The organism is Dickeya zeae NCPPB 2538, from assembly GCF_000406165.1.
Lineage (GTDB): Bacteria > Pseudomonadota > Gammaproteobacteria > Enterobacterales > Enterobacteriaceae > Dickeya > Dickeya zeae.
The window spans coordinates 3,578,373-3,636,043 of the sequence record NZ_CM001977.1 but is presented as its reverse complement, the minus strand read 5'-3'; the positions used below and the strand labels follow the sequence as shown (position 1 = coordinate 3,636,043).

50 protein-coding genes (1 of these 50 only partly in view) are annotated in these 57,671 nt (G+C 54.2%); 27 read left to right on the top strand and 23 right to left on the bottom strand.

Annotated features, from left to right (window positions below; all coding sequences use genetic code 11):
• Positions 1-1,131, top strand: partial view of a lysophospholipid transporter LplT gene (gene lplT / locus DZE2538_RS15990; RefSeq protein WP_038914563.1) — the 3' portion only. The gene continues 117 nt to the left of window position 1, outside the view; only the last 1,131 of its 1,248 coding nucleotides appear in the window; its start codon lies beyond the left edge, outside the window; its stop codon occupies positions 1,129-1,131.
• Positions 1,132-1,142: 11 nt separating this feature from the next.
• Positions 1,143-1,598 carry a GNAT family N-acetyltransferase gene (locus DZE2538_RS15985; RefSeq protein ID WP_012886034.1) on the top strand — a complete coding sequence of 152 codons (456 nt, stop codon included), beginning with the start codon at positions 1,143-1,145 and terminating at the stop codon, positions 1,596-1,598.
• Positions 1,599-1,881: 283 nt separating this feature from the next.
• Here the strand turns inward: DZE2538_RS15985 and DZE2538_RS15980 are convergent, their stop codons facing one another.
• Positions 1,882-2,010: an entericidin A/B family lipoprotein gene (locus DZE2538_RS15980; protein WP_019843491.1), complete on the bottom strand. Its 129-nt coding sequence runs from the start codon at positions 2,008-2,010 to the stop codon at positions 1,882-1,884.
• A gap of 438 nt (positions 2,011-2,448) precedes the next feature.
• Here DZE2538_RS15980 and DZE2538_RS15975 point away from each other — a divergent pair, with 438 nt between their 5' ends.
• Positions 2,449-3,900 (top strand): sensor domain-containing diguanylate cyclase, encoded by a 1,452-nt coding sequence (locus DZE2538_RS15975; RefSeq protein ID WP_038916772.1) that lies wholly within the window; start codon positions 2,449-2,451, stop codon positions 3,898-3,900.
• 62 nt (positions 3,901-3,962) lie between these two features.
• Here the strand turns inward: DZE2538_RS15975 and hemW are convergent, their stop codons facing one another.
• From hemW to DZE2538_RS15945, 6 genes are read right to left on the bottom strand one after another with little or no spacing between them, the layout of a single operon-like run.
• On the bottom strand, positions 3,963-5,102 hold the full coding sequence (gene hemW, locus DZE2538_RS15970) for a radical SAM family heme chaperone HemW (protein ID WP_038914561.1): 1,140 nt from the start codon (positions 5,100-5,102) through the stop codon (positions 3,963-3,965).
• Entirely contained in the window at positions 5,095-5,688 is a 594-nt protein-coding gene (locus DZE2538_RS15965) for an XTP/dITP diphosphatase (RefSeq protein WP_038914560.1), read from the bottom strand. The genes hemW and DZE2538_RS15965 overlap by 8 nt, the downstream gene beginning before the upstream one ends.
• Positions 5,689-5,735: 47 nt before the next feature.
• The gene (gene yggU / locus DZE2538_RS15960; RefSeq protein ID WP_012886029.1) at positions 5,736-6,026 is read right to left on the bottom strand and encodes a DUF167 family protein YggU; all 291 of its coding nucleotides are present in this window, start codon (positions 6,024-6,026) and stop codon (positions 5,736-5,738) included.
• Entirely contained in the window at positions 6,023-6,577 is a 555-nt protein-coding gene (locus DZE2538_RS15955) for a YggT family protein (RefSeq protein WP_023640669.1), read from the bottom strand. The genes yggU and DZE2538_RS15955 overlap by 4 nt, the downstream gene beginning before the upstream one ends.
• A 43-nt stretch (positions 6,578-6,620) precedes the next feature.
• On the bottom strand, positions 6,621-7,442 hold the full coding sequence (gene proC, locus DZE2538_RS15950; RefSeq protein WP_023640668.1) for a pyrroline-5-carboxylate reductase: 822 nt from the start codon (positions 7,440-7,442) through the stop codon (positions 6,621-6,623).
• A 32-nt stretch (positions 7,443-7,474) separates the two neighbouring features.
• Positions 7,475-8,212, bottom strand: a complete 738-nt coding sequence (locus DZE2538_RS15945; RefSeq protein WP_330217005.1) for a YggS family pyridoxal phosphate-dependent enzyme — start codon at positions 8,210-8,212, stop codon at positions 7,475-7,477.
• Positions 8,213-8,233: 21 nt separating this feature from the next.
• Between DZE2538_RS15945 and DZE2538_RS15940 the strand changes: the two genes are divergently transcribed.
• Complete coding sequence (locus DZE2538_RS15940; protein ID WP_038916771.1) at positions 8,234-9,256, top strand: type IV pilus twitching motility protein PilT; 1,023 nt, start codon at positions 8,234-8,236, stop codon at positions 9,254-9,256.
• Between the two features lie 94 nt (positions 9,257-9,350).
• On the opposite strand, the gene DZE2538_RS15935 is transcribed toward DZE2538_RS15940, so the two are convergent.
• The 4 genes from DZE2538_RS15935 to DZE2538_RS15920 form a co-directional block, all read right to left on the bottom strand.
• Positions 9,351-11,423 carry a sensor domain-containing protein gene (locus tag DZE2538_RS15935; RefSeq protein WP_236616971.1) on the bottom strand — a complete coding sequence of 691 codons (2,073 nt, stop codon included), beginning with the start codon at positions 11,421-11,423 and terminating at the stop codon, positions 9,351-9,353.
• Between the two features lie 277 nt (positions 11,424-11,700).
• Positions 11,701-12,942 (bottom strand): cytosine deaminase, encoded by a 1,242-nt coding sequence (codA, locus tag DZE2538_RS15930; protein ID WP_026357762.1) that lies wholly within the window; start codon positions 12,940-12,942, stop codon positions 11,701-11,703.
• Between the two features lie 2 nt (positions 12,943-12,944).
• Complete coding sequence (locus DZE2538_RS15925; protein WP_038916769.1) at positions 12,945-13,901, bottom strand: PucR family transcriptional regulator; 957 nt, start codon at positions 13,899-13,901, stop codon at positions 12,945-12,947.
• Positions 13,902-14,269: 368 nt separating this feature from the next.
• A complete protein-coding gene (locus tag DZE2538_RS15920; RefSeq protein WP_019843503.1) occupies positions 14,270-15,856 on the bottom strand; it encodes a methyl-accepting chemotaxis protein in 1,587 nt (528 codons plus the stop codon).
• A 373-nt stretch (positions 15,857-16,229) separates the two neighbouring features.
• Between DZE2538_RS15920 and nsrR the strand changes: the two genes are divergently transcribed.
• From nsrR to rlmB, 3 genes are all read left to right on the top strand, one after another.
• Positions 16,230-16,655, top strand: a complete 426-nt coding sequence (nsrR, locus tag DZE2538_RS15915) for a nitric oxide-sensing transcriptional repressor NsrR (RefSeq protein WP_019843504.1) — start codon at positions 16,230-16,232, stop codon at positions 16,653-16,655.
• Positions 16,656-16,695: 40 nt separating this feature from the next.
• Positions 16,696-19,170, top strand: coding sequence for a ribonuclease R (rnr, locus tag DZE2538_RS15910; RefSeq protein WP_038916768.1), 2,475 nt, complete (start codon positions 16,696-16,698; stop codon positions 19,168-19,170).
• Between the two features lie 89 nt (positions 19,171-19,259).
• A complete protein-coding gene (rlmB, locus tag DZE2538_RS15905; RefSeq protein ID WP_019843506.1) occupies positions 19,260-19,994 on the top strand; it encodes a 23S rRNA (guanosine(2251)-2'-O)-methyltransferase RlmB in 735 nt (244 codons plus the stop codon).
• Between the two features lie 52 nt (positions 19,995-20,046).
• On the opposite strand, the gene DZE2538_RS15900 is transcribed toward rlmB, so the two are convergent.
• The 4 genes from DZE2538_RS15900 to DZE2538_RS15885 all read right to left on the bottom strand — a co-directional run bounded on the left by DZE2538_RS15900 (position 20,047) and on the right by DZE2538_RS15885 (position 24,729).
• On the bottom strand, positions 20,047-21,582 hold the full coding sequence (locus DZE2538_RS15900; protein ID WP_038916767.1) for a methyl-accepting chemotaxis protein: 1,536 nt from the start codon (positions 21,580-21,582) through the stop codon (positions 20,047-20,049).
• A gap of 301 nt (positions 21,583-21,883) precedes the next feature.
• Positions 21,884-22,159, bottom strand: a complete 276-nt coding sequence (locus DZE2538_RS15895) for a hypothetical protein (protein ID WP_023640659.1) — start codon at positions 22,157-22,159, stop codon at positions 21,884-21,886.
• 46 nt (positions 22,160-22,205) lie between these two features.
• Positions 22,206-22,571, bottom strand: coding sequence for a biofilm peroxide resistance protein BsmA (gene bsmA / locus DZE2538_RS15890; protein WP_050568707.1), 366 nt, complete (start codon positions 22,569-22,571; stop codon positions 22,206-22,208).
• 217 nt (positions 22,572-22,788) lie between these two features.
• A complete protein-coding gene (locus DZE2538_RS15885; RefSeq protein WP_019843511.1) occupies positions 22,789-24,729 on the bottom strand; it encodes a methyl-accepting chemotaxis protein in 1,941 nt (646 codons plus the stop codon).
• A 232-nt stretch (positions 24,730-24,961) separates the two neighbouring features.
• Between DZE2538_RS15885 and yjfP the strand changes: the two genes are divergently transcribed.
• From yjfP to DZE2538_RS15850, 7 genes are all read left to right on the top strand, one after another.
• Positions 24,962-25,711 (top strand): esterase, encoded by a 750-nt coding sequence (gene yjfP / locus DZE2538_RS15880; RefSeq protein ID WP_038916766.1) that lies wholly within the window; start codon positions 24,962-24,964, stop codon positions 25,709-25,711.
• A 185-nt stretch (positions 25,712-25,896) separates the two neighbouring features.
• On the top strand, positions 25,897-26,289 hold the full coding sequence (gene rpsF, locus DZE2538_RS15875) for a 30S ribosomal protein S6 (RefSeq protein WP_016940468.1): 393 nt from the start codon (positions 25,897-25,899) through the stop codon (positions 26,287-26,289).
• A gap of 5 nt (positions 26,290-26,294) precedes the next feature.
• Positions 26,295-26,615, top strand: coding sequence for a primosomal replication protein N (gene priB, locus DZE2538_RS15870; RefSeq protein ID WP_012886013.1), 321 nt, complete (start codon positions 26,295-26,297; stop codon positions 26,613-26,615).
• Positions 26,616-26,619: 4 nt separating this feature from the next.
• On the top strand, positions 26,620-26,847 hold the full coding sequence (gene rpsR / locus DZE2538_RS15865; RefSeq protein WP_000135199.1) for a 30S ribosomal protein S18: 228 nt from the start codon (positions 26,620-26,622) through the stop codon (positions 26,845-26,847).
• Positions 26,848-26,888: 41 nt separating this feature from the next.
• Positions 26,889-27,338 (top strand): 50S ribosomal protein L9, encoded by a 450-nt coding sequence (rplI, locus tag DZE2538_RS15860; protein ID WP_012886012.1) that lies wholly within the window; start codon positions 26,889-26,891, stop codon positions 27,336-27,338.
• A 757-nt stretch (positions 27,339-28,095) separates the two neighbouring features.
• Complete coding sequence (locus DZE2538_RS15855; protein ID WP_019843513.1) at positions 28,096-29,508, top strand: MFS transporter; 1,413 nt, start codon at positions 28,096-28,098, stop codon at positions 29,506-29,508.
• A gap of 608 nt (positions 29,509-30,116) precedes the next feature.
• Positions 30,117-32,021 (top strand): methyl-accepting chemotaxis protein, encoded by a 1,905-nt coding sequence (locus DZE2538_RS15850; RefSeq protein WP_038916765.1) that lies wholly within the window; start codon positions 30,117-30,119, stop codon positions 32,019-32,021.
• A 51-nt stretch (positions 32,022-32,072) separates the two neighbouring features.
• Here DZE2538_RS15850 and DZE2538_RS15845 read toward each other — a convergent pair whose 3' ends face one another.
• Together DZE2538_RS15845 and DZE2538_RS15840 are read right to left on the bottom strand one after the other, a co-directional pair.
• Positions 32,073-33,119: a LacI family DNA-binding transcriptional regulator gene (locus DZE2538_RS15845; RefSeq protein ID WP_019843515.1), complete on the bottom strand. Its 1,047-nt coding sequence runs from the start codon at positions 33,117-33,119 to the stop codon at positions 32,073-32,075.
• Positions 33,120-33,489: 370 nt separating this feature from the next.
• The gene (locus DZE2538_RS15840; protein ID WP_201765534.1) at positions 33,490-34,425 is read right to left on the bottom strand and encodes a dihydrodipicolinate synthase family protein; all 936 of its coding nucleotides are present in this window, start codon (positions 34,423-34,425) and stop codon (positions 33,490-33,492) included.
• A 226-nt stretch (positions 34,426-34,651) separates the two neighbouring features.
• Between DZE2538_RS15840 and DZE2538_RS15835 the strand changes: the two genes are divergently transcribed.
• Positions 34,652-35,023: a DUF488 domain-containing protein gene (locus DZE2538_RS15835; protein ID WP_023640653.1), complete on the top strand. Its 372-nt coding sequence runs from the start codon at positions 34,652-34,654 to the stop codon at positions 35,021-35,023.
• Here the strand turns inward: DZE2538_RS15835 and DZE2538_RS15830 are convergent.
• On the bottom strand, positions 35,007-35,750 hold the full coding sequence (locus DZE2538_RS15830; RefSeq protein ID WP_038916764.1) for a LysM-like peptidoglycan-binding domain-containing protein: 744 nt from the start codon (positions 35,748-35,750) through the stop codon (positions 35,007-35,009). The two genes, DZE2538_RS15835 and DZE2538_RS15830, sit on opposite strands and share 17 nt — an antisense overlap.
• A 419-nt stretch (positions 35,751-36,169) precedes the next feature.
• On the opposite strand from DZE2538_RS15830, the gene fklB reads away from it, so the two are divergent.
• The gene (gene fklB / locus DZE2538_RS15825; RefSeq protein WP_019843519.1) at positions 36,170-36,790 is read left to right on the top strand and encodes an FKBP-type peptidyl-prolyl cis-trans isomerase; all 621 of its coding nucleotides are present in this window, start codon (positions 36,170-36,172) and stop codon (positions 36,788-36,790) included.
• A 329-nt stretch (positions 36,791-37,119) separates the two neighbouring features.
• A complete protein-coding gene (locus DZE2538_RS15820) occupies positions 37,120-37,488 on the top strand; it encodes a DUF2502 domain-containing protein (RefSeq protein WP_016940458.1) in 369 nt (122 codons plus the stop codon).
• Between the two features lie 87 nt (positions 37,489-37,575).
• On the opposite strand, the gene ytfE is transcribed toward DZE2538_RS15820, so the two are convergent.
• Together ytfE and DZE2538_RS15810 are read right to left on the bottom strand one after the other, a co-directional pair.
• A complete protein-coding gene (ytfE, locus tag DZE2538_RS15815) occupies positions 37,576-38,241 on the bottom strand; it encodes an iron-sulfur cluster repair protein YtfE (RefSeq protein ID WP_019843520.1) in 666 nt (221 codons plus the stop codon).
• A gap of 138 nt (positions 38,242-38,379) precedes the next feature.
• On the bottom strand, positions 38,380-40,326 hold the full coding sequence (locus tag DZE2538_RS15810) for a bifunctional 2',3'-cyclic-nucleotide 2'-phosphodiesterase/3'-nucleotidase (RefSeq protein ID WP_038916763.1): 1,947 nt from the start codon (positions 40,324-40,326) through the stop codon (positions 38,380-38,382).
• Between the two features lie 231 nt (positions 40,327-40,557).
• Here DZE2538_RS15810 and cysQ point away from each other — a divergent pair, with 231 nt between their 5' ends.
• Positions 40,558-41,298, top strand: a complete 741-nt coding sequence (gene cysQ / locus DZE2538_RS15805) for a 3'(2'),5'-bisphosphate nucleotidase CysQ (protein WP_023640648.1) — start codon at positions 40,558-40,560, stop codon at positions 41,296-41,298.
• Between the two features lie 423 nt (positions 41,299-41,721).
• Complete coding sequence (locus DZE2538_RS15800; protein WP_012885999.1) at positions 41,722-41,928, top strand: DUF1107 domain-containing protein; 207 nt, start codon at positions 41,722-41,724, stop codon at positions 41,926-41,928.
• Between the two features lie 78 nt (positions 41,929-42,006).
• On the opposite strand, the gene paeA is transcribed toward DZE2538_RS15800, so the two are convergent.
• Complete coding sequence (gene paeA, locus DZE2538_RS15795) at positions 42,007-43,323, bottom strand: polyamine export protein PaeA (protein WP_019843523.1); 1,317 nt, start codon at positions 43,321-43,323, stop codon at positions 42,007-42,009.
• Positions 43,324-43,506: 183 nt separating this feature from the next.
• Entirely contained in the window at positions 43,507-44,148 is a 642-nt protein-coding gene (gene msrA / locus DZE2538_RS15790) for a peptide-methionine (S)-S-oxide reductase MsrA (protein ID WP_038916762.1), read from the bottom strand.
• Between the two features lie 416 nt (positions 44,149-44,564).
• On the opposite strand from msrA, the gene tamA reads away from it, so the two are divergent.
• The 7 genes from tamA (at position 44,565) to DZE2538_RS15755 (ending at position 55,029) form a co-directional block, all read left to right on the top strand.
• The gene (gene tamA, locus DZE2538_RS15785) at positions 44,565-46,262 is read left to right on the top strand and encodes an autotransporter assembly complex protein TamA (protein ID WP_050568705.1); all 1,698 of its coding nucleotides are present in this window, start codon (positions 44,565-44,567) and stop codon (positions 46,260-46,262) included.
• A complete protein-coding gene (gene tamB / locus DZE2538_RS15780; protein ID WP_038916760.1) occupies positions 46,259-50,014 on the top strand; it encodes an autotransporter assembly complex protein TamB in 3,756 nt (1,251 codons plus the stop codon). Before tamA ends, tamB begins: the two co-directional genes overlap by 4 nt.
• 2 nt (positions 50,015-50,016) lie before the next feature.
• Complete coding sequence (locus DZE2538_RS15775) at positions 50,017-50,364, top strand: gamma-glutamylcyclotransferase family protein (protein ID WP_012885994.1); 348 nt, start codon at positions 50,017-50,019, stop codon at positions 50,362-50,364.
• 496 nt (positions 50,365-50,860) lie between these two features.
• Positions 50,861-51,892, top strand: a complete 1,032-nt coding sequence (locus DZE2538_RS15770) for an aminotransferase class I/II-fold pyridoxal phosphate-dependent enzyme (RefSeq protein ID WP_038916759.1) — start codon at positions 50,861-50,863, stop codon at positions 51,890-51,892.
• Positions 51,893-52,055: 163 nt separating this feature from the next.
• Positions 52,056-53,117 carry a cupin domain-containing protein gene (locus DZE2538_RS15765; protein WP_038916758.1) on the top strand — a complete coding sequence of 354 codons (1,062 nt, stop codon included), beginning with the start codon at positions 52,056-52,058 and terminating at the stop codon, positions 53,115-53,117.
• Complete coding sequence (locus DZE2538_RS15760) at positions 53,114-54,610, top strand: tRNA ligase subunit PheS family protein (protein ID WP_038916757.1); 1,497 nt, start codon at positions 53,114-53,116, stop codon at positions 54,608-54,610. The genes DZE2538_RS15765 and DZE2538_RS15760 overlap by 4 nt, the downstream gene beginning before the upstream one ends.
• Positions 54,607-55,029, top strand: a complete 423-nt coding sequence (locus tag DZE2538_RS15755; protein WP_038916756.1) for a nuclear transport factor 2 family protein — start codon at positions 54,607-54,609, stop codon at positions 55,027-55,029. The genes DZE2538_RS15760 and DZE2538_RS15755 overlap by 4 nt, the downstream gene beginning before the upstream one ends.
• A 145-nt stretch (positions 55,030-55,174) precedes the next feature.
• Here the strand turns inward: DZE2538_RS15755 and ppa are convergent, their stop codons facing one another.
• Positions 55,175-55,705: an inorganic diphosphatase gene (gene ppa / locus DZE2538_RS15750; protein WP_012885989.1), complete on the bottom strand. Its 531-nt coding sequence runs from the start codon at positions 55,703-55,705 to the stop codon at positions 55,175-55,177.
• A 320-nt stretch (positions 55,706-56,025) separates the two neighbouring features.
• Between ppa and DZE2538_RS15745 the strand changes: the two genes are divergently transcribed.
• Entirely contained in the window at positions 56,026-57,612 is a 1,587-nt protein-coding gene (locus DZE2538_RS15745; RefSeq protein ID WP_038916755.1) for a methyl-accepting chemotaxis protein, read from the top strand.
• Positions 57,613-57,671: the final 59 nt, after the last annotated feature.

The following is a 57,671-nucleotide window of genomic DNA, read 5'->3' as shown; positions in this document are numbered from 1 at the left end:
TTGGTGAAATCGCTGGCGTATCCCGACTGGAGCCAGCCCTTCCTGCAAATGGGGTTCGTCGCCGCCTATATCGTGCTGGCACCGTTTGTGGGGCAGTTTGCTGACAGTTTCGCCAAAGGGCGGGTGATGATGTTTGCCAACGCCCTGAAGCTGGCTGGCGCGTTATGGATTTGCCTGGGTGGGAACCCGTTTCTGGGGTATACGCTGGTGGGGTTGGGGGCGGCGGCCTATTCCCCGGCCAAATACGGCATTCTGGGGGAAATCACCCGTGGTGATCAGTTAGTGAAAGCCAACGGGTTGATGGAAGCCTCCACCATCGCCGCGATTCTTACCGGTTCGGTGGTCGGCGGTGTGCTGGCGGACTGGCATATCTACGGCGCGCTGGCGGTGTGTGCGCTGGCTTACGGTATCGCACTGGCCGCTAACCTGTTGATTCCGAAACTCGCTGCCGCACGTCCCGGCGCATCCTGGCGCCCGGCGCGCATGACCCGTTCGTTTTTCGATGCCTGCCAGGTTCTGTGGCGCAACGGCGAAACCCGCTTTTCGCTGGTGGGCACCGGCATGTTCTGGGGCGCTGGCGTGACGCTGCGTTTCCTGCTGGTGCTGTGGGTACCGCTGGCATTGGGTATTAACGACAATTCGACGCCGACGTTACTCAACGCCATGGTGGCGGTCGGAATTGTGGTAGGGGCTGCGGCAGCCGGTAAACTGGTGACGTTGAAAACCGTGCGACGCTGTCTGCCCGCAGGGGTGTTGATCGGCGTGATGGTGGTGGTATTTACCCTGCAACATAGCCTGATGAACGCTTACGCCTGCCTGTTGGTATTGGGGGCGTTGGGTGGCTTTTTCATCGTGCCGCTCAATGCGTTGCTGCAAGAACGTGGCCGGGAGAGCGTTGGAGCAGGTAACGCCATTGCCGTGCAGAATCTGGGTGAAAACGGCGCGATGCTGCTGATGCTGGCGCTCTACTCGCTGGCGGTGAAGGTCGGCGTACCGGTACTGGCGATCGGTATCGGTTTCGGCACACTGTTTGCGCTGGCGATTGCCGGGTTGTGGTGCTGGGTACAGTTAACCCAGTGGCGGCGTCGGCCAGCGTCTGCTGCCGCACCAACGTCTGATGAGCAGGAATAACGGGAGGGGCAATGAGTCTGATTTGGCATGACTGGGGGGTGAAAGACCTGAACCCGTATGCGTTGTATGACATTTTGCGCCTGCGTAGCCAGGTTTTTGTGGTTGAACAACAGTGCGCTTATCAGGACCTGGACGGGCTGGATCTGGTGGACGGTAACCGGCATGTCACCGCCTGGCAAAACGGCAGGCTGATCGCCTGTGCGCGCTTGCTGGCACCACATGACCGGCAGGAGGTGGTCACGATCGGCCGGGTTATTGTCTCCCCTGAAGCGCGAGGCCAACGGTTGGGGCATCAGTTGGTGATGCACGCTCAGGCCGTTTGTGCTCGTCACTGGCCGGGGCGGGCGCAATACCTCTCGGCTCAGGCGCATTTGCAGCACTTTTACCAGCAATTTGGCTTTGTGGTGTGTGGTGAAGGTTACGACGAGGACGGTATTCCCCACGTGCCGATGCGAACCGCGGGGTAAGAGCCTATCCCATTAGGGCTATTTCACTTGCCATTTTGGCCCTGGGCAGTGCTCGAAATCCTCACGTACTACGTGTACGCTCCGGGTTACTCGCTGCGCTCGCCCGTTGGGCCGGACAAAGTGCTTTGTCCGTTCAACATGCAACGCATGTTGTCTGCGCGGCTTCCCGTGTCCAAACTGGCCACGCCAATAACGCCTATTGGGATAGGCTCTAAGTGTGGCGCTAAGGCGTGACAGCGCAGCCCTGCACTCGGGCAGGGCGCTGGTATGGGCTGACGCCGGGTTAACTGGCGGAATGGGAAATAGTACTGCCGAGTTTCTGAACGTCCTGACCAAATCCGCGAGCGGTATTGCATCCGCTCAATACGGTCGCCATCACGAGTGTGGCAACCAGCAGGGCGATAGTTTTCATAGTGATTTACCTTTATATACCCGTCATACTTTATATCGCAGGTGTGTTGGTGTGATTACCCAGCCTGTTAGCGCTGCAACAAGCAGCGTATCAGTCTGCTTGTTGCCGCATGGCCGCTCACCCCGGTTGCTGGCCCGGGTAAGCGCCGGGCGTACTCTTCGCGGCGCGGTTCAATACGCCTGCCGGTTTGCTGCAACGTGAATTATTTCGGGGATCGCGGCGCAAATCTATACTGAGGTCATTTCTGCTTTCACTTTGTCATACTATCACGCAAGGATCCAACGTGATGTCAGTCAGTTAGCAGAGAATCAGTTAGCCTGGAGGGGGCGTTTTGCCGCTTTCCGGCTGACAGGGTTAGGTCAGTCGCTTATTGTTGCTGCAAGTATGGTTGCTGCAGGCGTTGGTGCCAGTTCGGTTTATTCAGTTACAGGGTTGGTCATGTCTGGTCTGTTTCACTGGTTAAAAATGTGCTGGTCAAAAAAGTCTCGGGAAAAGACGTCGTCTGCGGTGAGTGACGCACAGATTATGGCTGCCTGTAGTTCGCTATTGATGAATGCGTCCACGCAGGCGGCGATCATCGCCACCGATTCAGCCAATCACATTACCTTGTTCAACTCGGGAGCGGAACGGTTGTTCGGCTTTCGCGCCTGTGAGGTTATCGGTCGCGATGCCACCACGGTAGTGCTGCGTCAGGGGGAGATGGGGCAGTTATCGCCACAGGCGTTGCTACGCCATTATCAGCCGTTTTCGGTCTGGTGTTATCGGAAAAAAGATGGCGGTATCTTTTGGGGCGAATTGAGTTTTCATGAGGTCCGTCTGCCGGACGAGCGCTTGTTGGGCTACCTCAGTGTGATTACGGATATCACCGCACGTGAGCGGTTGCTGGAACAATTGCATCAACAGCAACACATGATGGATATGCTGTTACAGCATGCCCCGGCGGTGCTTTATACGTTTGTTGTTCATGGAGATATCGTTCATAGAGATACCGTTCGTGACGATGCAGGTGGTGGCGATACGGATCGTGGTAGTGAATATCGCTTTGTTTACTGTAGCCCGGTCTCGACACGGGTATTGGGCCTGACGCCGCAGGCCATGACTGCCGTACCATTCGGCCCCGGTCACCCGCTGAGAGAGCGTATCCTGCCAGAAGATCGTGAGCGTATCGCACACTATTACGCTAACGGTGATTTTCATCGCCATAGCTGGCGCAGTGATTTTCGTATCTGCTCTGAAAACGGCGATGTTCGCTGGATCCATGCTGAAGCGATGGCGTCTTACCCTGAGGACGGCAACATCGTGTTTTACGGTTCGATGCTCGATATTACCGATCTCAAGCAGTCAGAAACCTTATTGCAGGTGTTAGCGCAGACCGATTCGCTGACCGGTATCGCCAATCGCCGCCATTTCGATGAGCGCTATCAACAACTGTGGCGTCAGCACGAATCCATACAGATGCCTTTGTCGTTGCTGATGATCGATATCGATCGTTTCAAACGCTTCAACGATAGCTATGGGCATAGCAAAGGGGACGCCTGCATAAAGTCAGTGGTGGAAACGCTGGCAGGGCAATTGCCATCGTCAGAATGTCTGCTGGGGCGTTACGGTGGTGAGGAGTTTACGGTGGTGTTGCCACAAACCGACTACCAACAGGCGTTGGCCTTGGCCGAACGATGTCGTCAAGCGGTTGAGTCGATGGAGATCCCCCATACCAAGTCACCACAGGGGGTGGTGACAGTGAGTATCGGTGTGGCGGTCGCCAGACCGGGCGATGCCGGGAGCAGCATGACCCAGTTGAGCAATGATGCCGATGATGCGCTGTACCGTGCTAAACATCTGGGCCGCAATCGGGTAGAAGCGAGTCCTGACCAGAATGCGGCTCCCGCCTGACATCGCTTGTCGGTTGCGTCGGTATCTTATTCACCGCTATTCACCGCGTGCATCGCACGCTCTCACTCTTCCGTCAAAAAGAGCTCCAACAGCGAATTAAGAAACAGCTTACCGTGCTCGGTAACCTGCCAGTGTTGTTCGGTTTCCGTCAGGTAGCCTTGCGTCAGTGCGGCGTCCAGTTGCTCCCTGATTACGCTTTCCGGCAGGCCGGTATAGGCGGTGAAATCAGCACGTGGTGCCGGTTCCAGCAACCGAAAACGGTTCATGAAAAACTCGAATGGACGGTCAGCCAGCGCGACTTCGCTGCGTTGTTGCAGGTAATTCCCCTGCATATAACCGCGTGGGTGGCGGGTTTTCACCGTGCGCACGATCTCGCCGTCAGTGAAAGTGATCTTGCCGTGTGCGCCGCAGCCGATACCCAGATAATCGCCAAAGCGCCAGTAGTTAAGGTTGTGCTGACACTGGTAACCCGGTTTGGCGTAGGCCGAGGTTTCATACTGCTGGTACCCGGCGTCGCTCAGTAAACGGTGCCCTTGCTCGAAAATATCCCACAGCGCATCGTCGTCTGGCAGCACCGGTGGGCGTGAGCCAAACAGCGTATTGGGTTCGATGGTCAACTGATACCAGGACAGGTGCGGCGGGTTAAGCGCTATCGCCTGACGTAAATCATCCAGCGCCTCATCCAGCGACTGCTCCGGTAGCCCATGCATCAAATCCAGATTGAAACTTCGCAGCCCCAGACCGGCCGCGAGAACCGCGGCGCGTTTGGCCTCTTCCGGGCCGTGGATGCGGCCCAGTCGCGTCAGTTTATCCGGGCTGAAACTCTGCACGCCGATGGAAATCCGGTTAACCCCTGCGCGCTGGTAACCGCTGAACCTGTCGGCTTCTACGGTTCCGGGGTTGGCTTCCATGGTGATTTCCGCGTCCGGCACCAGTGACAACCGGGCTCGCACGCCATCGAGCAACTGTTGCATTGCCTCGGCGCTGAGCAGGCTCGGCGTACCACCGCCGATAAAAATGCTGTGCAGCGGACGAGCGCTCACCATCGGCAGGTCGGCATCCAGATCCGCCAGCAGGTGCGCCACATAATCGTCGTGCGGTACTTCGCCTTTGAGTGCGTGGGAGTTGAAGTCGCAATAAGGGCACTTTTGCACGCACCAAGGGATGTGGATGTACAGGCTCAGCGGCGGCAAATTAAGCATGTCGCAGCGCATCCAGCAATTGACGCAGCGCCTGTCCACGGTGGGAGTGGGCGTTTTTCTCTTCGCGGCTGAGTTCGGCGGCGGTTTTGCCGAGTTGCGGCACGAAAAAGACGGGATCGTAGCCAAAACCGCCTTCACCGGCGGGCGCACGGGTGATGACGCCCTGCCAGCTACCGTGGCACACCAACGGCGTCGGGTCATCAGCGTGGCGCAAATACACCAGCACACAGTGGAAGCTGGCCTGACGTTGTTCGTCTGGCACGTTGTCGAGCACCGCCAGCAGCTTGTCCAGATTCTGCTGGTCGCTGGCGTCTTCTCCAGCATAGCGGGCGGAATAGATGCCCGGTGCGCCGCCCAGCGCGTTAACTGCCAGCCCGGAATCATCCGCGATGGCGGGCAGGCCGGTGGCGCGTGCGGCGTGGCGCGCTTTCAGAATGGCGTTTTCGATAAAGGTCAAACCGGTTTCTTCGGCGGAGTCGACGCCCAACGTGGTTTGTGCCACCACGTCAAGACCAAAATCCGCCAGCAGACCGGCGAGTTCACGCACTTTACCGGCGTTGCCGGTGGCTAAAACCACGTTTTGCATCTGTTGTTCCTGCAATCTGTCTGGGATGTTTTATTCAGGGAATCGGCTCAGGAAATGAGGCCCGCGACATCGGCCGGGATGGTTTGCGGGTTGACGATCCTAATCTGTTTGTGACGGCCAAGCTCCCCTTTTTCGATGGTGACCATGCCTTTGGCGACACGGAATTGCTTGGCAAGAAATTTGATCAGGTGGGCATTGGCCTGACCGTCTACCGGTGGTGCGGTGATGGCGACTTTGAGCTCGTCGCCATGCAACCCGACAATCTGATCCCGGCTGGCTTTCGGCTGAATATACAGCCGAATGACCAGCCCGTCTTCACAGCGACTGACGGCACTCACAACAGGAACCACAGCCCCGGGAAGAAATCCATGCCAAGGTAATTCAACACGTACAGCACCAGAATCACGATCATCGGCGAGAAATCCAGGCCGCCTGCCGAGGGCAGAATACGGCGAACCGGGCCCATCAACGGTTCTGTCAGTTGGTGCAGCATATAATCCACCGGGCTGCGGCCCTGACTGATCCAGCTCATCAGCGAGCGAATGATCACTATCCAGAACACCAGATAACCGGCGGATTTGATCAGCGCCAGTAGCCCCACCAGCAAGTTGATCGGGCTTAGCGAGAGTGAGCCAACCTGAATCAGCAACAGCAACGGGTATTTCAGCGTGGTGAGCAGAAACGCCAGCAGCAGCGAGGCGCTGTCAATAGGCCCCAGCGAAGGGATAATGCGACGCAATGGGCCGATAATCGGCTGCGTGAGTTTCACCACGAACTGCGCCAGTGGGTTGTAAAAATCACTGCGTGCCCATTGCATCCAGATACGCAGCAGCAACACCATCACGTACAGGTCAATCAGGGTTTTGACCAGAAAAGTCAGGGTCAGCATCAGAGGGTCATTCCTTCATTCAAAGTCATTTTTCAGGTGGTAATCAGAACAGCGATTCCATTTCCTTTGCCCGGTGCACCGCCGCCTGCATGGCATCTGCAACCGTCTGGCTCAACTGACGCTCGTTAAATACGCGCAGCGCCTCGGCGGTGGTGCCGCCCTTGGAAGTCACATTTTCCCGCAGAGTGGACAACGGGGTGTTCGGGCTGGCTTCCACCAGTGCGGCTGCACCACTAGCCGCCTGCTGTACCAGCAATCGTGCGGTGTCGGCGTCGAACCCCTGACGCATGGCCTCCTGCTGCATCGCTTCCATAAACAGGAAGAAGTAGGCAGGTGCGCTACCGGCAGCGGCAATCACGCCGTTAATGTGCGACTCGTCGGTGACCCAGCACAGTTTACCGACACTTTGCATTAGGTCGGCGGCAAAGGCGCGATCGGCGTCGCTCACCCCGGCCGGTGCGTATAATCCGCTCATGCCCTGGCCTACCAGCGAGGGGGTATTTGGCATGATACGCACTATGTTGAGCGATGCGCCCAATAACTGGCGGAAGCGGGCGACGTTAACACCGGCGGCGATCGATAATACCAGCTTGCCGTTGAAATCCACCTGTTTTGCCAGTTCCCCGCAAACATCGGCCATCAGTTGCGGTTTAACCGCCAGCACCACCACATCGGCGTCACGGGCACAGGCGGCATTGTCGCTTAGGCTGGCAATGCCATAGCGGGTAGCCAGTTGATCCCGGTGGGTGGCGGACGGTGCGCTAACGCTGACCTGGTGGGCCGGATAACCGCCTGCCATCAAACCGGCGATGATCGCCTGTGCCATGTTGCCCGCGCCGATAAAGGCTATTTTACGGTGTTCCATCAGATTCTCGCTGTTCTCGTCTGTCCGTTAGGTTAACTGGTCGGCGAACTATAATCACGTGCGCCAAAAATTGCGGTACCGATGCGTACCATCGTGCTGCCAGCTTCAATGGCGGCCGCCATGTCGTCGGTCATCCCCATCGACAAGGTATCCAAGGTGCCATAATCCACTTTCAGTTGCAGAAAAAGTTCAGTCATGTGGCGAAATACCGCCAGTTGCTGGGCGTGATCCGCCTGCGGCGCGGGAATTGCCATCAGTCCGCGCAATCGCAGATTCGGTAGTGTTGCCACGCTGGCGGCCAGCTCTGGCAGTTCGCTGGCCAGAATGCCGGATTTGCTCGCTTCCTGACTGATGTTGACCTGCAACAGCACATTGAGCGGTGGCAGGTGCGCCGGGCGTTGCTCGCTCAGGCGCTGGGCGATACGCAGCCTGTCGATGGTGTGGCACCAGTCAAAGTGTTCTGCCACCAGACGGCTTTTATTCGACTGCAACGGCCCGATAAAGTGCCATTCCAGCGCGACATCGGGCAGGGCGGTCTGAAAATGACGAACCTTATCCACCCCTTCCTGTACATAGTTTTCGCCAAATGCCCGCTGCCCAGCCGTGATGGCTTCTTCGAGCGCGCTCACAGGTTTGGTTTTGCTGACGGCAAGCAGCGTAATCTCTTCTGGCGCGCGCCCGCAGCGTTGTGCCGCCGCCGAGATTTTCTGCCGGACGTCCTGTAGGTTTTGCTGAACTGTCGATATCGTCGCTACCGGTGTCATCGTCATAGTGATTCAGGAGGCCAATCAATGGATGTGAGTGAATGGGTGAACGCTAGTGTAAAACAGAATGTATCCGATCTGCACCTGTGCAGCGGTCATCCCCCGGTGTGGCGTATCGACGGGCAACTGGTGACGGATGTTACCCAACTGCCGTTACAGCACACCGACCTGGAACAGTGGAGCCAGAGCTGGCTGGACCCGGAGTGTGAGCAGCAGTTGCGCCGGTGCGGGCAGACCGACTGTGCGTTGACGCTGGCGGGCGGGCAGCGGTTGCGGGCCAATCTGTTTATGCAGCGCCACGGTTTATCGGCAGCGCTACGCCTGATCCCACACGGCCAGCCGGATTTGCAGACGCTGCGGGCACCTGCGGTCGTCGCGGCATTGGCTGAGCGTACCGACGGACTGATTCTGGTGACCGGGGCGACCGGCAGCGGTAAATCGACCACCCTGGCGGCGATGATCGCGGCACTGAACCAGCGTAGTGCCCGCCATATTATTACGCTGGAAGACCCGATTGAATTCCTGCACACCAGCCAACGTAGCCTGATCCAACAGCGGGAAATCGGTCGGCACAGTGAAGGATTTTCCAGCGCTTTGCGGGCCGCATTGCGTGAAGATCCGGATGTGCTGTTACTGGGGGAACTGCGCGATAGCGAGACTATTCGGCTAGCGCTGACGGCGGCGGAGACCGGCCATTTGGTACTGGCGACGTTGCATACCCGACGGGCGGTGCAGGCGGTAGATAGGTTAGTGGATGTGTTCCCGGCCGAAGAGAAAGCCTTTGTGCGCACACAACTGGCAGCGAGTTTGCAGGCGGTAGTGGCGCAGAAATTATTGCCGGGTGCGCAGGGTGGGCGTGTGGCGTTATTTGAGGTACTGCTTGCCACACCGGCGGTCAGTAACCTGATCCGCGAAGGTAAAACCCACCAGTTGCCGAGCCTGTTGCAAACCGGCAGCCAGGTGGGGATGCAGACCTTTGAGCAGAGCTACCAACAGCGGTGTCAGGAAGGCCTGTTAGCGGATGACCGCGCAGACGATAGCTGGCTTTGACATAGAGCGCGGCTGCGAATAGCTATCGCCGTGGACAGCTACCGTCGTGAAGAATCATGCGTCATGCATAGCTATCGTCATCAATGCCTTCGGTTTACGCCGATTTTGTTTCTGTCGTATCGGTGGCGGCTTGCAGCATCGTCGTTAGCTCCGGGGCTGGGACCGGGCGTGAGAACAAAAAGCCCTGCGCATAGTCGCACCCGAGTCGGGTAAGAATGTCGCACTGGTGCTGCGTTTCAACCCCTTCGGCTACCACATTGAGGCCAAGGCTGTGCGCCATGGCGATAATCGCCACGCACAGTTCAAGCCCGACGCCATCGAGATCCTCGATGAAGGAGCGATCTATCTTCAGGCAATCAATGTTGAATTTCCTGAGGTAGGCCAGTGATGAATACCCGGTGCCGAAATCATCAATGGCAATTTGTATTCCGGCATCACGCAGCAGATGCAGATTGTTGTTCACCCGCAGTTCCGCATTCAACAGTAGCCCTTCGGTGATTTCGATGATCACGGCGTTGCCGTCCAGCCCGTATCGCGCCAGTTCCTGTACCCAGGTCATTTCGGAGAAATCTTTGCTGCGCAGTTGGATCGGAGACTGGTTAATGGCTATCTGAAAGTGCGGGTCAAGGGTGTTACGCCATTGCGCCAACTGAATGATGGCCTGCTGTGCGACCCAATCGCCGAGTGGAACAATCAGGCCGGTATCTTCCGCAAGTGGGATGAATTCTGCCGGACTGACCAGACCCCGTTCGGGATGATGCCAGCGTACCAGCGCTTCAGCCTTGGTTATCCGGTTGGTAGCCAGTTCGATAATCGGCTGGTAGTAAACCTCAAACTGAGCGGATTCAAGCGCCTGGCGCAGATCGTTAGTCAGGCGTAAACGGGCGCGCGCAGCCTGATGCAAGGCAGGCGTGAAATAATGGAAGCCGTTACGCCCCGCGTTCTTGGCGGAATACATCGCCTGGTCGGCATGTTTGAACAGTTCTTCCAAGGTGTCACTGTCGTTAGGGTAAAAGGCAATACCGATACTGGCGGAAACCAGCATGTTTTCCCCATCGATATTGAACGGTTGTGCCAAACGTTGTAGCAAGGTGTTGGCCAGACGCTCACAGTCGTTGGTTCGCAGCAGGTCAGACAGGATAATGGCAAATTCGTCGCCGCCGATTCGGGCAATCGTATCGGCACCCTGAATACAGTCGGTAATACGGGTCGACACTGCAAACAGCAGCGCATCGCCAGCGCGATGCCCCAGGCTGTCATTAACCGATTTGAAATGGTCCAGGTCTATCAGCATCAGCGCCATGGGGCGGCCGGTCTGCTTTGCGCGTTCAATCGCACGTTCAAGTTTATCCTGAAATCTGTGTCGGTTTGGCAGTGAGGTGACCGCGTCATAGTTGGCTTGTCGCCAGATTAATTCTTCTTGTTTTTTGCGTTGGGTAATATCGGAGAACACGCCAACATAGTTGATGGGCGTGCCTGCGGCGTCTTTGACCACATTGATAGTCAGTTCCCGGAGATAGTCGCTGCCGTCTTTCTTGCGATCCCACATTTCACCGACCCACAGCCCGTCTTCATTCACCGTGCGCCAGATGGCATCATAGAAAGCGATATCGTGGCGATCGGAGCGGAATATGTACGACGGTTTTCCCACGACGTCGGCTTCGCTATACCCGGTGAGGTGGGTAAAGGCGGGGTTGATGGAGATAATGTTTCGATGGGTATCGATGACGATAATGGCCTCCTGGGTACTTTCGTAGACCGTGGCGGCAATCTTCATCTGTTCACGTGCTTTTTGGCGCTCGGTAATATCGAGGACGTACACCAGCCGATCGGCTTTTTGCCCGTGCTGTGCGAAGGGGACGGATTCCGACCAGACCGTCAGTACCGCGCCGTCGTGGCGCACGACCGTCCATTCTCCTCCCAGTTTGCCGCCTTCATCGAGAAACGACTGATGGCGGGCCAGAACAGATGCCCGGGTAGACTCAGGAAAAACCATAGTAAAGGGATGATTAATCATCTCTTCCTGGGTGTAACCATAAATAGCGCTATAGGCAGGATTAACGGTGACATAATCTCCGTCGTAATTAATAACGGCAATGCCCACCGGGCAGCGGTCGAGGATGCCCTGAAACAGACTTTCTGAATTCCATGCAGAACCGGTCATCATTCACCTCATCATCGATACTGTTCTTCTTATGACAATCCGTGTTGATACGCGGTTAACGGCGTTCTGATGGCGGGCCGTTTTTCGATGCAGGCGTTCGTCCGATTACTTCCTTTTAGTTCATTTTTGGGAAATTTTCCTGACAAAGAAATTATCGACCATCATCAACGATTTCTGAGGTGCTGGCAGGAAGTTTGATGAAAAAGGGTGACGGCGGTATCACCCTTGTGTTTGTTGTGGCTATGTATTAACCGTGAACGCGGATTCATAACGAGTCCAGCTACGCTGTCGGATAGGTCACGTGCTCGGGTGCGCGCTGCATGATGATTCGCCCGTGGCGGATAGACAACCGTGCTTTGGCCTGCCGCTGCAGTGCGTCGTAGTCGCTTTGTGCATCCATAATCAACAGGTTGGCCGGACGACCGACCGCGATACCGTAGCGATCGCCCAAATGCAGGGCTTTGGCGCTATTGTCGGTAACGAAATCGAGACAACGTTGCAGATCCTGATACCCCATCATGTGGCAAATATGCAGCCCGGCGTCGAGAATACGCAGAATATTGCCGTTACCGAGTGGGTACCATGGGTCTCTGATGGAGTCCTGTCCGAAGCAGACGTTCATACCCGCGCGGTCCAGTTCGGCAACGCGGGTCACACCACGGCGCTTAGGAAAGGTATCGAACCGTCCTTGCAGGTGGATGCTTTCCGTCGGACAGGAGACAAAGCTAATGCCGGATCGGCGCAACAGGCGAAACAGCTTCGAGCAGTACGCGTTGTCATACGATCCCATCGCTACCGTATGGCTGGCGGTGACCCGTGCGCCCATGTCTCGCACCCGCGCTTCTTCGGCCAGTACCTCCAGAAAGCGTGAATGCGGGTCATCGGTTTCATCGCAGTGCACGTCAACCAGACACCCGGTACGCTCTGCCAGATCCATCAAAAATTTCACTGAACTGACGCCTTGCTCGCGGGTATTTTCAAAATGAGGAATGCCGCCGACCACATCCGCGCCCAGCGCAATGGCGCGCTCCATCAACTGGCGACCATCCGGATATGATTCGATACCTTCCTGCGGGAAGGCGACGATTTGCAGGTCTATCAGGTCGCGCACCTCGTTTTTGAGTTCCAGCATGGCTTCCAGCGCCGCCAGCGAGGGATCGGTGACATCAACATGGGTACGGACATGCTGGATGCCGTGGTCGCGCAACAGGCCAATAGCGGTATGTGCCCGGCGTCGGGTATCGTCGTGGGTGATCGTCGCTTTACGTTGGCTCCAGCGTTCGATGCCTTCAAACAGTGTGCCGCTCATATTCCACTCCGGTTCACCTGCCGTCATAACCGCATCAAGATGAATGTGCGGCTCTACCAGCGGCGGAATCACCAACTGCCCTGCGGCGTCGATGTCGTCTGGCATCGCGGGGCACTGGCCCGATTGGGCGTCGATGGCGGCAATCAGGCCGTTTTGCAGTTGCACGGTATAGAGGCCGGGCTGATGGCGTAATACGGCGTTTATAATCTTCATAATCACTCCTGTGAAGGGACCTTTAATAGCGATACGGTGGTTTCTGACGCTGGAAAGCCAGAATGATGCCCGATCATGAGTGCGACGGCAGCGCTAAGGCGAAACAGTGGGTCGTTCAGGGTGCCGCCCGATAATTGTTCAATGCGTTGCAGGCGTTGGTGCAGCGTATTGCGATGAATAGCCAGCCGTTCGGCTGCTTTGATCAGATTATTGTTTTCCTGCAATACCGCATCCAGCGTCTCAATCAATAGATAAGGCGACTTACGGTGATGTTCTACCAGATTGCCCAGCACGTTGTTCATAAACCGGGTCAGCAATGCTGGATCGCTGACGGCCCCCAATAATTGCAGTATCCCCAGTTCAGTGTAGTCGCATAGCCCCTTTTCTGGTTGCAGGCTGGCGACGGCGTCAAGTGCCTGTTGCGCTTCGTTCAGGCCCTGGCGGTACTGCGCCGCTGAACTGACCGGACTGGATAGCCCGCCGTATAGCGTCAATGGGGCGATATCGGTGTAGATTGACTGGCGTAATGCCACCAGCCGTTGATGCCCCGGCGGTTGCAGTAATGGGCTGTCTGTCGGCAACACCATCAGGCTGAGATCGCCCAGCGTAACCACCGGTGGGGGAGGGTGTGGCGCTGATACAGGATGCAGAGCCAACAGAGACTGTTGTAGCCGTTGTTGCAACACCATGCGTGAGCGCTGCAATTGCGCCTCTGGATCGCGGCAATCCGGTGAAGCGAACAGGCTTGCCATGTTACCTATGCGCCAGGCTACCACCCGGTGTGGCACATCCAGCGGCCATTGCAGGCGGTCGGCACGCTGATGAATCAGCGCCAGATCCGATGGGTCGGCGGTGAGGAGCGCCAGCAGAAAATCGCTACACCATCCGTCCCACTGCTCTTTCGTATGGTCATGAGAACTGTCGCGATAAGACAAGCTGCGTTGATGCGATGCCGACATGATGATCCCTCCGGTTTTTTCCTTCTCTTCCCGTTTTGGGGAAACGACAATGTCAGTGATATTCAGTGTAGTGCGCGCTACAGCGTGTGCAGCAAAGAGCGTGCCGGTTTTACTGTCGCTAACGCGTTAACGGGGAATCTGGGACGCTCGCCAGAGCATTGAGAATAGCGCACCTGTGCAGGCTGCATGGTTTGGCGCTAAAACATGGCGTAATGTGCCCGTTTACTGTGCAGAGTGCTGTATGGTGCACTGAAAGCGTGAATCAACCGCGTATGGGCGCGTCTGCCACGTGAACCAACAGCCATAAAGCCACAAGGGCAAGTCAGTGACAACGCAGTGGCCGTGACTGGCCACTGCCAAAGACAAAATCAGCGCGCTTGCAGCAGCGGCGTGTGGTCTTCGATACGGAACATGGCCATGGCCTGCACCAGTTGGCGGGATTGCTCTTCCAGCGACTGGGTGGTATCGGTAGAGGCCTTGACCAGAGACGCGTTCTGCTGCGCGACTTTATCTATCTGGGTAAAGGCGATGTTCACCTGTTCAATACCGCGATGTTGCTCCTGAGACGCGTAAGAAATCTCTTTCATCAGCGTGGTGATACGGTTGATTTCGTCTGCGACGTTATCCATGGTTTCACCGGCTTTAGCGGCCAAATCGAGCCCTTCCGAAACATGGGACTGAGAGTCGAGGATCAGTGTGCGGATCTCTTTGGCGGCCTGGGCGCTGTGTTGTGCCAGATTACGCACTTCACCGGCGACCACCGCAAACCCTTTCCCTTGTTCACCCGCACGGGCCGCTTCCACTGCGGCGTTCAGCGCCAGAATGTTGGTCTGGAAGGCGATGCCGTCAATCACACCGAGAATATCGCTGATGCGTTTGGCGCTGGCGGCGATTTCGCGCATTTTTTCCACCACGTAGTTGACGGATTCATTACCGCGATCGGTGGTATCGGAAACCTGATTGGTCAACTGATGGGCCAGTTCGGCGTTATCGGCGTTGCGTTTAACGGTGGCGCTCAGCTCTTCCAGACTGGCGGCGGTTTGCTCCAGCGCGGCGACCGATTCTTCGGTACGTTCTGCCAGATGGCGGTTGCCGCTAAACAGTTCGCGGCTGCCCTGATCGATTTGATGGCTGGCGTCACGCACCTGGCCGACGGAATCCAGCAGCGCCATTTGCATACGCAAAATAGCGTCGTTCAGACGACCCAGTTCATTGTCACCACCGGTGGTAATGCGGTGGGTCAAATCGCCGGAGGCGACGTGTTCTAACTGCTCAATGGCGTGATCCAGCGGTTTGAGCAGCATGTGGCGTAACGCCAGCCAGCCCAGCAAGACCAGTAACAGGGATAACAGACAGGCGAAGCCTATCAGCATCAGCATCAGTCGTTCGTTGCTATTTGCCTGTTGGATATGTTGTTCGGAGAGTTGCTGGGAGTAACTGCGGAAATTCTGGATGGATTTATCAAATGCGTCGCTCAGGGGCGTCAGGTTATTTTCCAGCAGGGTGTAGTACTCGTCGGTGTACTGTTTCCTCAGGGACTCTAACATCGGTTTTAATCCCTGATTCAGGTAGTCCTGATAGGTTTTTAACACTTGCTGTGCCAGTTTCTGCTCCTGCTCGCTGGTGGTGCCGACGCTACTGAACTGGCGAATCTCTTTGTCGGACTGCTGGATATAACTATCCAGTTTATCCGTTTCTTTGGCGCCCACGTCCAGCAAACCAATTTCTATCTTGCGTACCGCCAGTGTCGCGGACGCTCTGGCCCGTAGCGTCAGGTTATAACCATTCATCAACGCGCCCAACTGCTCCCCCTGAATCTGGTTGAGCTGCGTCAGAGAGTCCCGGCTTTTATTGATGGCCTGAATCCCCATACCGCTGACCAGCAGTAATAACAGGGTGATGACAGCCAGCAAGGTTAACAGGCCGGTACGGATGGAGAGATTTTTCAAACGCATGGTCCATTTCCTAGTGTGTGCAGAATAAAAAACACTGGCAAAGCCTATCTCTGGCTTGCCATACGTTAACGTGCATGTAGGGCTATTTTTGTTCAGAACATAACAGATGAAACAGCGTGTTAGATAGCAAGATTCTCTTATGTTTTGTTAACAGAAATGCGTCAACTCGGCGAATTTTCCTTTAAGAAAGATCTCTGAGTACTAAATAAATTCGCCCGGCGCGGAGCACTGGTTTATCATCTGGTGATAAAAAATGAACATGATGTGTCTGGTGTCAGGATAACGAGCGCCATCCTGGTTCCGGTTCGCGTTTTTGGGGCGGTCAGGTGACTGTCCGGCAACGTACTCGATTGGAAAAGTACCCGAGGTTTCTGTGCAGTTAACAAGTTTTACGGATTATGGTTTGCGTGCGCTGATTTACATGGCGTCATTGCCGGAGGGCAAAATGACCAACATTTCAGAAGTGACTGAAGTGTATGGCGTTTCACGCAATCATATGGTGAAGATTATCAATCAACTGAGTCGCGCCGGGTTGGTTATGGCTGTACGCGGCAAGAACGGTGGCATTCGGCTGGGCCGCGATCCGTCCACTATCCGGATTGGCGATGTGGTACGGGAACTGGAGCCGCTCTCTCTGGTTAACTGCAGTAAGGCGTTTTGTCATATTACCCCCGCCTGCCGACTCAAACAGGTATTGCAACAGGCCGTACAGAATTTCCTGAAAGAACTGGATAACTATACGCTCGCCGATATGGTGGAACAGAACCCACACCTCTATAAATTACTTCTGGTTGAATAAGCCTGCTCAGCAGCCTGCTGATGACAACGGAGGAACCGCAATGTCACAAGATCCGTTTCTGGAACGTGAAGCAGAAAAATACGAATTCCCCATCCCCAGCCGCGAATACATTCTGGAGCACCTGGCCAAACGGGATACCCCTATCAGTCGTGATGAACTGGCAAGCGATCTGCAACTGACCAGCGATGAGCAACTGGAAGGGCTGCGCCGCCGGTTACGCGCGATGGAACGCGACGGGCAGCTGGTGTTTACCCGTCGTCAGTGTTATGCCCTGCCGGAAAAGCTGGATTTACTGCGTGGTAAGGTGCTCGGCCATCGCGATGGTTATGGTTTTCTGCGGGTGGAAGGACGTAAAGACGATCTTTACCTGTCCGCTGAACAGATGAAAACAGTGATCCACGGTGATGTGGTGTTGGCCCAGCCGTTGGGTGAAGACCGCCGGGGACGCCGTGAAGGGCGCATTGTGCGTGTGCTGGAGCCGCGTACCAGCCAGATCGTCGGGCGTTATTTCACTGAAGCCGGTACCGGTTTTGTGGTGCCGGACGACAGCCGTCTGAGCTTTGATATCCTGATTCCACCGGAATGTATCGCTGGAGCACGCATGGGCTCGGTGGTGGTGGTGGAACTGACCCAGCGCGGGACCCGTCGCACCAAGGCGATCGGTAAGATCGTGGAGATCCTCGGCGACAACATGGGGACCGGGCTGGCGGTAGACATTGCGCTGCGCACCCATGAGATCCCACACAGCTGGCCGCCCAAAGTGGAAGAGCAGGTGAAAGATCTGGCCGAAGAGGTGCCGGAAAGTGCCAAGAAAGGCCGGGTGGATTTGCGTTCCCTGCCGCTGGTGACCATTGACGGCGAAGACGCCCGTGATTTTGACGATGCGGTGTACTGTGAGAAAAAACGCGGCGGCGGCTGGCGGCTGTGGGTGGCGATAGCGGATGTCAGCTACTACGTGCGCCCCGGTACGGCGCTGGACCATGAGGCCCGCGCGCGCGGCACCTCGGTCTATTTCCCATCGCAAGTCGTGCCGATGCTGCCAGAAGTGCTGTCTAACGGGCTGTGTTCACTGAACCCGCAGGTGGATCGCCTGTGTATGGTGTGTGAGATGACGGTCTCCACACAGGGCAAATTGTCCGGATACAAGTTCTATGAAGCGGTGATGAGTTCACACGCCCGCCTCACCTACACCAAGGTGTGGAGCATTTTGCAGGGCGATGAGGCGTTGCGCGAACACTACCAGTCACTGGTGGCGCCACTGGAAGAACTGCACCGGATGTACAAGGTGCTGGAGCATGCGCGTGAGGTGCGCGGCGGTATCGCGTTTGAAACCGAAGAAGCCAAATTTATCTTTAACGCAGAGCGCCGTATCGAACGGGTGGAAGCCGTCGTGCGTAACGATGCGCACAAACTTATCGAAGAGTGCATGATTCTGGCTAACATCTCGGCGGCGAAGTTTGTCGAGAAGAGCGAAGAACCGGCATTGTTCCGCGTGCATGACCAGCCCAGTGAAGATCACGTGCTGGCGCTGCGTAGCGTGCTGGGCGAGTTGGGGCTGACGCTCAAAGGCGGCATGAAGCCGCAACCGAAAGATTATGCTGAGTTGATGGATTCCATCGCCGATCGGCCGGATCATGAGATGCTGCAAACCATGCTGTTGCGATCCATGAAGCAGGCTATCTATGACCCGGAAAACCGCGGCCACTTTGGTCTGGCGCTGACCTCGTATGCGCATTTCACGTCGCCGATCCGGCGTTATCCGGACTTGTCGTTGCACCGTGGTATCAAGTATCTGCTGAGCGACCGTAAAAACCGCTGGACGCAAAGCGGTGGCTGGCATGCCGATTTCAACGAAATGTTGCAACTGGGCGAACACTGCTCGATGACTGAGCGCCGTGCCGATGAAGCCACACGCGATGTGGCCGACTGGCTGAAGTGCGATTTCATGCAGGATCATGTGGGGGAAACCTTTACCGGGATTATTTCCAGTGTCACTGGTTTCGGCTTCTTCGTGCGGCTTAACGACCTGTTCATCGATGGTCTGGTGCATGTCTCCACGCTGGATAACGACTATTACCGCTACGACAATGTCGGCCAGCGGTTGATTGGCGAATCTCGCGGTCAGACTTACCGACTGGGCGATGAGGTGGAAATCCGCGTTGAAGCAGTACACATGGATGAGCGTAAAATTGATTTTGCGCTGATCTCGTCTACCCGTAAGGTGCGTGGCGAAGGTAAAACCTCGCGCGACCGGGCGAAGAGGGGGAACGATACCGGCACGAAGCCGCCGCGTCGTCGCCGTACTGGCCAGCGTGCCAACTTTGAGCCGGATAGCGCATTCCGCCCTGAGGGAGACGGTAAAAAACGCCAGCCTGCCAGCAAGGATAACGGTAAGGCGAAAACCGGCGGTAAAAAGAAGGCAGCAAAATCGCAAAAGAACGCTGAAAAAACGCGTAAGATTGCCGCTGCCACCCGCGCTAAACGTGCCAGCAAAAAGAATAAAACGGCAGAGTGACGAACCACGTCTGACCGTGACATCGGTATTCTGGGCAGCCGACCGGCTGCCCTGTTAACCCGTCTCAAGCGTATTATTGAAGAGTAGTAATGAGCGAAATTATTTACGGCATCCATGCGGTGAAAGCACTGCTGGAACAAGACCCTCAACGTTTTCTGGAAGTGTTCACCCTGAAAGGGCGTGAAGACCGTCGCCTGCAACCGCTGATAGCCGAGCTGGAAGCCAGCGGCATTGCGGTACAGGTCGCCAGTCGTCAGTGGCTGGATGACAAGGTGGAAGGCGCAGTTCATCAGGGGATTATCGCCCGGGTAAAAGAAGGGCGTCAGTATCAGGAAAATGACTTGCCGGGGCTGCTGGCATCACACGCGACGCCGTTCCTGTTGGTGTTGGATGGCGTGACAGACCCCCATAACCTGGGCGCTTGCCTGCGTAGCGCTGATGCCGCTGGCGTCCATGCGGTGATTGTGCCGCGAGATCGTTCTGCTCAACTGAATGCGACCGCGAAGAAAGTGGCCTGCGGCGCGGCGGAAACCGTTCCGTTGATCCGTGTAACCAATCTGGCACGCACGCTGCGTTTCCTGCAGGAGCAGAATATCTGGATCGTCGGTACGGCGGGCGAAGCGGATCACACCTTGTACCAAAGCAAACTGACCGGCCCGCTGGCGCTGGTGATGGGCGCAGAAGGAGAAGGCATGCGTCGCCTGACGCGCGAACACTGCGACGAGCTGATCAGTATCCCGATGGCAGGAAGCGTGTCATCGCTGAATGTTTCCGTGGCGACCGGTATTTGTCTGTTTGAAGCGGTACGCCAGCGCGCCCTGTAGGTAGAGCGGTCGATAGGCTGCCTGAACACAGGGTTCAGGCAGTGAAGATGTATCAGGCGTGTTGTACGGATAACCGTGGCGCGATTAGCGCTTGTCCGCTGGAAAGGCGGAACGCGGAGACGGCGCTGGAGAGCAGCTCAGCCTGCTGTTCTAGCGAGGTCGCGGCCGCAGACGATTGTTCAACCAGAACGGCGTTTTGCTGCGTGGTTTGCTCCATTTCGACAATCGCATTACCTACCTGTGATATACCACGGTGTTGTTCATCAGACGCGACAGCGATCTCACCCATGATGTCATGAACCTGCGTGACCGCCTGAACAATGTCCTCCATCGTTTTACCGGCATTTTCTACCAGCGACGCACCATCATTAATTTGTGATACGGATGTGGCGATCAGGTTTTCAATTTCATGGGCGGCTTGTGCACTGCGTTGTGCCAGATTACGCACCTCTCCGGCGACCACGGCAAATCCGCGTCCCTGTTCCCCGGCGCGGGCGGCTTCTACTGCGGCGTTGAGTGCCAGAATATTGGTCTGAAACGCAATGCTGTTGATGACGGACGTAATTTCGGCGATGCGACGCGACCCTTGGGCAATGTTGCCCATTGTTTGTACCGCACTACTGACTTGTTCACCGCCCTGACGCGCAGTAGACGATGCATTTATCACCAGAGTATTAGCATGGTGCGCATTATCTGTATTCTGCTTCACGGTGGAGGTGAGCTGCTCCATACTGGCGGCGGTTTGCTCGATAGCCGCGGCCTGCTGCTCGGTGCGGGATGATAAATTCACATTGCCCGATACTATCTCTCCTGCAGCATGGGAAATCTGATCGGCACTGAGGCGGATTTTGTCGATCATGCCATGTAGGTTGTCGTTCATCTTCGCCATGGCGCAAATCAACTGTCCCAACTCGTCACGGCGTTCGCTGCTGAGTTGTACCGTCAGGTCACCTTCAGAAATGGCGCGTGTTGCCCGTAAGGCTTCATGTAATGGCCGGACTATCTGACGCGAAATGACGATAGCCGCCGTCAGGCCCAGTATCACCGCTACGATGGTAATCATTGCCAGTTGAACATCGCTGTTGGTGACATTCCTGGCAGCGCGACTTTCTTCAGTGAAATAGAGTTGGTTGATGCTTTCCTGCAATGTTGCCATTTGGGCATTAAGATCGCTTAACACTTGCTGGCTGACGTCAGATTTCATCACCTGTTTACGCTGGTTGGTATAGGCGTCCAGCATGGTGCTGACTTGCCGAATACCATGTTCGTCCTCTTCCGGCCAGGCATTCGCTTTAATTTCCTGCAGGAGCGTTGTCAGTTCCTGGCTGATGGTACTGATGGCTGAGTCATGTTGTTCCAGGTATTGCGTTTTACGCTCCAGCGCATAATTAAAGTTGGCTTCCCTGGCAACGACGGTTTTGTCATACATCGACCCCAGGCGGCTAAGGCGTTTCAGGGATTGATCGCTGTTGTGTAAACCATAAAAACCGACTAATGACAGAGTAATACCAATGAGTAGCAATAACCCAAATCCCAGCAACAGCTTACGCGTGACTGGCAGATGTTTTAATGACAGGTGATGTAGCATAAATCTACTTCCTTCCTTTATTTGTTGTTGTCCTGAACTGTTGTCTTATTCGTGTGACTATCCGGTGTTGCGAAGACATGACTCATACGTCGGCACAGGTCTGGCTGTCGAAGAGACCCAGAATGAAGCCAGGTATGTTAATCAAACGCCTGAATTTTATCGGCTTTGATGGAGGGAATTTTATATCGACGGTGGAAAAAACGGGCAGTTTCAGGCGGCTCAGACGTTGGGGATGTTATGGCGATCACAGGATGGGCCGACAGCAGGGCGAGGCCCACAGTCGGCATTCATTAAAGGGGGATTATTTCTTCAGAGTAGCGATTTTCTGTTCTACCGCCGCGCACCACAATACCGAACTGCGTGACGGCCAGGAGGAGGCGGGTAACCGGCTTTCCACCGCCTGCTGCCAAACCTGTGAGCCGACATCGACATCACCCAGCACGGCGCGCGTATTGACTATCGACTCTATCCACTCATTCCATTCTGTGCTACGGCACGGATATTGTGAAGCCAGCGCAGTGCCACTCAGGCCGCTTGTCAGCAGTAACAGGGCGATGGCGGCAATCTTTGTTTTCATCCTTCATCCTCTTAACGTTCTTTAGGCTCTTATTGTGCCTGAATGGCTATGGGCGAGCGGCAGGCAAGGGACGATAGAAGACCGCATAGCCGTGCCAGTTGTCCTGTCGCACATGCTCATCTTGCGTCAGGCTGACCACACGGTAGTAAGGCATGCCGCGTGCGTTGGCCTCACGGGCGATTTCTTCTACCGCATTATCGAGAGTGCCGCGAACATTCACCGAGACAGAGCCGGTTTTTTCCAACAGGTAGCTTTGCTCTCTGGACACTTCTACCGCCTGCTGTGCCGGTGGTGGCGGTGGAACCGGCTTACCGGCCAGCATCGCACAGCTACTGAGCAGCATCGACAGCGCCGCGCCCAACCACACTCTGTGTAGCGGCGTCAGTCTGAATAACCATGACGGGCAAGTCATAACGCGGTGCTCCATTCAGTTCGATACGCGATAAATTCATCCGGCACACGTCAATAACGCGGTGAATCAGCGTGTTGTAACGGGTGAGAATTGTTGTACCGGGCGAGAATAGTGTAACGCCTTGAAGCAGACAGGGATACCGTTGAGGTGTATTGACGTGTAAACGGGGTAGGGGTGAAGTGACCTTCGCCGGTAAACGGCGAAGGTCATGACAGCATCAGTGATGAATGCGAAATACGCTGACCGCATCGCTCAAGTGGTGGCCTTTCTCGCGTAGTCCTTGAGCTGTGCTTTCCGAGTTTTGAACCAGCGAGGCATTCTGGTGGATAGCCTGCCCGATCTGATTGATAGCCACATTGACCTGCTCGATGCCCAGAGCCTGTTCATGTGAGGCGATATCAATATCGTTGATGATGGTGCTGACCTGCTGAATACGTTGCAGTAGGTCATCCATCGCTGCACGGGTTTTTTCCGAGAATCGATAACCGGTTTCGACCTGATGCAGTGATTCCGCAATCAGTGCTTCGATTTCTTTGACCGCAGAAGAGCTACGCTGGGCCAGCGAGCGGACTTCGGCGGCGACCACCGCAAAGCCTTTACCGTGTTCGCCTGCGCGTGATGCTTCGACAGCGGCGTTGAGCGCCAGAATGTTAGTCTGAAAGGCGATCGACTGGATGGTGGTGGTGATGTCAGCAATTTTCTGCGATGAGCGTTTGATTTCGCTCATCGTTTCCACCGAGTCGGTGACCGTTTTACTGCCATTTTGGGCGGCGCTGGCGCTCTGTGCCGCCAGGCCTTTGACGGTAGAAACGTTGTCGGCATTCTGTTTTACCGTCGATGCCAGTTGTTCCATGGTGGCGGAGGTTTCTTCCACACTGCTGGCCTGACGGGAAATTTGCTCGCTGATGTTTCCGCTGTCTTCGGCCAGCACATCCGTACCGACGACGATCTCTTCAGCTGAGTCGCGTACCTGCGATACCAGCCGGGTCAGGCCGTGCCCCATACCGTTGATGGCATCGACCAGCCGACCCACTTCATCCTGGCTCTGGGTGGTGAGCGTGGCCTGCAGATTCCCGGCTGCGAACTGCTCCGCGACTTTGACCACCTCGTCCAGCGGCCGACTTAACCAGCGACGGGTGAGGTAGACGAAGAACACGGCAAACAGTACTACCAGCGCAATACCACCGCCCAGGAACACATTGCGGATGGCATTGATTTCCGCCAACAGACTGGCCTTGCTAATGGTGCCGACGACAACCCATTTCCATTGCGGCACGCTGTGGTACACCATCACCTGGGTGCGGTCATCGCCGCTCAGGCTACTGTCTTCGTATTCCAGCCTGCCGCTGTCATTCTTCAGCACCTGTTGTAGTGTGTCGCCAGACCAGCCCGGCTTTTGCCCGCTGAGCGTTGGATGAACCAGATAGTTGCCCGCTGTCGCACCCGCGGTGCTGAGCGCAATAAAATGACCGCTATCGCCGATGCGTTTGTCCAGGATGCGTTTTTGCATCAGGGCAAACTCTTTGCTGATATCAATCCCCACGAACAGAATGGCGATAACGTTACCGCTGGCGTCGGTGACCGGTTTGTACTGGGTGATATATTGCTTGCCGAAGAGTACCGCCAGTCCACTGAACGATTTGTTGCTGGAAACCGGCGCGAACGCCGGGCTGGCGCGGTCCAGTTTAGTGCCGATGGCCCGTGAGCCATCTTCCTTCTTTAACGATGTGGTGATACGCACGAAGTCGTCGCCATCGCGTACGAAAATGGTGGAAATCGCACCAGTACGACTGAGAAAGTCGTCAGTAACGGCGGTGTTCATGTTAAGAACGGTATCGCCGGATTTCAGTGTCGGGGCAGTCGTACTGCTGACAGGCAGGCGGGCCTGATTATCAACGGTAAAACGAGAAGGTAGAAAGCTGGCAAACAGATTGGTATAGCTGTCGACACCTGACTGCAGGCTGGCGTCGTACATGGCTATCATATCGGTAATACCCGTAACCTGACTTTCCATGTCATGCATTGTCAATGATTCCAGTTTCTCACCGGCTGAGCGTGTCAGACTGAGGCTGAATGTAATAAACAGCACAGCCACACTCAGGGAGGCAATGACTGAAAGTTTGACACCGAGGCTCCAGCGTCTAAAAGCAAGCTGCATGATAATTCTCTTTAGTATGGTATGAGACGTGATTGGCGATTGATTACTGCCGTTAACGGCAAAAAAGTGCGAAATTTTACACTAATCGGTACTTTTGTAACTAATTTGATCAAGATCATTGCGATCTGTCTTTATGTGTATCGAGTGTTGCCAGCGGTTAAATGGTATACGAAATAATTGTAGGCGTTCCTGACGGTTTTACCTGTTAATCAATGAAGAAAAGGAGACGATAATGGTAGAAATGGGAAACGAGGATGTTTCAGGCATCGAGGTGCTGCATGCCTTTCCTTCTGGCGGCAGGACGCGGCCTTTACCCACCATTTTCTTCTTTCATGGCTACACCTCCTCCAAAGAAGTCTACTCGTATTTTGCCTACGCGCTGGCGAAGGCTGGCTTTCGGGTTATTGCGCCGGATGCACTGATGCATGGCGCACGCTTTGACGGTGATGAGGCGCGGCGCTGGCGCTGTTTTTGGGACATATTACTGACGAATGTGCAGGAGTTGCCCCGCTATCTGGCCTGGTGTCGTGAGCATGGTCTCATTGACGGCGACAGAGTCGGGATTTGTGGGGCGTCGATGGGCGGCATGACGGCGCTGGCGGCGATGACGCAATACCCCTGGCTGAAATCGGCGGCCTGCTTTATGGGCGCTGGCTATTTTTCGTCGTTATCGCAGACGCTGTTTCCACCGGTGACGCCGGATGAGCCGGGAGCGCAGGCGCAGTTACAGGCGCTGGCGGAACGTGTGGCGCCTTATGACGTGGGCCATCAGTTAGATAAGGTATCCGACCGGCCGCTCTTGCTCTGGCATGGTTTGGCTGATGAGCTGGTTCCGGCATCGCAGAGCGAACGGTTGTATCGGGAACTGACCGCTTGTAACGCCAGTCAGCGTGTGACCTACCTGACGGAGGTCGGCATCGGCCACAAGATTACCCCGACCGCCTTGCAGGCCGGGGCGGATTTCTTCGTGCGTTCGCTCTGATTTCCTCTTTTGGCTGCGTTGTTTTTCCGTTTGTGGGGATGACTGGCAATATCGCTTGTTTTCCCATGAGGGCGTCATTATAATTACGCGTCATTTTTTTCAGCCGTACACACAACACGTTCCTTGCTTCCATGGGCCGCGGCTGACCCTGACAGGAGGCTGAATAATCCGTAAGGAGCAATTCGATGCGTCATTACGAAATCGTTTTTATGGTTCATCCTGACCAGAGCGAACAGGTTCCGGGCATGATCGAGCGTTACACCGGTGCTATCACAGCAGCGGAAGGCAAGATCCACCGTCTGGAAGACTGGGGCCGTCGTCAGCTGGCTTACCCGATCAACAAACTGCACAAAGCTCACTACGTTCTGATGAACGTTGAAGCGCCGCAGGAAGTGATCGATGAGCTGGAAACTAACTTCCGCTTCAACGACGCCGTTATCCGCAGCATGGTTATGCGCGTTAAGCACGCGGTAACTGAAGCATCTCCGATGGTGAAAGCGAAAGACGAACGCCGTGAGCGTCGTGACGAATACGCTGAAGCTGATGATGATGCTGAAGTTGGGGATTCTGAAGAGTAATTGTTGTGGTGACGGCCAATCGGCTGGTGTTGTCGGGCACGGTGTGCAAGACCCCCATTCGAAAAGTCAGTCCGTCAGGTATTCCTCACTGCCAGTTTGTGCTTGAGCACCGCTCAGTGCAGGAAGAAGCCGGACTCAGCCGACAAGCATGGTGCCGTATGCCCGTGATTGTCAGTGGACATCCGTCACAGGCATTTACCCACAGTATAACGGTCGGTATGCAACTCAGAGTTCAGGGGTTCATTAGTTGCCACCAAGGGCGCAATGGCCTCAGTAAGTTGGTGCTGCATGCCGAGCAGATTGAATTGATTGATTCTGGAGACTAGCCAAATGGCACGTTATTTCCGTCGTCGCAAGTTCTGCCGTTTCACCGCGGAAGGCGTTCAAGAGATTGACTATAAAGACATCGCAACGCTGAAAAACTACATCACTGAAAGTGGTAAAATTGTACCGAGCCGTATCACCGGCACCCGTGCAAAATACCAGCGTCAACTGGCCCGCGCTATCAAGCGTGCGCGCTACCTGTCTTTGTTGCCGTACACTGATCGTCATCAGTAATCGGCCACTGTCCATTAACGAGACTTTGAGAGGATAAGGTAATGCAAGTTATTCTGCTTGATAAAGTAGCAAACCTGGGCAGCCTGGGTGATCAGGTTAACGTTAAAGCGGGCTACGCTCGTAACTTCCTGGTTCCGCAGGGCAAAGCTGTGCCGGCAACCAAGAAAAACGTTGAGTTCTTCGAAGCCCGTCGCGCTGAACTGGAAGCTAAACTGGCTGACGTTCTGGCTGCTGCTGAAGCCCGCGCTGAGAAAGTCAACGCACTGGCTTCCGTAACCATCGCTTCTAAAGCGGGTGACGAAGGCAAACTGTTCGGTTCTATCGGTACTCGTGACATCGCTGATGCGGTGACCGCTGCCGGTGTTGAAGTAGCGAAAAGTGAAGTTCGTCTGCCGAACGGCGTTCTGCGTACACTGGGCGATCACGAAGTGAGCTTCCAGCTGCACGGCGACGTATTCGCTAAACTGAACGTTGTCGTTGTAGCTGAGTAATTTTTACTCCGCTTCATCGCAACACGTAAAACGCTGGCCTTGTGCCAGCGTTTTGCATTTCAGGCGATCCATTTTATCGCGTGAACCTATCGCTTTGGAGCCTGTAGCAGACGCTTCTCCAGCAGCCAGTCATCAATGACCACTACCCGTACTGTGGGTATTCAGTGATTTTTTATTCACTTGATAATTAATGAATTATTCCCTCTTCTTCTTCAACTGTTCTCTATTAATAAACTGTCTGTGATGCAATTCGCATATATGCCTTCTTTCCAAGATCCTGCGATCGAATAAGTATCAGGTATAGAGAGTCGTCACACTCCCTGCCGAAATTTTCATCGTTTTCTTGACACCCATAATCCCTTCATTAGAAAAATATGCAAACGTTCCTGCAAACGTTTTACATAATTTATTAAAAGTACCCTACATCAAGAAAAGAGGACGCTATGAAAAAAATCACAATAACGGCGGGGCAGCGCTACCGCAGTCTGTCTACGGGAAAGGGCTGTGATGCTGATGGAATGCATCATGTATTACGCGCTAACGCACTGTGCGGCAGATCTCGGGGGATAATGCGTTGCGTGAGCAGGCATACGTTGCTGCAACGAGGAGTGCAACCGGTAACACAGGCGGTTATCGGGCGGTGAAATCGCCTGTGTGACTGTTACCGCGTGCTGAACATACCGGTAGGGGATACGGAGAAAAGCCCCTGACTGGTCAGGAATAGCACATCCTCACTAGCCTTTCTGGAGAAAAACGTATGTCTACGCATGACATGAGTGTCGGCACCATGAGTGGTGTCATCAGCACTGTCGCGACTGGAGGCACAACACAGGCTGAATTGGTGGCCCGCCTTGAGCGGATGCCAATCACCCGCCAGTTAATGACGATTCGTGTGGTCGTGGGTCTTTCCACATTCTTTGATGCTTATACCGTACTGGCAATCGCGTTTGCCATGCCGCAACTGGCGGCGGAATGGGGGTTAAATGCGACGGATATCGGCATGATTATTGCTGCCAGCTATGTCGGGCAATTGGTCGGAGCGGTATTTTTTGGCTCTCTGGCAGAAAAGATTGGCCGTCTTGGCGTATTAAAAATCACGATTATCCTGTTTGTTATTATGGATGCATCCTGTCTGTTTGCCTGGAGCGGTACATCCATGATGGTATTTCGTTTCCTGCAAGGTGTAGGTATTGGGGCTGAAGTTCCAGTCGCCAGTTCTTATATCAATGAATTCGTTGGAGCGAAAAAACGTGGGCGTTTCTTTTTGTTATATGAAGTGATTTTCCCGATAGGCATGATGTTTGCCGGGATAGCCGGGTATTTTCTGGTGCCGATTTATGGCTGGAAGGCGATGTTTATTGTGGGGTTGATTCCTTCCATCATTACGGTGCCTTTACGCTGGTTTATGCCCGAGTCACCACGCTGGCTGGCCTCAAAAGGGCGTTTGTCTGAAGCTGATGCGGTGGTGAAAAGACTGGAGGACGAAGTGATTCGCCACGGTGGCACGCTAGCAGAACCGGTCATTCGCCAGACTGCGGATAAAACCGTTGCCTCGCAAGGGTGGCGTGAGCTGTTTTCGGGTATTTACCGCAAGCGGACATTTACCATTTGGGCGCTGTGGGTATGCGGCTATACCATCAACAATGGTTTGGTGACCTGGTTGCCAACACTATATAAAAAGGTCTTTGGCTTGCCTATCGAAACGGCGCTGGCCTATGGCTGGATAACATCGGCATTTGGTGTTGTAGCCTCGATTATCTGTGCGCTGTTTATTGATAAAGTTGGGCGCAGGCGCTGGTATGCGGCTGCTTTTTTATTGGCAATTATTCCTTTGACTGCATTGACCGTATTAGGGGCGACCAGTCCAATACAGATTCTGGTCTGTGCCACGGTGGGGTACGGCATATTGCAAACCATCACGTTTTCTCTCTACCTCTATTCATCCGAGCTTTATCCAACCAGGCTACGCGCTATCGGCACCGGATTGGGCAGTGCCTGGCTGCGTGCGGGTTCCGCCGTTGGCCCTATTCTGGTTGGTGTTATTGTCAGTGATTTTGGCATTCGCTATGTGTTTGTTGCGTTCGCCTTAATCGCCCTGATTGGGGGTGTGGTAACGCTGCGATATGCTATTGAAACAAAAGGTAAGGTACTGGAGGAGCTATCACCATAGCGGTGACTGCGTATGGCTGGCTTGCCCTGCGAGTGTGGGGCAAGCATTAAATAATCACAGGCAGTGGTTTTCAGACGCTCGCCTCATCCGCTGAGAAATAATATGAAGAATAATTATTTATATATATTCAAAATAATTTGTGTGGCGTGTTGAAGCATGCCACATACTGGCTGGTTAAATCAGGGGGGATGAAATGGCTGAATCATGTAACTCATCCACGTATGACGTGAGGATATGTCAGGGGAATAGAAGAAATCCCCGATTTTATGCATCACGTTGTCGGTTTTTATTTCAGATAAGATGAAACAAGTTTTATTTAATGATGTGTATGGATTATTTGTTTTTAAGCTATTAATCTCGATATTGTCAGTAATACTGTTTTATCAGGAGGTCATGTCGGTGTGAAGTTCTGCCGTAACAGATTAACTTATAATTATAAGTGGATCTTGTTTGTGGTGCACATCACATTTTAACGTTTCCTGGCGTTAAGATTATCAATTTGTCGTGTGTCAGACAAAATAATGACATCATCGTTAATATCTCGCAATCCGTACCGATACTGTAACAATGTGGTGTGGTTTTTCTTTCCGTCAAGGGTGGGGATCAATATGGGGTTGGCTAATAACATAATGAATAAAATGAAAGTCTCACACAAGCTATACGGCGGTTTCTCGATAGTGCTTATTTTAGTGATCATCGCCTCAGGGTTTGCGGCGACGCGATTTTTCACTATTCGAGACCTTTATATCAAGACATCGATCATGAATGATATGAATCATTACCTTGATCAATCTAAGATAGCGCGAATTAAATATTTCTTTTCTTTTGATGAGTCTAATCTCAACAACCTGGTAAATTATAATAACCAGATTGTTGAGAGTATTAATAAAACCAAATCGCTGTCATGGGGAGATGAATATTCTGGTTATCTGAACAGTCTGGATCAAGATATGAAACAGTACTGGCAGGATCTGGATACCGAGAAAGCAGCATTAAATAAAGTGAAAGAGACCAACAATGCGATTGATGCGCTCGGTAGCGGGAATCAGCTCGCTCAGGCCCTGGGTAGCATAACGCTGAAGCCTGATGAAACCGCGTTGCTGGCAAAGCGTGATGCGATGTTGTTGGCCATCGTTAAACTGACTACCAGTACGCAGATACTGCAGCGGACAGGCAGTGCGGAGGCATCGAAAGCGCAACTGCGTTATTACGATGAGGCGACAAAAGCGTATACCGATCTTGCCAGCGCGCTGGATAGTGAACGAAAAGCCCGGCTGACGGATATCGCTGCTTATATCGACAATTATGGCCGTGCGGGCAAACAGTATTTTGATAACCTGACCAGCCTGAAGACTGTTGATGCGAAATTCCGTGCGACAGGGGATAAGCTCACTGCGGATATTGCCAGTATCGTCGGGAGTATTGACGCCAAAAATAGCGCCATCATCAACAGCTCAGTCTTGCAGATGACAACCCTCGGAGGGATAGCGGTACTGTTTGGCTTGCTGATTTCCTGGGCGATAACCCGCCAGATAACCCAACCTATTATGTCGAACCTGAAACTGGCGGAAGCGATCGCGGATGGCGATTTATCCATGTCGGTGAAAATTGAGCGCAATGACGAATTGGGGATGCTGACGCACGCCATGATGGATATGACAGTGCGGCTGCGCAAGCTGGTGGCGGATATTCTTCACAGCGTTAATCGCGTCGCTGGGGCATCGAATGCAATCAGTGCCGGTAATAACGACCTGTCGGCAAGGACGGAGCAGCAGTCCAGCATGATTGTGGAAACGGCCGCCAGTATGGAGCAGTTGACCTCAACGGTGAAAAATAATGCCGATAACGCCCGCCATGCCAGTCAGATTACCGGTAAGGCGTCAGATATTGCTAATCAGGGGGGCGATATTATCCGGCGAGTGGTCAGCACCATGTCCGAGATTTCCGGTAGTTCTAAAAAGATTTCCGATATCACTTCGGTCATTAACAGTATCGCGTTTCAGACCAATATTCTGGCGTTGAACGCCGCGGTGGAAGCTGCCCGAGCTGGGGAGCAAGGCCGAGGGTTTGCGGTCGTCGCCAGCGAAGTGCGTAGTCTGGCACAGCGTAGTTCTCAGGCCGCCAAAGAGATCGAAGCGCTGATTTCCGAGTCGGTTTCCCGTGTGGATGTCGGGGCGAATCTGGTGACGAAAGCCGGTACGACGATGGATGAAATCGTGGGGTCGGTCAACTCGGTCAACAACCTGATGGGTGAAATTGCGGTGGCCTCTGATGAGCAGAGCCGTGGTATTTCGCAGATCGGCAGTGCGGTGACAGAAATGGATTCGACCATCCAGCAAAACGCCTCGATGGTCAGCGAATCTTCTTCGGCGGCGCATGCGCTGGAAGAGCAGGTGGCACGTCTGGCTGAATTGGTTGCGGTCTTCCGTTTGCCTGAAGGTGCCGTTGCGTCTGAGGAGAAAGGCTACGGTCGCCCGTCAGCGCTGGTATCACCACACCGGCTGTTATCCTAAATTCGGTGAGCGCAGGCCGCTCTGATAAACAGAGCGGCCATGGCGCATTACTCAGCGTTTGAATGGCGCGCTGGAGCTGCGTGGAATCAGGCTTGGGATAACCCGACTGATGGTGTTAGCGCCTTGTGGAGGAGAAAGCAAAAGGTCGACGGCCAGTGAGGCGACATGATCCAGCGGCACGTGGACTGATGAGAGCGGCACCGGCAGGCGCGCGACCAGCGGAATATCGTTATACCCTACCAGCGACAGGTCCTGACCAATTGTCAGGCCGACACGGTGCGCTGCCGCCATCACGCCTATCGCCAGATCATCATTGATCGCAAAAATGGCACTGGGACGGTTTGCCGGTGTGAGCAGTGCTAACCCTTGTTGTTCCCCGGACTCAATCCCAAAACCAGACTCGCGGATCCATTCGGGTCGTATTGGCAACCCCGCCTCCTGCATCGCCCGCTGAAACCCCAGACGGCGATCACGCGCTCCCGAGGTGAAATTAGGGCCTGCAATCAGGCCGATATCCCGATGACCTAAATCGATGAGATGACGAGTGGCCAGATAACCCCCCTGCTCATCGTTGCCTGTAGCAGAAGGGCTAATGCCATCGGTACGCAACACCAGAGTATGGGGGATCTGCTGCTGGCGTAATTCCGCAGGCAGTTGGTCATCCAGTCGGCTGGTAGCCAGAATCAAACCGTCAACTCGGCGGTCAAGCAACGATTCTGCCGCCTGCTTTTCCTGCACCGGGTCATCACCACACGTGGCGACAATAGTGAAGTAACCGTGCCGTTCTGCGGCGCGGAAAATGGCTTCGTATAAAAGCGCCATGACCATGTCGCTTAAACGCGGCACCAGCACGCCGATAGTGCCGGTGCCACCACGACGCAGGCTGGATGCCATAATATCGCGGCGGTACCCCAGCTCCTGTGCGACCTCTCTGACCCGTTGGGCGGCTTTACTGCGTGATGGGGGCAGACGTTCGTCCAGTACGCGCGACACAGTAGAAACGCTGACGCCAGCCGCGGTTGCCACGTCCTGCAGTGTTACCGGTTTATTGCTCAGCTTCCGGTTGGCGCCAGGTGGCGAAAATGCGTTTGAGTCCATGTCATCCTTCGTCGTAATCAGTAGGGGAGCCTCCCCGATAAAACTCCGGTATTTGAGGCTATCCACGCTGTCCGGATGCCTTCAGCCGTCTGGAGTGTGTCTGTTTTATTGCTTGTTTTGCACGCTGTTATTATGTAGTGGCACCGGTGAATTAGCTATATTTTTGGTAATACACCGCAGATAGCGCTATGACGTGAATCAAGGCGTAGTGCCGACAGGGTATGGCGGTCGGTACGCGAGTAAATGTGGTGGAGGGAAGCGCAAGGCCACGCAAACAGGGCGCGTCAGATCAGAATGGCAGGGTGCCCGTACCCTGTGCAGGCGGGCACCCTGATAATTGGGCTGATAGTAGAGATGAGCGTCGAACGCATCAGCCAACGCGAGGAAGCTCCGCCATGCGGACCGCCGTCATGATTTCGTCTGCGGCACCGGGTTCCAACGGCATTAACGGGGAACGAACCGTCGCATGATCCAGGATCCCTCTTGCGACCAGCGCATGTTTCAATGCCACTGTGCCTTCCATGTGAGAACCACGGTGGTACACGCTTTTCGTCACCGGCAGCAGGCGATCGTGGATAGCGCGCGCGGCAGCATAATCTTTCGCCTTACCCGCTTTAATCATGTCAACCAACAGTTCGGGGGCAATGTTGCCATAACCGACCAGGAAGCCATCCACATCGAATACGGTTGATAGCAGGTATTCATCGTGGCAACTCAGGATTTGCAGGTCAGGGCGTTCGCGGCGGATGACAGGAATTTCAGTGTCCCAGCGGCGCATGTTTCTCACCCCATTTTTCATGGCGAATACACCGGGTTGTGCCGCGATATCCAGCATCGTTTCCAGGTTGTAAGTACATTTGGTCGCATCGGGATACTGGAACAGAATGAGCGGCAGACCACTTTCTTCATACACATGACGGTATTTATCCTGCGGTGCGCCTTTCTGATAACCGAAACGCAGCCAACCGTGGGACGGGTACAGCAACCCTGCCGATGCACCGGCTTTGATGGCGCGCTTGGCTTCTTCTGCCGCGACAGCGGTCCCTTCCAGCGTGATGCCAGCGATAATCGGAATCGCGCCGTTTACTGATTCGGCAAAGGCTTCAATCACCTTCATTTGTTCGTCTTGCGACAGGAAGGTGCCTTCCCCGGCGTGCCCTAACACGGTGAGGCTTTTCACACCGTCGATGCTAGCCAGCCAACTGCCTAATTTTTTACAAGCCGCATAGTCGACGGCCCCGTCACGGGTGAATGGGGTGATTGGTGCTGGGTTAAGACCACGTAAATCGATATTGATGTTTTTCATAACGTCCTCTTTTTTCTATAGGGTACTGTCGAGTGCAATTTATCAAAAACGTTTGCGGGAACGTTTGCAGTTTTTATCAAAGCAACCGATCCTGTCAAGAGGGTTTTGCGAGAAATTGGATCTATTCAGCAGAGGATCATCTGTTAATGGTGGATACGCACGACGTGACGCCACCCCGCGAGTATGATCAACAGGCGAAATCAATTCAGTCATAAGGAGGGAGGAAATGACCTTGATACACCTGATGCGCGTCTATGACGTACATCAGCCGATGGAACCGGCGGCATTTCTGGTAGATAGGCTATGGCCGCGCGGTGTGGCGAAAAGTCGTCTGGCTGGCGTTGTCTGGCTTAAAGATGTGGCACCCAGTCATGAACTGCGTCGCTGGTATCATGCCAACCCGGTCGAGTGGGATGCTTTCGTTGGGCTGTACCGCGCGGAACTCCGTCAGCATAGCGCGTGGCAACCGTTGATAACGCTGTTGTGTCAAAACGCGCCGATAACGCTGCTATATGGCAGTCGGGATACGCAGCGAAATCATGCCATGGTTTTGCGTGATTTTCTTGTTGAGCAATTGACGCTTAGCGAACGCGAATAAAAGAGCCGTCTTGTTGCCGGGTGAACTGGACTTGCTGACCATCCGGGGTGTCGATTTCAAGCTGGCTTACCATCCCCTGCGTATTGAGTTGCAGGCGAACGTTCTGTCCGGCCCGCAAATTACTGAGTGGCTTGTTCTGGCCCTCGACTTGCGCCATAGCAAACACATCGTTGACGGGCAGGTTATTGTCGCGAAATAACTGCGCCAGCGTCTGACCGGAGGCGATTTGGTAGGACTGCCAGTGGGCACCAGATGTCGCCGGGCGCGACGTCTGGTTAGCGGTGTCGGTGGCGTTAGGGTCCACCAGTTGTGCCTGTATCGGCGCATTCTGCGAGCTGAGCGGGACGTCCACCTGACGGGACGGCGCAGGTGCTGAAGGCGAGGTCGGCCACAGCAGTACCAGTAACAGCAGGCACAACAGAATCAGAATACAGCGACGGTGAAAATAGGGCAGCGGGTCCATCCAACTGAAATCATCCGGCAGGTGCCACACTGTCCGCAGCCAGGATGAATGTCTGCGATGCGAGTGGCGTGGAGCAGGATCCGGGGAAACCTCGACGGCTTCCTCTGCACGTTCTTCCGGTTCATCTGGCATCGCCTTGTGTTGACGTCGCTGAGCCAGCCAGTTCAGGCAAGACTGCCATAACGTCAGGGGATTCCAGGTGGATTGCTCTTTCCGGGATTGATCTCTCCTGGATTGTTTTCTCCTGGGCGCGATTCTGCCCATGGTGACCTCTCTTAGAACCGTATAAAGGTAAAAACAGCCTATACCCGTCATACTTCAAGTTGCAGGTGTGTTGGCTGCGCTCGCTCACCCGAGTCACTTACTTGAGTAAGCTCATCGGGATTCGCTCTCTTGCCGCGTTACAAGGCTCTAACGAGCCTTGCCCTAAAGGGCCAACGCATCGCGTTGTTCAACACGCGAGCGTGTTGTCCCGCAACTCGAATTATTTTGGGTATAATTATATCGGTAATTGGTGACAGATAACCAGTTAAGGCCGCCGTCATTGGAAACTGATGCCGTAAACATGAACGGTTTGACGCAAGGTCGAGCGACGGCGAAACAAGATAACGACAGAACGTTTTACCCTCAATCGACTCACTGCTATGCTGCACTTTCATATTTTTTAGATTAAAGGAACATTCATGACAACGCCTTCTTATGACAGCGTCGAAGCGCAGGCAAGCTACGGCATTGGCCTGCAGATTGGTCAACAACTGCAGGAATCCGGTCTGGAGGGGTTGATCCCCGATGCGCTGCTGGCAGGGCTGTGTGATGCGCTGGAAGGTAAAGCGCCTGCGGTGCCGGTTGATGTGGTACATCGCGCGTTGCGTGAAGTGCATGAGCGGGCGGATGCGGTGCGTCGTGAACGTCAGCGTGAACTGGCGGCTGAAGGCCAGCGTTTTCTGGATGCCAACGCCGCTAAAGAAGGCGTAAGCAGCACCGAATCCGGTTTGCAGTTCCGTGTTCTGACACAAGGTGACGGCGCGATTCCAGCCCGTCAGGATCGCGTGCGGGTTCACTACACCGGCCGCCTGGTTGACGGCACCGTGTTCGACAGCTCGGTACAGCGCGGTCAGCCAGCTGAATTCCCGGTTAGCGGCGTGATCCCCGGTTGGATCGAAGCGCTGACACTGATGCCGGTTGGTTCTAAGTGGGAACTCTATATCCCTCAGAATCTGGCGTATGGCGAACGTGGCGCGGGTGCGTCCATTCCTCCGTTCAGTACCCTGATTTTTGAAGTGGAACTGTTGGAAATCCTGTAAGTGTCTTCTCTGCCGGGGACGTCGTGACCCGGCAGATTGCCCCTCGCAGGCGTTAGCTAATGACGCCGACCTCATCGCTTTTCAATTGCTCATTTCCCATTGATTATGGTTCATGCCGCTGTGCAAATACGTCGTGGTGTAACCGATGGATACACCTGGTAAAGGTGGGCTGACGATTCTTTTTTTATACTGGTGTGCAGTCAACGGCGCCAGGCCAGAATTGCTTTCCTGAAGTTATTATTATTTAGCCATTTTCTGATAGCGACTGAAGGTAGCGCGCCGTATAAGTGACTCATCCGCCGCGTTGCGGTGAATCAGAGGTTAACAATATGATTAAGCCACTTTTACTGGGTGCCATCGTGACAGGCTTATTGCTGTCAGCAATGCCTGCCGCACAGGCTGATAGCCTGAGTCTGTCATTGCCTGGTGTGTCTTTGCACATCGGCGATCGTGATACTCGTGGCTATTACTGGGACGGTAATCGGTGGTGTGACCCGGATAGCTGGTACGCCCGTCGCCACCATCATGCCCGCCAGGTTTATTACGAATATTACGACTATGCACCGCCCCCGCCGCCACGCCGAGTTGTGGTGGTAGAAGCACCGCCTCCGCCGCCGGTTTATGTCGTTCCTGCCGGGCCGCGTGGTCCAGGATGGGGATGGGGCCCCGGCCCTCATCACGGTGGCCCGCGCTGGTAAGCCGTGATTGATAGCGACCCTAAAATAAAAAACCGTGCTCTGACAGAGCACGGTTTTTTTTAGCGGCTACATGGCGGGTAACAGCGGTTATTCGCCCTTCAGCGCCCGTGGAAACAACTGATTGTTTTCCAAATGGATATGTTCCATCAGGTCGTCGATAAATTCATTGATACCGGTGTATAGCGCACGCCAGGTAGTACAAGCGCCGACCGGCGGGGTCACGTTGTTGGTGAGGGTTTTGACCACTTCCAACTGTTGACCGGCGTCGTCGTGCTCATGTTCCATGACGGAAATCGGCCCAGTGGCCTGAGCGCCCATACCGGACTGGATCATTGGGAACAGGATCCGCTCTTCTTTCATCATGTGCTGTGTCAGATCGTCGTGAATCAGCGTCAGTTGAGCCGTCAGCCCAATCGGGCAACCTGGCTTGTCGTGGTGTACGCGTTCGACTTTTTCCGCCATCCGAATCAGTTCCGGCAACTGTGCACGGTGACGATCGTGGAAACGACTGATGATATGCACAATCATTTCGCCAAGAGAGGCCTGTTGCCAGTCTTTTTCCGTGGATGGTTGTGTCGACAGCTCGGCCAGACGCGATTCGAGCATATCGATATCCAGCGCCCGCTTGGTGGCAGCACGCAGCAGCGTTTGTTTGCCGCCGCAACAAAAATCAAGATTGAATTCACGGAACAGTGCGGTAGCGCGAGGGATGGTGATGGCCAGCTCGCCTAATGATTGGTCGCGGTAGTGCATGGTGGGTACCCTCTGAACGGTGTCATTTATAAAATGTATTTTAAATGCATCTTTAAAAATTAGCTATCCCTAAAAAGGATTACCGGGAGAAAGAGGATGATGAAAACACCGCGCCCATCGGCGCGGTGTGATGATGGGTTATTTTTGCAGATCCAGACGGTACACGGCGAAGCCGATATCATCGTTGCCCACCAGGGTGAGCGGGTATTGCGATTTTTCCTTGATGAATGCGGCGGCTTTCGGCGATGGAGAGGTTTCCACCCGGATATCCAACGGTGTATCGCTGGTAATCTTCGCCAGACGCCAGTTGTTGTCCGCCGACGGTTTCACCTCACCGGATTTTTTCGTTTCAGTGCTGATGTAGGCAGCCAGTACCGCACGGTTTTCATCCGGTGATGCGAACGCGACTTGTTTTTCACCGGTACCGGCAAACTTCTCACCATAAGCGCGGTAGTTATTGGTGGCGACAAGGAACGTGGCCTGTGGGTCGATAGGTTTGCCGTTAAAGGTCAGATCCTTGATACGGTGCGAATTACCGTTGATCAATTGGCACTCGCCGTCGTAACGGGCGGGCTGGGTGACATCTATCTGGTAGCTGACACCGTCAATCACGTCAAAATTGTAGGTGCGGAACCCTTCCCAGTTGATCAGCGATTGTGGTTCGCGTTTATGCACATCAATCTGGTTGAACTGACCGGCTGAGCATTCCAGCCATTCCCGTACCTGCTCGCCTTTGACCTTCACCACCACCAGCGTATTGGGGTAGAGGTAAAGATCGGCGGCGTTACGGAAGGTCAACTGGCCTTTTTCGACTTCCACATAGCTGGCCGGGTCGTTTTTGCGACCGCCAGCCTTAAATGGCGCGGCGGCGGAGAGCACCGGCAGGTCCGCCAGATCCGGGTCGCCCTGAATAAAGTGTTCGACGTAGGCTTTCTGCGCGTTGTTGACTATCTGTACGGTCGGGTCGTCCTGAATCAACGACAGGTAGCTGTACATGTTGTCGGAGGATTTACCGATAGGCTGGCTGACAAATTCACGGGTTTTCTGGTGGGCGTCCGCCAGTACGTTAACCAGTTGTGCATCTTCCGCCGCCAGTGATTTCTTCTGGGCTTTGTCGAAGATCGGGCGGGCTTCCGCTTTGCCTTCGGCCACTTTCCACTGCCCGCTGTCATTGTTCAAGACCAAATCGACCACCCCAAGGTGATCACCCCACTGGCCGGGCATCACCGCCGGTACGCCATTGAGCGTGCCTTTGGCGATATCGGCACCGTGGATACCAGCAAAATCTTTGCTCGGGAACACGGCGTGAGCGTGACCAAACATAATGGCGTCAATACCGGGAATCTGGCTTAAGTAGTAGACCGAGTTTTCCGCCATCGCTTTGTACGGCTCAGCTGACAGGCCGGAATGCGGGATGGCAATCACCACATCCGCCCCTTGTTTGCGCAGCTCCGGTATCCATTTTTTCGCGGTTTCGGTGATATCCGCCACCGTGACTTTACCGCTCAGGTTGGCTTTGTCCCACACCATGATTTGTGGCGGGACAAAACCGATGTAACCAATGCGCAGTTCATGCGGCTTACCGTCACGGTCTTTCACCGTTTTCTTTTCGATCAGGTAAGGTGTAAACAGTGGTTTGCCGTTACTGGCATCCAGCACGTTGGCGTTGATATAAGGGAAGTGGGCACCAGACAAGGCCTTGTGCAGGTAGTCCAGCCCGTAGTTGAATTCGTGGTTGCCGATATTGCCGACGGCGTAATCCAGCGTATTCATCGCCAGATAGACCGGGTGTACATCGCCTTTTTGTAATCCTTTGGCCGCAATGTAGTCACCCAGTGGGCTGCCTTGAATAATATCGCCGTTGTCCACCAGCACGCTGTTGATGGCCTGCTGACGAGCGGCCTGAATTAAACTGGCGGTACGGACCAGTCCGAATTTATCCGTTGGACTGTCTTTATAGTAGTCATAGTCCATCATATTGCTGTGAAGATCGGTGGTTTCCAGCACCCGTAAATCGACGGTCGCCGCCTGAGTAGCGGTAGCGATAGCCATCGCAAGCAGGCTCAGCACCAGCTTATGCTTCATAAAGGTCGCTCCTGTGACGAGGTATGAATAGGGCTTCGCCGCTGGTCATTTGTCCGATGTACTGGCGGCGAAGCCTGAATCTATATCGCAGATTTTGATGAATATAGTGTTAAATATCAGTCTGAAGTGTGAAGCATGACATATACCCGCCGTCCTGCAACGCGATTTATTAAAGGATAGAATGCCGGGGACAGACATAATAATGGCCTGTACAGATAACGAGGTGAAACGATGTTAGAACCGATCTGCCAACTGGCGCGTGAGGCGGGAGAGGCCATCATGCAGGTATATAACGGCCATCAGCCGCTCAATGTAGCGCATAAAAAAGATGATTCGCCGGTGACGGCGGCTGACCTGGCGGCGCATAAAGTGATTGCGCGTGGGCTGGCGGAACTGCACCCCACTATCCCGATGCTTTCGGAAGAGGACCCGCAGGGGTGGTCCGAACGCCAGCACTGGCAGCGTTATTGGCTGGTGGACCCGTTGGATGGGACCAAGGAGTTTCTTAACCGTAACGGTGAGTTTACCGTCAATATTGCGTTGATTGATAACGGTAAACCGGTGCTGGGGGTGGTGTATGTGCCAGTAACGGGTGTGATGTATGCCGCCGCACAGGGCAATGCCTGGAAAGAGGAACAGGGTGCGCGCCGTCCGATTCGGGTGAAAGATGCCCGGCCGCCGCTGGTGGTAGTGAGCCGTTCCCATGCCGACGCAGAGCTGGAGGATTATCTGCGCCAGTTAGGTGAACACCAGACCGTTTCTATCGGTTCGTCGCTGAAGTTCTGTCTGGTAGCCGAAGGCAAAGCGCAACTGTATCCGCGGTTTGGACCGACGAATATCTGGGATACCGCCGCCGGGCATGCGGTAGCACTGGCCGCCGGTGCACAAGTGCACGACTGGCAGGGGCGTGAGCTCTCCTATGTGCCGCGTGAGTCCTTCCTGAACCCCGGATTTCGTGTATCGCTGTTTTGAGGCGTATTTTCTACTGGTCGTGATGTGCCAGCCTGATCCTTCCCGCTGATATCGCAGCAGCCAACGCGCCTGCTGCGATACCTTTCTTTACGTTTTCATCTTTAACATGACGCACGATGTACTGTCGTTTTTTGGTCATATTTTCCCGGTAGATTGGCGGCCGTTAACACGAGTGCGGCGGTATGCCCGAGTTTGCGGCATACCGCACACACGGTAATACCTTGAAGGTTTATACTGATTTAAAAATTATGGCATTAGTCTATTCGGTAAAATTATGTAAATGCCATAAATAATTCTGTTGTTGCGGGAACTAACCACAGAATAAAGGCACTAATCAGTAGTACATGATTGCCACGCAGGATATCTCCGGCCTGAATCAGGAACGGGGTGCGTGGCGAATAAAAACGGGAGGAGAGGAAGACGATGAGGATCTTCGAGCGTTACAATCCCCTGAAGGTCGCCAAGTATGTGAAAATCCTGTTTCGTGGAAGGCTCTACATTAACGGGATTGGCGCTTTTGAATTTGATCAGGGGCGCATCCTGCTGCCCAAGACGCAGGATAAACAGCATCTGGTGGTGATGTCTGAAGTGAACCGTCAGGTACTGAAATTGCAGGCTGAACTGGGTTGACGAACCCTCTTCAGCAACAGGAAAACGGCCCTTTGACGGGCCGTTGTTATTGGTAGCGACTGAACGGTGAAGGCTGGCTTAGGCCGGGGGCGTTTCGGGGTTAACCGTTGTTCTTTCTTCCAGACGGGTCACCAGCAACTGGTCTATCTTGTTGCTGTCGATATCCACCACTTCAAATTTATACCCAGAGTAACGGACAAAATCAGTACGTTTGGGGATTTTGCGCAGCGTATACATCATGAACCCGCCGATGGTTTCGTAATTATCAGAGTGAGGAAACTCATCAATACTCAAGGCGCGCATCACGTCTTCTATTGGTGTGCCCCCCTCGATAAGCCAGGAGTTCTCGTCACGGGCGACAATTTGCTCTTCCATCCCTTGTCCAACCAGGTCGCCCATCAGCGTTGTCATCACGTCGTTGAGGGTGATAATCCCTACCACCAGCGCGTACTCGTTGAGGATAACGGCAAAATCTTCTCCTGCCGTTTTAAAACTTTCCAGCGCTTCTGACAGCGTCAGGGCATCCGGTACCATCAGCGCCGGGCGAATCTGGACGCCACTGGTCAGCTCCAGACTCTGGTTCCCCAACACCCGGTTCAGCAAATCTTTGGAATCCACATAGCCGACAATCTGGTCAATGGTGCCGTCGCAGACCAGAAACTTGGAATGCGGCTGGTGGGCGATTTTCTCTTTGATTTGCGCTTCATCTTCGTGCAAATCGAAATAGACCACGCTTTCACGCGAGGTCATGGAGGACGGTACGGTACGGGATTCCAGCTCGAATACGTTTTCGATCAACTCATGTTCCTGTTTGCGCAGCACGCCGGCCAGGGCTCCGGCTTCCACCACCGCATAGATATCATCCGGTGTGATGTCTTCTTTGCGCACCATCGGTAATTTGAACAGCCGAAAAATCAGGTTAGCCAGGCCGTTGAACAGCCACACCAGCGGGCGGAATACCAACAGACAGAAGCGCATGGGGTTGATGATCCGAATGGCAATCGCTTCCGGGGCAATCATACCAATGCGTTTCGGTGTCAGGTCGCCAAACAGGATGAACAGGCTGGTCACCAGCACAAACGAACAGATGAAACTGGCCCGGGCGACCATGTCTGGCGGCAGAACGCGGGTAAACAGCACTTCGAAATACGGGGAGAATGCCGCGTCGCCGATGATACCGGCGAGGATTGCAACCGCATTGAGGCCTATCTGAATGACGGTGAAAAAGATGCCCGGCGTTTCCTGAAATTTCAGGACCAGCGGGGCATTCAGGTCTCCCTCATCGGCCATCAGCTTCAGTTTGATTTTGCGCGAAGCGGCCAGTGATATTTCCGATAAGGAAAAAAACGCACTAATGGCGATAAGACATAAAATAATTAACAGACTGTTTAACATAGTTTTTTCGCACAGTCGTCGCGGACGGCGAACCTCTGAAAGGGAATCACATTATGGGTGCTGTGGCACCGCAATAAGGGGTGCTTCGGCACCGAAATAGGAGTGCGATTGCACCGCAAAAAGGACCGGAAACCGGTCCTGTGGACGCACAGTATAACAGGTGCGATGAAATCGTCGCCAGCCTTAGCCTTGCGGCGGTAAACACACGCCAATACCGCCCAGTCCGCAGTAGCCGTGCGGATTTTTGTGCAGGTATTGCTGGTGCTCATCTTCGGCGTAGTAAAACGGCCCGGCGGGTTGAATTTCGGTGGTAATGGCACGGTTATCGCCCGCTTCGCGCATGGCCTGCTGAAAGCGCTGGTAGCTGGCTTTGGCGGCGGCGTCCTGCTCTGGCGTTAACGTATAGAGTGCGGAACGGTATTGCGTGCCGATGTCGTTGCCCTGACGCATCCCTTGCGCGGGATTGTGGTTTTCCCAAAACAGCTGCAACAACTGGGGGTAACTCACCTCAGCCGGGTCAAACACCACCCGTACCGCTTCGGCATGGCCGGTTTTACCGGTGCACACCTCCCGATACGTCGGGTTGGGGGTATAGCCGCCGCAATACCCTGACGCAGTGCTGTACACCCCTGACTGTTGCCAGAACAGGCGCTCTACGCCCCAGAAACAACCCATCGCGAAAATCGCCACCTCCATGTGGTCCGGAACGTGGGTCATGGAGTGCTGGTTGACCACGTGCAGGCGGGCGACCGGCATCGGCGTCGTGCGGCCTGGCAGGGCATCTGACTTGTCGATCAACTGGGTCTTGTCAAAATTCACTATCACGTTTGGCTCCTGATTATCACCCTGTATTTCGTCATTTTCAGAGCATAACCGAGTTAATGCGCTCTGTCTTTATGGCGAAATAGCATAGGTATATGACAACGGTACGGGTATCGACAGCGAGTATGTCGTTGAGGCGGTGGCCCCTGACTGAAGTGTACGCATTGCCGGGCGATTGTGCCGGGTGTGGGTGGCTTTCAGGATCATGGCGTTGTCGGTATAGCGACGACTATCTATAGTTAACAGCGGTAACTAATTCTATCGTTACTGAGATACCTGTCTGTTGTTGTTCAGAAAATACGTCGATTTTTCCGACGCTACTGGGAAGTTACGTGACAATTTTTATCAGGATAAAAAATAGATTTTGCCGCCGTAGCGCCGTGTTCTGCCGGGTGTTAAGCGTAGGAAGCCTGCTACTGATGGCGACGTCGGCATGGGCTGCATCGAATGTGCGTCTTCAGCTTACCGGGCTGGACGGGGAGTTGCAGAAGAATGTGCGGGCACGCCTTTCTACTATCACCCCGGATGAAGTTAATGCTGATGGGCGTTTTCGTGCCCGGGTTGATGAAGCTATCCGCAAGGGGCTTCGTGCGCTGGGGTACTACGACCCGGATATCCGCTTTGAGTTCATTCCAGCACAGGGACGTGGCCGCCCGGTGTTGAAGGTCACGGTGACACCGGGAGAGCCGGTCAACATCGCTGGTTCCAGCATCGCTATTCGCGGTGGTGCACAACAGGATGAGGATTATCAAAAGCTGGTGCGACAACGTCGGCCTGCGGTCGGTAGTCCGCTCAATCACGGTGATTATGATGCGTTCAAAAGCGAACTCAATACGTTGTCGATGCGTAAGGGCTATTTCGACGGCCATTTCACTCAAAGTCAGTTAAGGGTGATGCCCTCTACCCATCAGGCCTGGTGGGACATCGATTATGACAGCGGCACCCGCTATCGCTTTGGCAAGGTGAACTTTCGTGGCTCTCAGATTCAGCAGGCGTATTTGCACAATCTGGTGCCCTTTCGCGAGGGCGATGCTTACTCGGTAGAACAACTGGGGGAGTTTAACCGGCGCTTGTCTGCCACCGGTTGGTTTAACTCTGCGGTCGTCTCGCCGGATTTCGAACAGGGTCGCCAGAGTAAAGTCCTGCCGCTAGAGGCGGTGGTGACGCCGCGTACCCGCAATAATGTGGAAACCGGGGTAGGGTATGCCACCGATGTTGGGCCACGGTTGAAAACAACCTGGAAAAGACCCTGGGTGAACGATTATGGCCACAGTCTGGAAAGCAGCCTGAGCGTATCTGCGCCGGAACAGCAACTGGATTTCAGCTACAAAATGCCCCTGCTGAAAAGCCCGCTGGAGCAGTACTATCTGGCGCAGGGGGGCTTCAAGCGCGAAGATCTCAACGATACCCAGTCTGACTCGACGACATTCAATCTGGCACGTTACTGGGAGCTTTCCAGCGGCTGGCAGCGGGCTGTGAACATGCGCTGGACGTTGGATCACTTCACTCAGGCCAACGTCACCAACACGACGATGCTGCTTTACCCTGGCGTCAGTTTCAATCGTACCCGACAACGAGGTGGGCTCATGCCCGACTGGGGCGATACCCAGCGTTACTCGGTGGATGTCTCCAATACCTTGTGGGGATCGGATATTGATTTTGCGGTATTTCAGGCACAAAACGTCTGGATCCGAACGCTGGCAGAAAAACACCGTTTTGTGACTCGCGCCAATCTGGGCTGGATCGAAACCGGTAGCTTCTCGCGCGTTCCCCCTTCGCTGCGTTTCTTTGCCGGTGGCGATCGCAGCATTCGCGGTTATAAGTACAAATCCATTTCTCCACGCGATAGCGACGGCAAGCTCACCGGTGCCTCGAAGCTGGCAACAGGATCGCTGGAGTACCAGTACAACGTCACGGGGAAATGGTGGGGAGCCGTTTTCATCGACAGTGGCGAAGCCGTCAATGATCTGGCTCGCACCAACCTGAAAACAGGCGCGGGTATTGGTGTGCGCTGGGCTTCGCCGGTTGGGCCAGTCAAGCTGGATATCGCCCGGCCGATTGGCGATAACGATAAACGTGGATTGCAGTTTTATATCGGGCTGGGACCGGAATTATGAGCAGGATGAAAAAAGCCGGCATTGGCCTGATGGTGGGGGTGCTGGCATTATTGCTGGCAGTGATACTGCTGGTGACCACCACGCCAGGGTTACATCTGTTACTTGGCGCGGCTACGCGCTGGGTGCCGGGGCTGGAAATGGGAGCCGTCGAAGGCGGCTGGCGGGATTTGACGCTCAATGCCATACGCTACCAGTCATCCGGCGTCAGCGTGCAGGCAGAGCGCGTGCATGTGGCGTTGAAACCGGGATGCCTGTGGCGCAGTCAGCTGTGTCTGGATGACCTGTCGTTGCAGGGGCTGATGGTCGCTATCAATACCCAGGCATTGCCACCGGCCGAACCCGAACCACCGGTGAAAAGCGCACCGGTAACCGAAATTCTTGCACCGGTGGCGATGGCGCTGAATCACATCAGTCTGACCGATAGTCGCATTGTGGTTGATGGCACCGATGTGTCGCTGAACTCGCTGCAAACTGCGCTGAACTGGCAGGGGCGTTCACTGACGTTGTTGCCGACACAGGTGTCAGGCCTCATTGTCTCGCTGCCTGCCACAGCGAAAGCGCCATCTGCACCGCCGGTGAGCGCGGTGAAGCCGCCGCCGCTGGGCGAAACACTACATGCGCTGTTTTCCGTACCGCTACTACCAGCGATGCCAGAGTTTACTTTGCCGTTAGATCTCACCATTGCCGATGTGCAAGGGGAGTCATGGCAGGTTGTAGGAAGCCAACCGGTAGTGATTTCACGCGTCCAACTGCAGGCAGCTACCCGGCAGCAGACGCTGACGTTGCAGCAACTCACGGTGCAATCGCCGCAGGGCGCACTGTATGCGCATGGCAACGCGACCTTATCGGGCGACTGGCCGGTCACGCTTAACCTCAACGGTATGCTAAATAGCGATCAGCTCAAGGGGGAGCGCATACGGCTGACCGCTGATGGTAGCCTGCGTCAGCAGCTACGGCTGGCAATAAACCTGTCTGGCCCGCAGCGGGCGCAGGTCGATATCCAGACCACGCTGGCTGAACCCGGCCTGCCGCTTAACCTGAGCGTGCGCACACCGCAACTGCGTTGGCCGCTAACCGGTGACGCGCTTTACCAGTTCAATGAAGTACAACTGAATGTCAGCGGAAAGGTGACGGATTATGCACTGTCGCTACGCGGGGATATCCGTGGCAGTGAACTGCCACCCGGTACCCTGACGCTCGATGGTCAGGGCAGTGAACAACAGTTCTCGCTGGCACGACTACGGCTGGCGGCGTTGCAGGGAACGGCGGACATAACCGGTCAACTGGACTGGCGTGATGCGATAACCTGGAACGGTAATCTGGCGCTTAAAGGTATCAATACCGCGCAGCAATGGCCACAGTGGCCAGCACAGCTGGACGGTGTATTCACCATTAATGGCGGCCTGGCGGGAGAGTCATGGCGGTTTGATGTACCGCAGTTGGCGCTGGATGGGCAAATCCGGCAGAACAAACTGAGCGCCAAAGGGGCAGTGAGCGGTAATGCCGACGGTCAGTGGTCGATTCCGGGGGTGACGCTCTCGCTGGGGCGTAACCAACTGACGTTGCAGGGGGAATTGAAAGACCAATGGCGATTGAGCGGTGACATTAATGCGCCGTCGCTCAATGGGATACTGCCCGGCCTGGGTGGACAGATAACGGGGAAACTGCGGCTGGAGGGCAAACGTGGGGCACCACAGTTGCAGACAGATATTTCCGCCACCGCGTTGCGCTGGCAGGAACTGAGCCTCGGTAAACTGACACTCAAGGGTGACGTGCAATCGGATAAACAGGTACAGGGCACACTGACGTTACAGGTGCAGCAACTGACGCAGGGGGATGTGCGGCTGGCGTCGCTGAATGTCCGGGCGACCGGTGATGAGAGTCAGCACCAGCTACGCGTCACCCTGAACGGTGAGCCAGTAGGCGGCCAGTTGTTATTGAGCGGCCACTTCGACCGTGCACAGCAGCGCTGGCAGGGGGAGCTGAGCGATACGCGGTTTGATACCCCGGTCGGCGAATGGCGGCTGGCACCGTCAATGTCGCTGGTCTATCGGGTTGCGGCGCAGACCGTCACGATAGGAACGCATTGCTGGCGTAACCCTAATGCTGAATTGTGCGTACCTCAGCCGATTGAGGCGGGAGCCAGCGGCAAGGCAAGCGTGACGCTTAACCGGTTTAATCTGGCGATGCTGGCACCGTTTATCGGCCAGCAGACGGCGGTGAGTGGTACGGTGAACGGCAATGCGCAAGTCAGTTGGCAGGCCGACGGTGGTTTGCCCCAGGCACGCGTCACGCTGGCGGGTCAGGGTGTCACCGTTCGCCAGCAGGTTGAAGGCGGCACGCTGCCGGTAGCGTTTGACACGTTGACCCTGGATGCCGGATTAGAGCACGGGCAGGCGCGCCTGGCGTGGTTGATGGGCATTCAGGGTAATGGCCGTTTCCGGGGCGATGTGAGTATTACCGATCCGCAGCATCGCCGTAATCTGAGTGGTACGGTGACGCTAAATGCGTTGTCACTCGACTTGCTGCGACCGATGCTGCGTCAAAACGAGAAAGCCGCCGGGGTTGTTAATGCTGATCTGCGGTTGGGCGGTGACCTGCAACGTCCGCAGGTGTTTGGGCAACTCACGCTGGATAACCTTGATGTGGATGGTAACTGGATGCCCGTTGATTTGACCAGTGGCCGGTTAGCGTTGGTGTTCAACGGTATGTCCTCGACATTGCAAGGTGTGTTCCGTACCACAAAGGGGCAAATAACCCTGGCGGGGAACGCCGACTGGTCGGTATTCGATGCCTGGCGAGCGCGGATTGCCGTTAACGGTGATCGTATGCGGGTGACCGTACCGCCAATGGCTCGGCTGGATGTGTCGCCGGATATCGTGTTCGAGGCGACGCCACAGCTACTGTCGCTAAACGGTACGGTGACGATCCCCTGGGCGCGGATTGTGGTGCACGATATGCCCGCCAGTGCGGTGGATGTCTCCTCGGATGAAGTGATTCTGGATGCGCGGCGTCAACCGGTTGCAACCGTTGCCCGCGGGATTCCCATCGCCAGCAACCTGATTGTCCGGGTGGGTGATGATGTCTGGCTGGATGCTTATGGGTTACGAGCCCGTCTTCATGGCGATTTGAAAGTCTCGCAGGATGAACAAGGGTTGGGGCTGAACGGGCAGATTTCGATGCAGGAAGGTCGCTTCAAAGCCTATGGGCAGGATCTGCAAGTGCGTAAAGGGCTATTGCTGTTTTCCGGGCCGCCGACGCTGCCGGTGTTAAATATCGAAGCTATTCGCAACCCGGATAATACCGCAGACAGCGTGACGGTTGGCGTACGGGTCACCGGTACCGCCAATGCACCTAAGTTGGATGTGTTTTCGGAACCGACGTTATCCCAGGAGGAAGCGCTGTCTTACCTGCTGCGCGGCCAGGGTTTGAACAGTAGTGGCGCGGATAGTTCGATGATGACATCGGCCTTGATTGGTTTAGGGGTTGCACAAAGTGGTCAAGTTGTGGGTAAAATCGGCGAGGCCTTTGGCGTAAGCAATTTAGCTCTGGATACACAGGGAGTTGGCGACAAATCGCAGGTTGTTGTCAGCGGTTACGTCCTTCCGGGCCTGCAGGTCAAATATGGTGTCGGCCTGTTCGACTCATTGGCAACGTTAACCTTACGTTACCGTTTAATGCCAAAACTATATCTGGAAGCGGTGTCTGGTGTGAATCAGGCACTCGATGTGCTCTATCAGTTTGAGTTTTAGCAATGCGAATTATTGTCTACGGCAGTTTACGGCGCAAACAGGGAAACAGTCATTGGATGACCAACGCTCAGTGGTTAGGGGATCACCAGCTCGAAGGGTATGAGTTATACGATCTGGGACACTATCCGGCGGCGGTTGCAGGCGAAGGAGAGATTTACTGCGAAGTGTACCGCATCAGTTCGTCTATTCTGACCGAACTGGATGAACTGAAGCGGGGAGGCGGAGCTTACCAGCGTGAGTTGATTGCCACGCCTTATGGCAGCGCCTGGATTTACCTGTATCAGCGCCCGGTTACTGGCTTACGTCGTATCGTCAGCGGCGACTGGTTGAAGCGTAACGAAGAGCCATAACCTACCATCTCGTCATACTCTACATAATCCCGGTAGCGAATAACGTTAACCGGGATTATTTATTTCTATCAATAGTCACTTTCTCTTATTTATTTTTCTTGATTTGTTGTTTGTGTTTATTAATTCTTTCTTTGTAAAGAAATCTCGTTGATATTTTTTATATATATTCTTGGTTTTTGAGTAAAAAATTTGTTGTTCTTGTGACGTTATTTTGTTTTTTATGATGCTTGACAGTGTGGTGATTTTGATTCAATAATAAAATTTATTAACACTAATTCACTCTTATTTGCTTTTTGGGTTAGTTGTTATTTATTTTTGTTATGTTGATTATTGTTGGGGGAATAGCACCTTTCACCTGGGGTTGCTATTATTATTTATATTGATTTGTTTTTTGTTGGTTATATTTATTTGCTATCGCAGGGGAAGAATTAATATGGATACGAATAAAAGAAAAGGCATCGCACACCATTTGTAATTCACTAACACAAGGACGAAAATGAAAAAATCACTGGTCAGGGATGTGATTAACAGTATGAAGCCCGCCTTCAGTTTTTCTTCCCGTTCAGAAGAACGAGGCATGGTTAATCTGCGAGATAACGAAAATCCGTTTGGTGGTCAGCAAAATCGTTACCCTGCGAATGTCTATCCAACACTCGCCAGCCGTTATCTTAATGCATTGGCAGAGATAGAGGACTATCAAGGTAATCAGGAATGGCATTCGGACTGGGTGCTCATGACTCGTGGTGCCTCTGATGGCCTGGATTTAATCTTTCGAACGTTCTTTGAACCGCGACAAGACAGTGTGATTGTCACACCACCCAATTTCCGTTTGTTTGACGAACTGGCTACGGCCTATTCTGTTCATGTTGAACCTATCCCGCTTTTAGGTGATGAGTTTAATCACCTTGATCTGGTCAGGATAAAGGCGAGTCAGGCGAAAGGCATATTGCTGTGTGACCCTAATAACCCCATTGGCAGTAGCTTGGTTATGGCTGAGGTTATTCACCTGCTGGAGAATTTCTCAGGGTTGGTTGTCATTGATGAAGCCTATGTAGAATATGCCTCCCGACGTTCATTTCGTCATTTAATTCATGACTATCCGCAACTGATTGTGGTGCGTTCCTTGTCCAAAGCCATGGCGTTGGCTGGGTTACGTCTGGGGGCGGTATTGGCACAGCCTGAACTGATTCAAGCCATGATGAAGGTACGCCTTCCCTTTGCACTTCCTCAGCCGGTCATTGAGCAGGCGCAAGCCGTACTCTCAAATATCGGGCAATTAAAACAACAAATTTTGCTTTTTATTCAGGAACGCGAACGGGTAGCGCTACGGCTGAAAAATATTCCTGAAATTGAAAACGTGTTTGCCCATGCGGGTTTTATTACCATTAAAGCACCCGAATCGATGGCAACCCGGTTACTGAATGCCGGGTTTGATGTGCTACCGAATCCGATGGGGCTTATCGGTTATATTCGTATTTCACTGGCTGCACCCGAGGTAATGGATAATCTGCTGCGGGTGTTGGAATAACCGTGATTATTTGAATGTATTGATATGACATAATCTGTACCAACCTTTTTTATAAAAAACTTTATGAACACGAATGAAAGGCCGTATGGCTAATCTTTGTGGTTTAACCGTTGTTGTCAATAAAACGAAATATAATAACTGTAATTACAAGGAGTCGTTGGATATGAATAAGGAACAAAATGCCGTTACCCATGTTATTGCGCGTGAACAAATTCGTGCAATTACACATGTGGATGTTAATGGTGAAAAGCATTTATTGGGGCAGCATCGTGATTTTCGACGCAATGAAAATCTGGCTCATTTCATTCCCGAGTCAGGTCGCTTGTCATTTGCCTGGGTGCGTTTAACCGATGGCGAGACACTGGATGTCCATCAACACCCGACAAAATCCATGATTATTGTATGTAGTGGTTCTGTGCAATTAACGGGAGATGAGCCTCGTCAATTATATGAGGGGGATATCGTTTGTGTCGAACCCTTCCGCAACCACGGTTTTACCACCCGCGAGGGCGAAACCTTTCATGGTTTGTCGATTCAATTTGAAGGTAAGGGATTATATGAAGATGAACAACAGGCAAGGGTAACATTCAGCGATGCGCTAAATAACCTCTATCAGGTGAACGAAACGCTGGTGGGGCGTCACCAGACCAATGCCTTGTTTCAGCTATTCTCTTCCGGCCGGTTACAGAAAGACGCGCAATTACGTCAACGTTTTGTATCAGCCTTATATGTCTGGTCACGTTATTTTCAGAAAATGGTGCTGGCTCGTCAGGCACTGTGCATCACCCCGGCTTTGCAGGAGGAGTATCAGCGTCATTTCATGGAAGAAGTGGGGCATGATGAGTTATTGCGCGTGCGTTATGAGATTAATGACGAGGTTTACGACCCAATTTTGGAAGCCGGCGGTAACTGGTTTGTCTCTCAGATGTACCAACAGGATGAAGCAGGGAAAGTGGTGGTGGTGCATCTGGTCGTCGAGTCGAGCGGTCACGTATTTGGCCTTGCCACCTCTGAAATATTCCATAAGCCCGAGGTTGAAGGCGATTATTTTGATGTGCATGCCGAAGCGGATGATGACCATCGGTCTATCGGTCAGGCTTACCTCCACAGCCTGCCCGCTGAAAAAATACAATCGCTGCTGCCGTTGTGCCGTCAGGCTTGGGACATGATGGATTTGGTACATGAGCGTATCGCCGCCTGGACATTGCAGGGCGCTTCATCATGACATCTTGTAGCCAACCTCCGCGAGGTTCATTGCATCCGCTGACGTTGCTCAGGCAACAGATCGCCGGTTTTTTTCAGGCGTGTGGCTATACCCCGATGGATGGACCAGAAATTGAAGCCGAATGGTTCAATTTCGATGTGCTGAATATGGCTGACGATCATTTTGCCCGTACTTCGGACAATACTTTTTACCTGACCCAGTCAGCCGCAGAGCAGTACGGCGAGTTAACGACGCCAGCACAACAGCCTGAGCGACATCGGCCGCGTTCCGGGTTGGTGCTGCGGGCGCATACGTCGCCAGTACAGGCGCGTACCTTGCTGACGCAATCGCCGCCATTATATCGCTTTCATATTGGCCGCACCTATCGGCCTGATGCGCTTGATGCCACGCACAGCCCGGTCTTCAATCAACTGGAGGGGTTAGCGGTAGACCGCCATCTGACGATGGATAACCTCAAGCAATTGCTGGATGAACTGGCGCATTCGCTGTTTGGGCAAGGGGTGGTGACACGGTTACGGCCTTATGAGTTTGCCTACGCGCAACCGGCAGCCGAAATTGATATTCAATGCAATCAGTGCCATGGGCAGTCGGCCACGTGCCCGACCTGTCAGGGTGAAGGGTGGATTGAATGGGGTGGCTGCGGCATGGTGCATCGGGATGTGCTGATCAATTGCGGTGTCGACCCTGACGCGTTTAGCGCTTTTTCATTTGGCATTGGGGTGGAACGCACGCTGATGCTCAGGGACGGTTTGCAAGATTTGCAGCCGATCGTGAATGGCGACCTGACCTATGCCAGCAGCAGGGCGATGGACTTGCCCACGGCAGAGGCGGAAAAATCAGGCACGCATGACATTGATAGCCAGACCGACTGGACGATGGCGACCGGGGGACTGGTGCAGGTCTCGACCTTTCCGTTTACCTCTGTGCAGGCGTTGGCTTGCGTACAACCCGCTACCTTACCGGACACGCTGGCCAATTACTGGCAACTGCGCGACCCGATAGAGGGTATTGAGCCGGTGATGCAACCGCTCTTGTTACCAGGGTTATTGACCCTGTGGCAGCAACAAGGCACCGCATTACCGCTGCATTACGGCGGTATTTTTGAACGTGCACGTGTGTTTTTACCTGCTCGATTGCCGCTTGCCCCGAGCGTGGCGACCGGCCGCGCGCCGTCTGACGAACACCTGGCACAGTTGTACTCGGCCATCCCCCAGCAGCCATTTCATCTGGCAGCGTTGGGGCGCAGCAAAGAGCAATTGTTAGTGGCGATGCGGGCGGCGCTGGCGGCGCGAGGTGTTGTTGTCCACTGCCATGTGGATGACCAGGTTGCCTGGGCGGCATCGGGGGCAACCACACTGGTGACCGACGCGGGCGATATTGTCGGCCACGTCGGTCAACTGGCAACTCATGTACTGGCTGCATGGCGGCTATCCGAGCCGTTGGCAGCCGGTGAAATTACGATGGACATTACGCTTCAGGAGGAAAAACAATGACACCGGATCAGATTGCTAAAACGTACCTTGAATCACTGGAGAAGAGCGATCTTCGCGCCATTCTCGATCTCTATACCCCCGATGGGGTGGTATTTTCACCGTTGTACGGCCCGAGAAAAGCGGTTGATTTCTATACCGCGTTATTCAAAGACACCGGACGTGCGAAAATCAATCTGAAGGGGGTGACGAAGGGGTCGCAGGTGGACGGTCGGCCGCTCATTACCATCTGGTTCAAATTCAGATGGACGTTGCCTTCCGGCGAGCCAGCGCATTTTGAGTGTGTCGATGTGTTGGAAATGAACAGTGAAGGGTTGATTGAAAAATTGCACATCATTTACGACACCGTCACGGCCCGGCCAGCGCATGAAGCGGAGTTTGGCGTTGGCAGCTCCTGGCGGCCTGCGTTTGACGAAGAGTAAGACCGGTGATGGAGATTGTCTCTGAGGTATAAACAACAACACCGCCATCGGCGGTGTTGTTATTCAGGCGTTGCTGACTTTCTGTTGCTGGCTACTGGTCATGTGACTGTCGTAACCAAAACGCGAAAGACATCATCACAGCGCCTTATTTGTTTTTAGCACGCTCGAAAGAAGACAGGATTTCGGCTTTCGCAGCGGCGGCATCAGCCCAACCTTCCACTTTAACCCACTTGCCTTTTTCCAGGTCTTTGTAGTGCTCAAAGAAATGACCGATCTGGGCACGCAGCAGTTCCGGCAGGTCGTTCACATCTTTAATGTGGTCGTACTCTTTGCTCAGCTTGGTGTGCGGTACCGCAACCACTTTGGCATCTTCGCCAGATTCATCGGTCATTTTCAGTACGCCAACCGGACGGCAGCGGATAACCGAACCCGGCTGCAGCGGATACGGTGTCGGCACCAGCACGTCAACCGGGTCACCGTCCAGTGACAGGGTGTGGTTGATGTAGCCGTAGTTGCACGGATAGAACATGGCGGTAGACATGAAACGGTCTACGAACAGGGCGCCGGTTTCTTTGTCCACTTCGTACTTGATCGGATCAGAGTTAGCCGGGATTTCGATCACTACATAAATATCTTCCGGAAGGTCTTTACCCGCCGGTACGCTATTCAAACTCATGTCGGTTTCCTTCTTCTTCAAACCAGAATGGAGTGGCGCTCATTATAGCCAACTGATGGCGAAAGTCGTGGTTTTTTAGGGTGGGCGCACGCGGTCTATGGTGTGCCTGTCAAAACGGATTCCACATAGTGCTAATTAATGGAAATTAAATAATTAATCTAATTAAAGGACAATCAGCCGCATTCCGATAAACGTCAGTCCTGAATCGTGTCACCAGACAGGCGCTATGGCGTATCGGCAGATGCGCCGGGCAACGAGGCGGGAGCGTTATTTGATTATTGGTTGTTTTTTACGATGTTGAATTACAGGGGAAAGTACGGATGCTAAAGAGCATTACGGTCAGGCATGGCCTGTTGGCTGTGGGGGGCATTATGCTGGTATTGTTGGCAATTGTCGTGGGTATCGGCACCAGTGCGATTAGCCAGGGGAACCGGTCATTAGTGTCTATCGACAAAATTCAGGGCAAGGAACTCAGTGCCCTGTCGTCGAGTTATACCGCCGCGTTGCGGGCCAGAACGGCGGCGTCACAGGCCGCCAGACTCTATGAGATCGGGTCGATTGACAAAGCACAAGATACCCTTCGGCGTGTCGAAGACTATGCCAGCCTGTCGCGTCGGGAGATGGCGCGTTTTCTGGCGTATGGCACGGTGACCAAACGCGGTGCGGAACTGGCTGAACAGATCAAAGTGGCGTATGACGCCTATGATCGTCAGGGCATGGCACCGTTGGTTGCCGCGTTAAAGAGCGACAACCTGGATACCTACTACTCCCTGATGCAGGATACGCTGCCAGCGCTGAGTATCAGCATGGATTCAGCCATCACCGATTTCCGCACTTTTGCGTTGCAGGTGGGGGAAACGCTGTTGCTGCAAGCGGACGAGCTGGCTTATAGCCGACTGTGGACGATGGGGGGGGTCTTTGCCATCGCACTGTTGCTGGCCAGTGTAGCCTGGTGGGCCATCCGGCAGATTGTGCTACGTCCGCTGGACGGTGCGGTACAGCAGCTTGAGGTCATTGCGCGAGGCGATCTGTCACGCACGATTGAGGATGGCGGTAACAATGAAATCGGCCGATTGATTCGGGCGATGAAATCCATGCAACAGTCGCTGGCTATTGCGGTGGGGCGAGTGCGTGACGCAGGTAGCCAGATTGATGTTGGCACCAGCGAACTGGCATCTGGCAATAACCATTTAGCTGAGCGCACCGAAGAGTCAGCGGCCTCGCTGGAGGAGACCGCCGCCAGTATGGAACAGTTAGCGTCTACCGTGAAGTTGAATGCCGATAGCGCCGATCAGGCGTACCAGTTGGCACAGCAGGTCTCGGATATTGCAGGTAAAGGGCGTGAAGCCGCTGACCAGATGCTGGATAAAATGCAGATGATTTCCACCACGGCAGCGCGCGTGGCAGACATTCTGGCGATGATCGACGGTATCGCTTTTCAGACCAATATTCTGGCGCTGAATGCGGCGGTAGAGGCGGCACGAGCCGGAGAGCAGGGCCGCGGTTTTGCGGTGGTGGCCGGTGAAGTGCGCAATCTGGCGCAACGCAGTGCTCAGTCAGCCAAAGAAATTAAAGTGCTGATGCAGGATTCGCAAGTTCAGGTCAACGAAGGGACGGATATCGCCCGTATTGCCGGGGAAACCATGAGTAAGGTGGCCTTGTCCGTATCCCAGGTGACAACGCTGATGCGTGAAATCTCTACGGCGACTCGCGAGCAAAGCAACGGTATCGAACAAGTAAACCAGGCCGTATCGCAGATGGATTCCGTCGCACAGCAGAATGCATCGCTGGTGGAAGAGTCGGCGGCAGCGACCCGATCGCTGGAAGAACAGGCGCGTGAACTGGCGGCCAGCATGGCCCAGTTCCGGCTGGAGCCGCAGACGATGGCCGCATTAGGGCGTTACTAAGCCACCGTTCATAATCATGACAGAATCATAGTCATGATAAAAAAAGCGGCCGACCGGCC

What these genes read in the sequence shown, in the direction of transcription:
- DZE2538_RS15985 (WP_012886034.1), top strand. Translation starts at nt 1,143, where the DNA reads ATGAGTCTGATTTGGCATGACTGGGGGGTGAAAGACCTGAACCCGTAT.
- DZE2538_RS15980 (WP_019843491.1), bottom strand. Translation starts at nt 2,010, where the DNA reads ATGAAAACTATCGCCCTGCTGGTTGCCACACTCGTGATGGCGACCGTA.
- DZE2538_RS15975 (WP_038916772.1), top strand. Translation starts at nt 2,449, where the DNA reads ATGTCTGGTCTGTTTCACTGGTTAAAAATGTGCTGGTCAAAAAAGTCT.
- hemW (WP_038914561.1), bottom strand. Translation starts at nt 5,102, where the DNA reads ATGCTTAATTTGCCGCCGCTGAGCCTGTACATCCACATCCCTTGGTGC.
- DZE2538_RS15965 (WP_038914560.1), bottom strand. Translation starts at nt 5,688, where the DNA reads ATGCAAAACGTGGTTTTAGCCACCGGCAACGCCGGTAAAGTGCGTGAA.
- DZE2538_RS15955 (WP_023640669.1), bottom strand. Translation starts at nt 6,577, where the DNA reads ATGCTGACCCTGACTTTTCTGGTCAAAACCCTGATTGACCTGTACGTG.
- proC (WP_023640668.1), bottom strand. Translation starts at nt 7,442, where the DNA reads ATGGAACACCGTAAAATAGCCTTTATCGGCGCGGGCAACATGGCACAG.
- DZE2538_RS15945 (WP_330217005.1), bottom strand. Translation starts at nt 8,212, where the DNA reads ATGACGATGACACCGGTAGCGACGATATCGACAGTTCAGCAAAACCTA.
- DZE2538_RS15940 (WP_038916771.1), top strand. Translation starts at nt 8,234, where the DNA reads ATGGATGTGAGTGAATGGGTGAACGCTAGTGTAAAACAGAATGTATCC.
- DZE2538_RS15935 (WP_236616971.1), bottom strand. Translation starts at nt 11,423, where the DNA reads ATGATGACCGGTTCTGCATGGAATTCAGAAAGTCTGTTTCAGGGCATC.
- codA (WP_026357762.1), bottom strand. Translation starts at nt 12,942, where the DNA reads ATGAAGATTATAAACGCCGTATTACGCCATCAGCCCGGCCTCTATACC.
- DZE2538_RS15925 (WP_038916769.1), bottom strand. Translation starts at nt 13,901, where the DNA reads ATGTCGGCATCGCATCAACGCAGCTTGTCTTATCGCGACAGTTCTCAT.
- DZE2538_RS15920 (WP_019843503.1), bottom strand. Translation starts at nt 15,856, where the DNA reads ATGCGTTTGAAAAATCTCTCCATCCGTACCGGCCTGTTAACCTTGCTG.
- rnr (WP_038916768.1), top strand. Translation starts at nt 16,696, where the DNA reads ATGTCACAAGATCCGTTTCTGGAACGTGAAGCAGAAAAATACGAATTC.
- rlmB (WP_019843506.1), top strand. Translation starts at nt 19,260, where the DNA reads ATGAGCGAAATTATTTACGGCATCCATGCGGTGAAAGCACTGCTGGAA.
- DZE2538_RS15900 (WP_038916767.1), bottom strand. Translation starts at nt 21,582, where the DNA reads ATGCTACATCACCTGTCATTAAAACATCTGCCAGTCACGCGTAAGCTG.
- DZE2538_RS15895 (WP_023640659.1), bottom strand. Translation starts at nt 22,159, where the DNA reads ATGAAAACAAAGATTGCCGCCATCGCCCTGTTACTGCTGACAAGCGGC.
- bsmA (WP_050568707.1), bottom strand. Translation starts at nt 22,571, where the DNA reads ATGACTTGCCCGTCATGGTTATTCAGACTGACGCCGCTACACAGAGTG.
- DZE2538_RS15885 (WP_019843511.1), bottom strand. Translation starts at nt 24,729, where the DNA reads ATGCAGCTTGCTTTTAGACGCTGGAGCCTCGGTGTCAAACTTTCAGTC.
- yjfP (WP_038916766.1), top strand. Translation starts at nt 24,962, where the DNA reads ATGGTAGAAATGGGAAACGAGGATGTTTCAGGCATCGAGGTGCTGCAT.
- rpsF (WP_016940468.1), top strand. Translation starts at nt 25,897, where the DNA reads ATGCGTCATTACGAAATCGTTTTTATGGTTCATCCTGACCAGAGCGAA.
- rpsR (WP_000135199.1), top strand. Translation starts at nt 26,620, where the DNA reads ATGGCACGTTATTTCCGTCGTCGCAAGTTCTGCCGTTTCACCGCGGAA.
- rplI (WP_012886012.1), top strand. Translation starts at nt 26,889, where the DNA reads ATGCAAGTTATTCTGCTTGATAAAGTAGCAAACCTGGGCAGCCTGGGT.
- DZE2538_RS15855 (WP_019843513.1), top strand. Translation starts at nt 28,096, where the DNA reads ATGTCTACGCATGACATGAGTGTCGGCACCATGAGTGGTGTCATCAGC.
- DZE2538_RS15850 (WP_038916765.1), top strand. Translation starts at nt 30,117, where the DNA reads ATGGGGTTGGCTAATAACATAATGAATAAAATGAAAGTCTCACACAAG.
- DZE2538_RS15845 (WP_019843515.1), bottom strand. Translation starts at nt 33,119, where the DNA reads ATGGACTCAAACGCATTTTCGCCACCTGGCGCCAACCGGAAGCTGAGC.
- DZE2538_RS15840 (WP_201765534.1), bottom strand. Translation starts at nt 34,425, where the DNA reads ATGAAAAACATCAATATCGATTTACGTGGTCTTAACCCAGCACCAATC.
- DZE2538_RS15835 (WP_023640653.1), top strand. Translation starts at nt 34,652, where the DNA reads ATGACCTTGATACACCTGATGCGCGTCTATGACGTACATCAGCCGATG.
- DZE2538_RS15830 (WP_038916764.1), bottom strand. Translation starts at nt 35,750, where the DNA reads ATGGGCAGAATCGCGCCCAGGAGAAAACAATCCAGGAGAGATCAATCC.
- fklB (WP_019843519.1), top strand. Translation starts at nt 36,170, where the DNA reads ATGACAACGCCTTCTTATGACAGCGTCGAAGCGCAGGCAAGCTACGGC.
- DZE2538_RS15820 (WP_016940458.1), top strand. Translation starts at nt 37,120, where the DNA reads ATGATTAAGCCACTTTTACTGGGTGCCATCGTGACAGGCTTATTGCTG.
- ytfE (WP_019843520.1), bottom strand. Translation starts at nt 38,241, where the DNA reads ATGCACTACCGCGACCAATCATTAGGCGAGCTGGCCATCACCATCCCT.
- DZE2538_RS15810 (WP_038916763.1), bottom strand. Translation starts at nt 40,326, where the DNA reads ATGAAGCATAAGCTGGTGCTGAGCCTGCTTGCGATGGCTATCGCTACC.
- cysQ (WP_023640648.1), top strand. Translation starts at nt 40,558, where the DNA reads ATGTTAGAACCGATCTGCCAACTGGCGCGTGAGGCGGGAGAGGCCATC.
- DZE2538_RS15800 (WP_012885999.1), top strand. Translation starts at nt 41,722, where the DNA reads ATGAGGATCTTCGAGCGTTACAATCCCCTGAAGGTCGCCAAGTATGTG.
- paeA (WP_019843523.1), bottom strand. Translation starts at nt 43,323, where the DNA reads ATGTTAAACAGTCTGTTAATTATTTTATGTCTTATCGCCATTAGTGCG.
- tamA (WP_050568705.1), top strand. Translation starts at nt 44,565, where the DNA reads ATGGCGACGTCGGCATGGGCTGCATCGAATGTGCGTCTTCAGCTTACC.
- tamB (WP_038916760.1), top strand. Translation starts at nt 46,259, where the DNA reads ATGAGCAGGATGAAAAAAGCCGGCATTGGCCTGATGGTGGGGGTGCTG.
- DZE2538_RS15775 (WP_012885994.1), top strand. Translation starts at nt 50,017, where the DNA reads ATGCGAATTATTGTCTACGGCAGTTTACGGCGCAAACAGGGAAACAGT.
- DZE2538_RS15770 (WP_038916759.1), top strand. Translation starts at nt 50,861, where the DNA reads ATGAAAAAATCACTGGTCAGGGATGTGATTAACAGTATGAAGCCCGCC.
- DZE2538_RS15765 (WP_038916758.1), top strand. Translation starts at nt 52,056, where the DNA reads ATGAATAAGGAACAAAATGCCGTTACCCATGTTATTGCGCGTGAACAA.
- DZE2538_RS15760 (WP_038916757.1), top strand. Translation starts at nt 53,114, where the DNA reads ATGACATCTTGTAGCCAACCTCCGCGAGGTTCATTGCATCCGCTGACG.
- DZE2538_RS15755 (WP_038916756.1), top strand. Translation starts at nt 54,607, where the DNA reads ATGACACCGGATCAGATTGCTAAAACGTACCTTGAATCACTGGAGAAG.
- ppa (WP_012885989.1), bottom strand. Translation starts at nt 55,705, where the DNA reads ATGAGTTTGAATAGCGTACCGGCGGGTAAAGACCTTCCGGAAGATATT.
- DZE2538_RS15745 (WP_038916755.1), top strand. Translation starts at nt 56,026, where the DNA reads ATGCTAAAGAGCATTACGGTCAGGCATGGCCTGTTGGCTGTGGGGGGC.